This window comes from Dyadobacter sediminis, assembly GCF_005860765.1.
GTDB classification, from domain to species: Bacteria; Bacteroidota; Bacteroidia; order Cytophagales; family Spirosomataceae; genus Dyadobacter; species Dyadobacter sediminis.
In genome coordinates, this window is record NZ_VCEI01000029.1 from 403,700 (window position 1) to 461,370 (window position 57,671).

At 44.3% G+C, this 57,671-nt stretch carries 43 protein-coding genes and 1 tRNA gene (2 of these 44 running past the window's edge); 24 read left to right on the plus strand and 20 right to left on the minus strand.

The window, feature by feature from the left end; translation table 11 throughout:
• From FEM55_RS21155 to FEM55_RS21175, 5 genes are all read right to left on the minus strand, one after another.
• Positions 1-1,234: the 5' portion of a DUF1501 domain-containing protein gene (locus FEM55_RS21155; protein WP_138283380.1), read on the minus strand. 239 nt of this gene lie to the left of the window's left edge; only the first 1,234 of its 1,473 coding nucleotides appear in the window; its start codon is at positions 1,232-1,234; the stop codon falls past the left edge of the window.
• 50 nt (positions 1,235-1,284) lie between these two features.
• Entirely contained in the window at positions 1,285-4,038 is a 2,754-nt protein-coding gene (locus FEM55_RS21160) for a DUF1553 domain-containing protein (RefSeq protein WP_138283381.1), read from the minus strand.
• A 149-nt stretch (positions 4,039-4,187) separates the two neighbouring features.
• Positions 4,188-5,774 carry a RagB/SusD family nutrient uptake outer membrane protein gene (locus tag FEM55_RS21165; protein WP_138283382.1) on the minus strand — a complete coding sequence of 529 codons (1,587 nt, stop codon included), beginning with the start codon at positions 5,772-5,774 and terminating at the stop codon, positions 4,188-4,190.
• 12 nt (positions 5,775-5,786) lie between these two features.
• Positions 5,787-8,882 (minus strand): SusC/RagA family TonB-linked outer membrane protein, encoded by a 3,096-nt coding sequence (locus FEM55_RS21170; RefSeq protein ID WP_138283383.1) that lies wholly within the window; start codon positions 8,880-8,882, stop codon positions 5,787-5,789.
• 279 nt (positions 8,883-9,161) lie between these two features.
• Entirely contained in the window at positions 9,162-9,980 is an 819-nt protein-coding gene (locus tag FEM55_RS21175; protein WP_138283384.1) for a phytanoyl-CoA dioxygenase family protein, read from the minus strand.
• 139 nt (positions 9,981-10,119) lie between these two features.
• Here FEM55_RS21175 and FEM55_RS21180 point away from each other — a divergent pair, with 139 nt between their 5' ends.
• On the plus strand, positions 10,120-10,986 hold the full coding sequence (locus tag FEM55_RS21180; RefSeq protein WP_138283385.1) for an AraC family transcriptional regulator: 867 nt from the start codon (positions 10,120-10,122) through the stop codon (positions 10,984-10,986).
• An 18-nt stretch (positions 10,987-11,004) separates the two neighbouring features.
• Here the strand turns inward: FEM55_RS21180 and FEM55_RS21185 are convergent, their stop codons facing one another.
• The gene (locus FEM55_RS21185; RefSeq protein ID WP_138283386.1) at positions 11,005-11,364 is read right to left on the minus strand and encodes a YraN family protein; all 360 of its coding nucleotides are present in this window, start codon (positions 11,362-11,364) and stop codon (positions 11,005-11,007) included.
• A 131-nt stretch (positions 11,365-11,495) separates the two neighbouring features.
• Between FEM55_RS21185 and lipB the strand changes: the two genes are divergently transcribed.
• The 10 genes from lipB (at position 11,496) to FEM55_RS21235 (ending at position 22,805) form a co-directional block, all read left to right on the plus strand.
• Positions 11,496-12,224, plus strand: coding sequence for a lipoyl(octanoyl) transferase LipB (gene lipB, locus FEM55_RS21190; protein WP_138283387.1), 729 nt, complete (start codon positions 11,496-11,498; stop codon positions 12,222-12,224).
• The gene (locus FEM55_RS21195; protein ID WP_138283388.1) at positions 12,221-12,634 is read left to right on the plus strand and encodes a hypothetical protein; all 414 of its coding nucleotides are present in this window, start codon (positions 12,221-12,223) and stop codon (positions 12,632-12,634) included. The genes lipB and FEM55_RS21195 overlap by 4 nt, the downstream gene beginning before the upstream one ends.
• Positions 12,635-12,687: 53 nt before the next feature.
• Positions 12,688-13,422: a 3'-5' exonuclease gene (locus FEM55_RS21200; protein WP_138283389.1), complete on the plus strand. Its 735-nt coding sequence runs from the start codon at positions 12,688-12,690 to the stop codon at positions 13,420-13,422.
• 70 nt (positions 13,423-13,492) lie between these two features.
• Positions 13,493-15,880, plus strand: coding sequence for a ribonuclease R (gene rnr / locus FEM55_RS21205; RefSeq protein ID WP_138283390.1), 2,388 nt, complete (start codon positions 13,493-13,495; stop codon positions 15,878-15,880).
• Between the two features lie 73 nt (positions 15,881-15,953).
• On the plus strand, positions 15,954-16,325 hold the full coding sequence (locus FEM55_RS21210; protein ID WP_138283391.1) for a GxxExxY protein: 372 nt from the start codon (positions 15,954-15,956) through the stop codon (positions 16,323-16,325).
• An 89-nt stretch (positions 16,326-16,414) separates the two neighbouring features.
• Positions 16,415-17,308 (plus strand): 3-keto-disaccharide hydrolase, encoded by an 894-nt coding sequence (locus FEM55_RS21215; RefSeq protein ID WP_138283392.1) that lies wholly within the window; start codon positions 16,415-16,417, stop codon positions 17,306-17,308.
• Between the two features lie 213 nt (positions 17,309-17,521).
• Complete coding sequence (gene gldG / locus FEM55_RS21220; RefSeq protein ID WP_138283393.1) at positions 17,522-19,174, plus strand: gliding motility-associated ABC transporter substrate-binding protein GldG; 1,653 nt, start codon at positions 17,522-17,524, stop codon at positions 19,172-19,174.
• Between the two features lie 103 nt (positions 19,175-19,277).
• Entirely contained in the window at positions 19,278-20,402 is a 1,125-nt protein-coding gene (dnaN, locus tag FEM55_RS21225; RefSeq protein WP_138283394.1) for a DNA polymerase III subunit beta, read from the plus strand.
• A 190-nt stretch (positions 20,403-20,592) separates the two neighbouring features.
• The gene (locus FEM55_RS21230; RefSeq protein WP_138283395.1) at positions 20,593-20,973 is read left to right on the plus strand and encodes a BlaI/MecI/CopY family transcriptional regulator; all 381 of its coding nucleotides are present in this window, start codon (positions 20,593-20,595) and stop codon (positions 20,971-20,973) included.
• The gene (locus FEM55_RS21235) at positions 20,970-22,805 is read left to right on the plus strand and encodes a M56 family metallopeptidase (RefSeq protein ID WP_138283396.1); all 1,836 of its coding nucleotides are present in this window, start codon (positions 20,970-20,972) and stop codon (positions 22,803-22,805) included. Before FEM55_RS21230 ends, FEM55_RS21235 begins: the two co-directional genes overlap by 4 nt.
• Positions 22,806-22,868: 63 nt before the next feature.
• On the opposite strand, the gene FEM55_RS21240 is transcribed toward FEM55_RS21235, so the two are convergent.
• Both FEM55_RS21240 and FEM55_RS21245 read right to left on the minus strand, forming a co-directional pair.
• Complete coding sequence (locus tag FEM55_RS21240; RefSeq protein WP_138283397.1) at positions 22,869-23,933, minus strand: ferredoxin--NADP reductase; 1,065 nt, start codon at positions 23,931-23,933, stop codon at positions 22,869-22,871.
• Between the two features lie 125 nt (positions 23,934-24,058).
• Positions 24,059-25,288, minus strand: coding sequence for a pyridoxal phosphate-dependent aminotransferase (locus FEM55_RS21245; protein ID WP_138283398.1), 1,230 nt, complete (start codon positions 25,286-25,288; stop codon positions 24,059-24,061).
• 203 nt (positions 25,289-25,491) lie between these two features.
• Here FEM55_RS21245 and FEM55_RS21250 point away from each other — a divergent pair, with 203 nt between their 5' ends.
• From FEM55_RS21250 to FEM55_RS21260, 3 genes are read left to right on the plus strand one after another with little or no spacing between them, the layout of a single operon-like run.
• Entirely contained in the window at positions 25,492-27,018 is a 1,527-nt protein-coding gene (locus FEM55_RS21250) for an RtcB family protein (protein WP_138283399.1), read from the plus strand.
• A gap of 36 nt (positions 27,019-27,054) precedes the next feature.
• Positions 27,055-27,273, plus strand: a complete 219-nt coding sequence (locus FEM55_RS21255; RefSeq protein WP_138283400.1) for a hypothetical protein — start codon at positions 27,055-27,057, stop codon at positions 27,271-27,273.
• Entirely contained in the window at positions 27,263-27,745 is a 483-nt protein-coding gene (locus FEM55_RS21260; RefSeq protein WP_138283401.1) for a type II toxin-antitoxin system VapC family toxin, read from the plus strand. The genes FEM55_RS21255 and FEM55_RS21260 overlap by 11 nt, the downstream gene beginning before the upstream one ends.
• On the opposite strand, the gene FEM55_RS21265 is transcribed toward FEM55_RS21260, so the two are convergent.
• Positions 27,742-28,983: a BamA/TamA family outer membrane protein gene (locus FEM55_RS21265; RefSeq protein ID WP_138283402.1), complete on the minus strand. Its 1,242-nt coding sequence runs from the start codon at positions 28,981-28,983 to the stop codon at positions 27,742-27,744. The genes FEM55_RS21260 and FEM55_RS21265 overlap by 4 nt on opposite strands.
• A 117-nt stretch (positions 28,984-29,100) precedes the next feature.
• Positions 29,101-30,315, minus strand: a complete 1,215-nt coding sequence (locus tag FEM55_RS21270; RefSeq protein WP_138283403.1) for an NADP-dependent isocitrate dehydrogenase — start codon at positions 30,313-30,315, stop codon at positions 29,101-29,103.
• A 115-nt stretch (positions 30,316-30,430) separates the two neighbouring features.
• Here FEM55_RS21270 and FEM55_RS21275 point away from each other — a divergent pair, with 115 nt between their 5' ends.
• Positions 30,431-31,024, plus strand: a complete 594-nt coding sequence (locus FEM55_RS21275; protein WP_138283404.1) for a 5-formyltetrahydrofolate cyclo-ligase — start codon at positions 30,431-30,433, stop codon at positions 31,022-31,024.
• Between the two features lie 168 nt (positions 31,025-31,192).
• On the plus strand, positions 31,193-32,203 hold the full coding sequence (locus FEM55_RS21280; RefSeq protein WP_138283405.1) for an aspartate-semialdehyde dehydrogenase: 1,011 nt from the start codon (positions 31,193-31,195) through the stop codon (positions 32,201-32,203).
• A gap of 49 nt (positions 32,204-32,252) precedes the next feature.
• Here FEM55_RS21280 and FEM55_RS21285 read toward each other — a convergent pair whose 3' ends face one another.
• Complete coding sequence (locus FEM55_RS21285; RefSeq protein WP_138283406.1) at positions 32,253-33,470, minus strand: NADH-quinone oxidoreductase subunit D; 1,218 nt, start codon at positions 33,468-33,470, stop codon at positions 32,253-32,255.
• Positions 33,471-33,474: 4 nt separating this feature from the next.
• On the minus strand, positions 33,475-34,992 hold the full coding sequence (locus tag FEM55_RS21290) for a glycoside hydrolase family 10-like protein (RefSeq protein ID WP_171036620.1): 1,518 nt from the start codon (positions 34,990-34,992) through the stop codon (positions 33,475-33,477).
• Positions 34,993-35,370: 378 nt separating this feature from the next.
• Between FEM55_RS21290 and FEM55_RS21295 the strand changes: the two genes are divergently transcribed.
• Positions 35,371-37,185: a glycosyltransferase family protein gene (locus FEM55_RS21295; RefSeq protein ID WP_138283408.1), complete on the plus strand. Its 1,815-nt coding sequence runs from the start codon at positions 35,371-35,373 to the stop codon at positions 37,183-37,185.
• A 69-nt stretch (positions 37,186-37,254) separates the two neighbouring features.
• On the opposite strand, the gene FEM55_RS21300 is transcribed toward FEM55_RS21295, so the two are convergent.
• Both FEM55_RS21300 and FEM55_RS21305 read right to left on the minus strand, forming a co-directional pair.
• Positions 37,255-37,638 carry a type II toxin-antitoxin system VapC family toxin gene (locus tag FEM55_RS21300; RefSeq protein WP_138283409.1) on the minus strand — a complete coding sequence of 128 codons (384 nt, stop codon included), beginning with the start codon at positions 37,636-37,638 and terminating at the stop codon, positions 37,255-37,257.
• A 15-nt stretch (positions 37,639-37,653) separates the two neighbouring features.
• A complete protein-coding gene (locus FEM55_RS21305; RefSeq protein WP_138283410.1) occupies positions 37,654-37,887 on the minus strand; it encodes a hypothetical protein in 234 nt (77 codons plus the stop codon).
• 141 nt (positions 37,888-38,028) lie between these two features.
• Between FEM55_RS21305 and prmA the strand changes: the two genes are divergently transcribed.
• The 4 genes from prmA to FEM55_RS21325 all read left to right on the plus strand — a co-directional run bounded on the left by prmA (position 38,029) and on the right by FEM55_RS21325 (position 45,880).
• Positions 38,029-38,871: a 50S ribosomal protein L11 methyltransferase gene (gene prmA, locus FEM55_RS21310; RefSeq protein WP_138283411.1), complete on the plus strand. Its 843-nt coding sequence runs from the start codon at positions 38,029-38,031 to the stop codon at positions 38,869-38,871.
• Between the two features lie 62 nt (positions 38,872-38,933).
• Complete coding sequence (locus FEM55_RS21315; protein ID WP_138283412.1) at positions 38,934-43,610, plus strand: hypothetical protein; 4,677 nt, start codon at positions 38,934-38,936, stop codon at positions 43,608-43,610.
• A 146-nt stretch (positions 43,611-43,756) separates the two neighbouring features.
• On the plus strand, positions 43,757-44,413 hold the full coding sequence (plsY, locus tag FEM55_RS21320; protein WP_138283413.1) for a glycerol-3-phosphate 1-O-acyltransferase PlsY: 657 nt from the start codon (positions 43,757-43,759) through the stop codon (positions 44,411-44,413).
• A gap of 105 nt (positions 44,414-44,518) precedes the next feature.
• Complete coding sequence (locus FEM55_RS21325) at positions 44,519-45,880, plus strand: dipeptidase (RefSeq protein WP_138283414.1); 1,362 nt, start codon at positions 44,519-44,521, stop codon at positions 45,878-45,880.
• Positions 45,881-46,026: 146 nt separating this feature from the next.
• Here the strand turns inward: FEM55_RS21325 and FEM55_RS21330 are convergent, their stop codons facing one another.
• Positions 46,027-46,815 (minus strand): DUF3050 domain-containing protein, encoded by a 789-nt coding sequence (locus FEM55_RS21330; RefSeq protein WP_138283415.1) that lies wholly within the window; start codon positions 46,813-46,815, stop codon positions 46,027-46,029.
• A 10-nt stretch (positions 46,816-46,825) separates the two neighbouring features.
• Positions 46,826-48,052 (minus strand): tetratricopeptide repeat protein, encoded by a 1,227-nt coding sequence (locus FEM55_RS21335; protein ID WP_138283416.1) that lies wholly within the window; start codon positions 48,050-48,052, stop codon positions 46,826-46,828.
• Positions 48,053-48,225: 173 nt separating this feature from the next.
• Here FEM55_RS21335 and hpt point away from each other — a divergent pair, with 173 nt between their 5' ends.
• The 3 genes from hpt (at position 48,226) to FEM55_RS21350 (ending at position 50,341) form a co-directional block, all read left to right on the plus strand.
• Positions 48,226-48,753 (plus strand): hypoxanthine phosphoribosyltransferase, encoded by a 528-nt coding sequence (hpt, locus tag FEM55_RS21340; protein ID WP_138283417.1) that lies wholly within the window; start codon positions 48,226-48,228, stop codon positions 48,751-48,753.
• A gap of 14 nt (positions 48,754-48,767) precedes the next feature.
• Positions 48,768-50,168 carry an MBL fold metallo-hydrolase RNA specificity domain-containing protein gene (locus FEM55_RS21345; RefSeq protein ID WP_138283418.1) on the plus strand — a complete coding sequence of 467 codons (1,401 nt, stop codon included), beginning with the start codon at positions 48,768-48,770 and terminating at the stop codon, positions 50,166-50,168.
• 89 nt (positions 50,169-50,257) lie between these two features.
• A tRNA-Leu gene (locus FEM55_RS21350) sits at positions 50,258-50,341 on the plus strand.
• A 398-nt stretch (positions 50,342-50,739) separates the two neighbouring features.
• Here FEM55_RS21350 and FEM55_RS21355 read toward each other — a convergent pair.
• The 4 genes from FEM55_RS21355 to FEM55_RS21370 form a co-directional block, all read right to left on the minus strand.
• Positions 50,740-52,695: a hypothetical protein gene (locus FEM55_RS21355; protein ID WP_138283419.1), complete on the minus strand. Its 1,956-nt coding sequence runs from the start codon at positions 52,693-52,695 to the stop codon at positions 50,740-50,742.
• A gap of 56 nt (positions 52,696-52,751) precedes the next feature.
• Positions 52,752-53,804, minus strand: coding sequence for a T9SS type A sorting domain-containing protein (locus tag FEM55_RS21360; RefSeq protein ID WP_138283420.1), 1,053 nt, complete (start codon positions 53,802-53,804; stop codon positions 52,752-52,754).
• Positions 53,801-55,711 (minus strand): hypothetical protein, encoded by a 1,911-nt coding sequence (locus tag FEM55_RS21365; protein ID WP_138283421.1) that lies wholly within the window; start codon positions 55,709-55,711, stop codon positions 53,801-53,803. Before FEM55_RS21365 ends, FEM55_RS21360 begins: the two co-directional genes overlap by 4 nt.
• Positions 55,712-56,533: 822 nt before the next feature.
• Positions 56,534-57,671, minus strand: the 3' portion of a protein-coding gene (locus FEM55_RS21370) for a styrene monooxygenase/indole monooxygenase family protein (protein ID WP_138283422.1). Its footprint extends 92 nt past the window's final position; 1,138 of the gene's 1,230 nt are visible here — the last part of the coding sequence; its start codon lies off the right edge, out of view; it ends in the stop codon at positions 56,534-56,536.

Genomic DNA, 57,671 nt, shown 5'->3' on the forward strand with positions numbered 1-57,671 from the left:
GATGATCCCGGCCCATATACGGCATTACTAATCCGTTGCGGTTTTCCTGCATCGGCGTCCTTCCGAATTCAGCGCCCCACACAATCAGCGTTTCTTCCAGCAATCCTCTCATTTTCAGATCCTGGATCAATGCGGCAATCGGCTTGTCGGACAAGCAGCATTTGTTCCTTAGTCCCCCTTCCACATTGTCGCCGGCGGAAGTTCCATGCCCGTCCCAGCCCCAGTCAAAAAGCTGTACGAAACGGACGTCATTTTCAATCAGTTTGCGGGCAAGCAGGCAGTTCATGGCAAATGTTCCTTCGCCGGGCTTCACACCGTACATATCCATAATGAACTGCGGCTCTCTGGAAACATCCATGACTTCCGGAACCGACATCTGCATGCGGAACGCCATTTCGTACTGACTGATACGCGTTAATATTTCCGGGTCCTGAACATCTTCGTAAGTCTGACGATTGATTTCATTAATTGCTTCAATGGTCTGCTTGCGCATGTTGCGGTTCATCCCGTTCGGATCGGTTACATACAAAACCGGATCGCCGCCTGTACGGCACTGAACGCCCTGATAAACAGAAGGCAGAAACCCGCTTCCATAAACACTTTTACCTGCGTCTGGCTGCCTTCCGCCCGATGCCAGCACGATAAATCCGGGTAAATTCTGGTTCTCGGAACCAAGTCCGTAAACGGCCCATGCGCCCAGGCTTGGCCGTCCGAGCCGCGCACTTCCGGTATGCATCAGCAATTGCGCCGGCGCATGATTGAACTGATCCGTATGCATCGCCTTCATGAACGTAATTTCATCGGCGACGGTCTGCAGATAAGGAACATAATCGGACATCCACGCGCCGGATTGTCCGTATTGAGCAAATTTTCCCTGCGGCCCGAGCATTTTCGGAACGCCCTGAATGAAAGCAAATTTTTTACCTTCCAGAAACTCGGCCGGACAATCTTTGCCGTGATATTTTTCCAGTTCCGGCTTGTAGTCAAATAGTTCAAGCTGCGAAGGCGCTCCGGCCATATGGATGTAAATCACACGCTTGGCTTTCGGTGCAAACTGAGGAATCCGGGCTTGGGCAGTCTGTTCACCAATCGTTTTTTTGCCGGAACTGTCACACGAACCCAGCAGAGAGCCCAAACCCAGAGCGCCCAATCCAAATCCTGCGGACTGCAGAAAATGACGCCTCGTCTGACGGTGCAAATCTGCATGCTGAAGTTCTTTCAGTAGCTTTTCCATTTCGTTGTCATTTATAAATGAGCCGGATTTTGTAAAAACATTTATCCTGCCTATTCTTTTGTAATTACATTGTCAAGATTCAGCAATACATTGGCCGAAACCGTCAGTGCAGCCAGCTCAGGTGATTTTTCTTTGGCATAAGTCAGGATGCTGTCCACTTCCGACGGTTTATTTTGGTAAACACCCAATGCTTCTTTGTAAATTTTTACAAGCACATTCAGGTTTTTAGGTGCAATCGGCTGAAAAGTAAGCATGCGGTATCCTTCCGAAAGCTGCTGTTCCGGCGTTTTTCCCCTTTTCTTCATTGTCGATGCCAGTTTTTCGGCTGCTTCCAGATAAACGGGGTCGTTCAGCGTAACCAATGCCTGCAAAGGTGTATTGGTCAGTATTCTTCTGGATTGGCAAAATTCCCGGCTCGGCGCATCAAAAGTGGTCATGGAAGGATATGGCGCCGTGCGTTTCCAGTACGTATAAATGCCTCTGCGGTAACGGTCCGGCCCTTCACTTACAACCCAGCTTTCGCCGCTGTAAGGCGACTGCCATATTTTGTCCGGCTGCGGAGGCATGACGCTCGGGCCGTACATTTTTCTGGAAATAAGTCCGCTGCACGCCAGTGCCTGATCGCGGACCTGTTCTGCACTTAACCGTACGCGTGGGCCGCGTGAAATCCAGACATTATACGGATCTTTCTCTGTTCTTTCCTTGTCCGATCTTGAACTTTGCCGGTACGTAGCCGACATTACAATTCTTTTCAAAAGCTTTTTCACACTCCAGTGATCCTGTTCCATGAACTGCACGGCAAGCCAGTCCAGCAGTTCGGGATGTGAAGGCTCGCTGCCCTGCGATCCGAAATCTTCAACCGTTTCCACAATGCCCCGGCCGAAAAGCTGTTCCCAGAAGCGATTTACAACCACGCGTCCGGTAAGTGCATTATCACGGCTTACAATCCATCTGGCTAGTCCGAGCCGGTCTCTGGAATAATCTTTTGGCATTGGTGCCAGCAGCTTTGGAACGTCCGGCTTCACTTCCGCTCCTTTCACCATCCAGTTCCCTCTTACAAATACATTTGTTTTCCGCGCAAAATCATCTTTTCCTTCCCAGATTACCGGCATACTTTCAGTAGATTTTGTCAGAACAGATGCATAATCAGCTACGATTTTTTTGTAATCCGGCTGCTCTGCGCCTGGCAGTGCCTGCTGAAAAGAAATCCATGTTATTCTCAGCCATTCTTCAGGTGATTTCGGACTTTTCAATGAAAGATAAACATCATGCTTTCCGGAAACCTTGGAAACAGGTGCTATCAAGACGGTATCCCGCGCCGGCACTTTAATCGTGGAAATTACAGGCCCGTCGAGTTTATCCAGATGAAAACTTAAGACGGCATTCTCAGCCTTTGTGGACATATTGATCACAAGGCTTTCGACTCCGGTCAGATCAACATTGGAAATCCTTGCATTGCCTTTATCTTTTACGCCGTAATAGGAAATCAGCAGCGCCGTGGACTGATCGCCTTTTACAAAGTTATGGGCATTGATCTTGGGTTCCATGACACGCATGAACTGTGTTTTTTCTGCAATCTGTTCTGGATCGTATTTCCGGATCCAGCTTTTTACGCGCTCTACACGCGCTGAATCTTCTCCTTTGTAAAACCGCAGTTTCGGCCATTCGTCCCAGACATCTTCATCTCTGGAATTATTGAAAAACGCCATATACTTGTAATAATTTTCATGCGGAATCGGGTCGTACGGATGGCTGTGACACTGAATGCATGCAAACGTTGTTCCCTGCCATACTTCCCACGTTGTATTTACGCGGTCAATCTGAGCGGCAGTACGAAACTCTTCGTCATCGGTTCCGCCTTCGTTGTTTGTCATCGTATTTCGGTGAAAAGCCGTGGCGATCAGGTTCTGTTCTTTGGGAAAACCTTCTTGATCTTTTTCCAGCAAATCGCCCGCCAGCTGTTCAATGGTAAACCGGTCAAACGGTTTGTCGTCATTAAATGATCTGACAACATAATCGCGGTAAGGCCACATCATTCTGCCGCCGTCGCTTTCATAGCCTTTGGTATCAGCATAACGCGCAAGGTCCATCCACATGGAAGTCCATCTTTCCCCGTATGCAGGCGATTTCAGCAGGCGATCCACTACTTTTTCATATGCATCCGGCGATTGGTCCTGCAGAAAATCATGTACTTCCTTTTGCGTGGGCGGCAAACCGGTTATATCCAGACTAACGCGCCGGATCAGGGTTGCTTTATCTGCTTCCGGAGAAACGTCCAGTTTCTTTTCCTTCAATTTCTGAAGAACAAAATAGTCGATCTCGTTTTTGATCCAGCTATTATTTTCAGAATCAAACAGTCCGTACAAATTCCAGATATTTCCCGAAGCAGGCACTTCGGGTTTTTCAATGCGCTTGTAAGACCAGTGCGTTTCCCATTTTGCACCTTCATTGATCCATTTTTTCAGAATACTGATTTCATCGTCGTTCAGCGGAGTGCCATTCTTTGGCATTTTTTCATCCGGATCATTGCTGAGGATGCGGCGTATCATTTCGCTTTCTTCGGCATGGCCGCGTACAACGGGTATTTTGCCGGATTTGCCCGGTTCCAGCATTTCATGCTCAAACAGAAAACTGACGTCTCCGGCCTTTTTCACTCCGCCATGACAGCTCATGCAATGCTTGTTCAGAATCGGCTTGACCTCCGTATTGTAATCTACTTGATGGCCAAACCAGTTCTGAATCCATGAAAAGGAAGATACGAAGACGATCAGCACGCCAAGGCCGATCAATATTCTGTTGTTCATGATTCCATTCATTAACCCTTGTACTTTTAACGAACCAAAAGTGCTTATTGATACGCTAATTTGTTGTATATCAAACAACAAAAAGAATTCACTTTTGATTACCTACTTATGTCCGGTTGCATTTGCAAGCCGTAATTGTCAATCCGGCGTCAATAGCCTGCATTCTGTTCAATGGCCGGATTAGCATCCAGTTCGGCCTGCGGAATGGGCAGCAGGTATTTGCGGTTGGCCACAAAAACCCTGTCTTCCACTTTGATTTTTGCTCCGTTCCACGTTACGACGCCCGTTGCATTGTTCATCGTTCCAAGCCTCGATCCGTAAACAGGGCCGTTCAAAGCCTGTGCGCCAATATCCCATCTCTTTATATCCCAGTAGCGCAGCCCTTCAAATGCAAGCTCGATTCTTCTTTCCCGGCGGACAAGTTCTCTCAGCTTTGCCTGCGTGTTGTAAACCGTCCTGTCCACTGCCGGCATTTTGGCGCGTGCCCGGATCATATCCATCGCGTCATAAACATCCGCGGTAATCTGGCCGGATTCAATGGCAGCTTCCGCGTAAGTCAGCAGCACTTCCGCCAGCCGGATCACCATCACATTGGCGTCGCCGTTGTTCAGCAATGCTTCCGGAACGATGGTCGTATATTTCAGCACATTATAGCCGCTTTTCGGCGCCGACGCACTCTGGTAAAAATCAGGGCTTGACAAATCCAGCGTGTTGAAAAATCTGCCGTTATACTTTGCCCCGGAATACAGAATAGTCATTCCCAGGCGCGGATCGCGGTTTTCAAACGGTTTGTCAGGATTGTAAAGCGCTGATTCCGTGATTGTTTTTCCATCTTTCATCTCATACGCATCCACAATGCTCTGGACTGCCGAAATGGACGACCAGCCACCTTCCTTGGAAGGAAGAATATGCTGCCAGATGTTATTGGCATACGTGTCCTTAATATACTGAATTTCCAGCACGGACTCCATATTATTGCTTTCATTTTCAACCTGGAACAATCCGAAATAATCCGGATAAAGCTTGTAAACTCCGTTCTTGGCCATATCCAGCACTTTTTTGGAATCCGCCATGGCATCGGCATATTTGCCTTCATACAATTCAAGCCTTGCTTTCAAAGCCAGCGCGGCACCGCTCGTTACATGGCCGCCCGACTGACGCATGTTTTCAGCCGGAAGAATTTTGGAAACCGCATCCAGCTCGCTCAGAATAAAACTGACAACTTCTGCTTTCGGCGTTTTACCGATTTTGGCATCTTCAGGATTTTCAATTACTTCGGTCACCAGCGGTACGTCGCCATAGAACTGCACTTTCCGGAAATAATCGTAAGCACGCAGAAAGCGGGCTTCGGCCAGCATTTTTTCTTTTTTCTGCGCGTCCATTTCAATCTGCGGCACTTTTTCAATAAACTGGTTATACTTTCTGATCAGCGTATAGTTAAAGTAATCCTTGCCAAAATTGGATGCATTGGCTTGTCCGTTGCCTAAAACCTGCACGTTGTCCCACGCATACTGTGAAAACCCGTTATCGGTCATCAGGTCCCACCAAAGTATGTTCGTATGCTCTTCCCATTTGTTATAGATGCCTGCAAGTGCCATTTCAGCATCTTTTTCTGTTTTCCAGAAAGTCATGTCCGATAATTTGTCGGTTGGGGAAACATCCAGAAATTTTTCACCGCATGAGACCGTCAGGAAAAAGGAAAATGTCAGGCATATTACTTTGTATATGATTTTCATGGTCGTCGGAATTTAGAAATTGATATTTAAACCAGCGGTGTACACTTTGACATTCGGATAGCCAAACTGCGCATTTTCAGCACTTTCGGGATCAAATCCGCTATCCAGCTTCGTAAATGTGAGCAGATTCTGGCCGCTCAGATATACTCTCAAAGAGCTTATTTTAACGGCTTGCAGTACTTTGGGAGAAATACTGTAACCAATCTGCAGGTTTTTAAGTCTCAGGTAACTGGCATTTACAACGCTGAAACTGGAAATGGCGTAATTATGCCATTGACTTACATGCGTTTTCGGGAATCTTGCATCCGGCGTTTCCGGTGTCCAGCGATCCAGGTGTTTGGTTTGCGCCTTGTAACCGTTTACAAATGCAAACTGAACCTGATCCTGCAGATACTGCTTTACATCTGCCGCGCCCTGGCCGAGCACAACCAGATCAAAGTTTTTGAAACGTGCAGTCAGGTTCAGTCCGTAAGTAGTTTTGGGAATATCGCTGCCGAGATCAATGCGGTCGTTGCCGTTGATGACACCATCGTTATTCTGGTCCTTGAAAATAAGGTCGCCTTTTTGTACGGGCGAACCTACTACTTTCGGCAAAGTCTGAACCTGCTCGTCTGTCTGGTAAAAACCGGCTGCTTCGTAACCGAAGAAAGCATTCCACGGATAACCTTCGGCCTGAATCCGCTTGGTCTTGGCCGGATTTGCATATTTCTCTACGTTATTGCGGTTTATTCCGACATTGAAAGAAACGTTATAGGAAAAATCGCCCAGCCGGTTCGCATGCCCGATCACCAGTTCAATGCCTTTGTTCCGCATCGCACCGGCATTGACAGTCGGCGCGGGCAAACCGTAAATAGATGAAACCGGCACGGCAACGAGGATATTGTCCGTATAACGGTTGTAATAATCAGCCGTAAGCGACAGTTTGTTGTTGAACAAAGCAAGGTCTGCGCCTATGTCGAAAGTCGTACTTTTCTCCCATTGCAGATTTGGATTTGCCGCCACCTGCTGCGCTGCGCCGGCATTGATACCGCCGTTGAAAGGATAATTTACGCCCAATGCAACCGTCGGAATGTACAGGTAATCGTTGATGTTGTTGTTTCCGACCGAACCGTAAGATCCTCTTAATTTAAGATCGGAAACGACTTGTACATTTTTCAGGAACGCTTCTTCTGAAATACGCCATCCTGCCGAGAAAGAAGGAAAAACGCCCCATCTTTTGTCTGCTGCAAATTTGGACGAACCGTCGTAACGCACGCTGGCTTCCAGCAGGTATTTTCCCTGATAATCGTAATTGATCCTTCCGAAATAGGAACCCAGCTTGCTTTCGTAACTAAGACCCGAAGCCGTCATTCCTTCCGTTGATCCTGCATTTACGTCCGTAAGCTCATTGCTGGGCAGGTTTCTGCGGAAAATGCCGTTTTCGCGGTAGTTATAGGTTTCGCGCGAAGAACCCAGAAGCACATTCAGGTTATGGCTGCCGAAACTCTTTTCATACGTCAGAAAAGCTTGTAACGTAATCCTGGAATTTCTGAAATTATCATCCCGGACCGAATTCGGGCCCTGGTAACTGCCGTCGCCGTAAGTAAGGTCTTTCAGATGCGTTTTCTTGTCGTTGAAGTAAAAATCCGCCCCGGCTGAACCTCTCAGTTTGAGTCCTTTAAAAATAATCAGTTCGGCAAATGCATTTCCCATGCCGTTGGAAATCTGGTCTTTGATGGAGCCGCCGTTTTCAATCCATGCATTTGGGTTTCCGTCCAGATACCGCATCCACGAACCGTCGGGATATTTGTTGGGTACCGTCGGCGGAATGCGGTTGGCATACACAATGCTGAAATTCAGTCCCTGCCCGGTTGCAATGGCCGAAGGCTCGCTGATTCCTTGGCGGATAAACGAAGAAGTAAGGCCCACGGAAAGCCTGTCCGAAATTTTACTGTCGAGGTTAAAACGGACATTATAACGATCGTTGTCCGTGTTTTTAATTAACCCTTTCTGATTCAAATAGCCGAATGACAACAGATATCTGGAAGCATCCGAACCGCCGGAAATGCTCAGATTATGCGATTGCTGGATTCCGGAGCCTTTGTAAAGCAGATCGAGCCAGTCCGTATCCGGATAATTGGCAGGATCCGAGCCGTTACGGAATTTTTCAATCTCTGCTTCGGTAAACCTCGGCTGCTGGCCTTCGTTGACAAGCCCTTCGTTCAGCAGCTTTCCGTATTCATAAGAACCCAGATAATCGGGAAGATTGGTCGGTTTCTGCATGCCGATGTATGCATTGTAACTTACAACGGGCTTGCCGGACTTTCCTCTTTTGGTTGTTACCAGTATAACGCCGTTTGCTGCCCGTGAACCGTAAATGGCACCGGCAGAAGCATCTTTCAGTACACTGATGCTTTCTATGTCATTCGGATTCAGGTTTTCCATGGAAGAAATAAGCCCGTCCACAACCACCATCGGCGAAGCATTGTTCATGCTGCCAACGCCGCGCACCCGGATTTCGCCGGTGTCCCTTCCCGGCTGCCCGGATCTCTGCACAACGGTTACGCCCGGCAGTACGCCCTGCAAGGCACTCGACATGTTGGTAACTGGTCTGTTGGCCACTTGGTCCGCACCAACAGTCGCAACGGCTCCGGTAAGATTGATCTTTTTCTGCGTTCCGTAGCCGACAACGACCAGCTCTTTCAGCGCCGTATTTTCCGGAACAAGGCTTACGGAAAGATTGGACTGGCTGCCCACTGTAATTTCCTGCGTTACATACCCTACAAAACTCATCACAAGCACGGCCGATTCGTCCGGCACATCCAGCTTAAACATTCCTTCGCTGTCCGTCGTGGTGCCTTTCTGGGTTCCTTTGAGCACGACGCTTACGCCGGGCAGCCCGGCGTTGCTTTCGTCTGTTATTTTACCCGTAACCTGAATCAACATTGCCTCCTGATTTTCAGAAAACACGGTTTCACCTGCTTGCCTTTTCCAGTCATTTGCTTCATGCCCTGCGTAAGTAAAACCTGCAAAAGCAACCGAGAAAATAATCTGGGCCAGTGAATTTTTCATCAGCGCGTACAAGGACGCACAGCAATTTGATTGTCGAAGTTTTTGCATCGTTTTCATTCAGGTTAGCGGTTAAGTGATTTAGTATTATCGGATCGGCAGTGTGGGATTTGTGAAAAAAGTCCGGCTTTTATTATATAAACACTTACTGGAAATCTCTTTCTGAAAACAGGTTTTCCTTACTAAGTTTCACTTCGTGTACGTTCACGATTTATCCAGTGCTTATAGCAAATGCATTTTCATCACCCTTTTGAAGGCAGCGAGCAGGTTTTGTTCCGGACTATGATTTTTACTGAAAAGATTTTTGAAACGCAGCAGACTGAAAGACTACTTCTGAAATTACAGGATCAAAGGATTTAAGCTGGAATCGAGCAGACTTCCGGTTGGCAATCCGCTCATCCAGCGCTGGCGGTCCGCTTCCTGATGTTTGTTCTGAGGCTCGGTAACCGATGCGCCGTCTGCAACAAAAATGATCGTCATTACTTCACGCATAATATCTTCGGACTTGTTTCCGGGTGCCGAATGCAGCGTCCAGCCATAATGCCATGTTGCATCGCCGGCATGCATGGTTTTGGCGCGTGAAACCTGAAATCCTTTTTGCTGGATGTATCTTTCGAGCATGGCCTCAGATTCATCCGAAATAGCCACATTTTCTACAAATCCGCTTTCATGAGACCGGGAAGCAAATGTAAGCATGCCCATTTCTTCGGTAATGTCGATAAGCGGCATCCACATGGTAACAGTGTTATTGGTATCCACCGGCCAGTAATACTGATCCTGATGCCAGGGCGTAAAGCCGCCGCCGGGCTCTTTGTACAATGCCTGATCGTGATACATACGTACATTTTCTACGCCGAGCAGGTCTGCGGCGATTTTACCAAAACGCTTTGCAAGGGAAAAATTCCTGACCTGCTCATCCACTTCCCACAAATTGGTAATCTGCAGAAACGCTTTTCCGTAAGTGTCTCTGTCTTTCAGACTGCGCTTTTCCGTATTGTATTCTGTTGCCGCACGATTGATTACGTTCCGGTAATAAGCGACTTCGGTTTGATTGAGGATGCCGGGAATGAGCACATGCCCGTTTTTTCTGAAACTTTCAATCTGGCTGTCGTCAATAGTCTTGAAGCCAGCCAGATCAGGAGCAGTTAAAGTTGTCATTGAAGAAAATAGGGGTTTAGGAATAATTAATATCAAATTTCGATGCTAATGTGGATTTTATGCTAGGCGGATTATGGCTGATTAATGGATTATTTTATCTATTTTTATTTTGCCGCACGCAGTTTGAATAAAATAGTCAATGATCAAAGCACAATTTGAAAATCTTTATCCTGATTCACACGCTTCCTTTATCGTGAATGCGTTCACGCTGGACAAGTTTGACGTGCCGTATCATTTTCATCCGCAGTACGAACTGACACTCATTGTAAAAGGAAACGGAAAACGCTTTGTAGGCAAGAATATGGCGGGATTTGATTCCGGAGATCTGGTTTTTCTGGGTTCGGACCTGCCGCATTCATGGAAATCGGAAAATACAGCCCGGACGGAAGCTGTACAGTCCGTTGTTGTGCAGTTTGAAAAGAACTTTCTCGGCCCTGAATTTTTTGACAAACCCGAACTGGCCGAAATCAATAATCTGTTGAAATTGAGTGCTTGCGGAATTCAGTTTATCCATGACGGAGCAGCGGCGGCAGGCGAAAAAATGAAGTTGCTTGCCGCCCAGGAAAATGCCTTTCGTAAAATGACGATGCTGCTGGAAATCCTGTACGATCTGGCAAAGTCCGGCGATTACGTTCTGCTGGATCCGGACGCAACCATTGCGCAGCAGCACAACAGCCACAAGGAGCGCGTCAATGCCGCTTTGGGCTATATTGTGGATAATTTCAGAAATGACATCGTGCTGAACAAAGTAGCGTCGCTTGCCAATATGTCGCCCAATGCATTTTGTAAATATTTCAAAAAAATGACCAACAAAACCTTTGTAGAAACGGTTATAGATTACCGGATCAGCTTTGCCGTACAACAGCTGATTGCTACAGACAAGACAGTTTCAGAAATTGCACTGGAAAGCGGATTCGGAGACATTTCGCATTTTTACAAACTGTTTAAAAAAAGGATGAACATGAGCCCGCTGAATTACAGGAACAGCTTTCAGAAAAGTTTGTAATCGGTACATACGGACTGTTTATTTGCAGAAAGCATCTTCAATATGCAGCGTATTTGATTTGCCGTTTTGCTGGATCAGAATGGAAACAATGTCAAAACGGACGTCAAAATGCCAGTCATGATCGTAAATGTACTGCTCCGCTGCTTTCATGACCAGCCTTGCTTTTGCTGCGTTCACAAACTGTTCCGGCATGCCGAAACCGGTTCCGCTTCTGGTTTTCACCTCGACAAAAATCAGCATTTTGTCCTTTCTGATGATCAGGTCAATTTCCAGATGTCTGTTGCGGTAATTCTTTTCAACTATTTCGTATCCTTTTTGCTTTAAAAATGCAGTAGCCTGTTTTTCTCCCCAGTTTCCTGTATCGTTGTGTGTTGCCATAGAACATTTTATATACTAAAGTGTGTTATTTATCTAGTAAGAATTCGTTATGACGCAGAAATTTCAAAAGGTCACAAAAAATAAATAATGTTGGCTTCAAAAGCAGTCGCAGGCCAATCCCTGAATTTTAAATGAATATCCGGATCAATAAACAAGTGCTTTTTCGTAACCTCGGGCTGATCGATTATCAGGAAGCGTGGGATTATCAGGAAAAAATTTTTGCAGAAACCATTTCAGTCAAGACCGCCAACCGGAATCTGGACAGTGAAAAGCAGCAATTAACGCCCAATTATCTGTTATTTTGCCAGCATCCGCACGTATATACGCTGGGCAAGAACGGAAAGCCGGATCATTTGCTGCTGGAAGAAAACGGGCTTGCACAAAAACAGGCAAAATATTACAGGATCAACCGCGGAGGCGACATTACTTATCACGGACCCGGCCAGCTTGTGGGCTATCCGATTCTGGACCTGGATAATTTTTTTACGGATATACATCTTTACATGCGCATGCTGGAGGAAAGTATCATCCTGACTTTGGCGGATTACGGACTGAAGGCCGGCCGTATTGACGGACTGACGGGCGTATGGCTCGGTTATGAAGCACAGGAAAATCCGAGAAAGATTTGTGCACTGGGCGTAAAAACCAGCCGCTGGGTTACGATGCACGGGTTTGCACTGAACGTAAATACGGATTTATCTTATTTCGGAAACATCGTTCCGTGCGGCATTCAGGATAAAGCCGTAACGTCCATGGCAGCCGAACTCGGGTATGAACCGGATATTCAGGAAGTTTCAGAAAAATTAAAAAATCATTTGGCAGAACTGTTCCGAATGGAACTGCAAGTAGTAAATCCATGAAGAAAGACATTATATTTCATCCGGTACAAGGCGTCCAGGTGGCGATTGTAAGAACTGTAAATGAGTTGAATACCACGGAATGGAACGTTATTGTCATCAACCGGAATGACAAGCCGATTACCAATTGCTTTGTAACCTCGAAAGGATACAGCAACAGCGAATCCGGAACGAATTCAGATCAGCGTACATCCACATTAAGACACTTTTTCCCGGAAATCCAGCCTGGTGCACATGTGATTGTAGAACCGATTATGCCGGACGTCTTTCATCTCAATAACGAGTTTTGGATCAGTTATTTCCTTGAAAAACAGATCTACGATAAAAAGTTTATCTTCGTGCCGGACAGCATTATCGAAGATAACCTGATTGTGATTGATCCGCCTGGCGTTGAAGGCATTCTGCATGAATAAGCATCATCCGGCAAATATTTTAAAGAAAATGATAGCAAGATAACACACATACTATGACTGAAGAATTCAAGAAAAAAGCAAAAAGCCTTCTGCTGCTCGATATTGAAACCGTAGCCGCCTGTGCATCGTACGACGAGTTGCCGGAACGCATGCAGAAACTCTGGGATAAAAAGGCGGTCAGTCTGAAAAAAGGCGATGATACCTTGTCCAATGCAGAATATTTCTATAACCGCAGCGCGATCTATTCTGAATTCGGCAAAATCATCTGCATTGCTTTCGGTGCTTTTTACTGGAATGAAAAAAATGAAATTGCCTTCAAGGTCAGCAGTTTTTCCGGTGACAACGAGGCGGAGGTTCTGTTGCAGTTCAGGACACTGATCGAAAAGTACCCTTCAGACCAGCTGATCCTTTGCGCACACAATGGCAAGGAATTTGATTTTCCGTTCATTTGCCGCCGAATGCTGATCCACGGCATAGAAATTCCGAAAGCATTGCAGATCTCGGGTAAAAAACCATGGGAAATTCTGCATCAGGATACGATGGATATGTGGAAATTCGGCGATTACAAAAGTTATACATCGCTGGATTTGCTGGCGGCAGTTTTTGACATTCCGGGAAGTAAAAACGAAATGAGCGGCGATCAGGTCACAAAGGTATATTATGAGGAAAATGACCTTTTGAAGATAAGCCGTTATTGCAGAGAAGATGTGGTTGTAATGGCACAGCTTTATTTAAGATTACAAAACTTTGAGACCGTACATCCGGACAACATTATCCGGGTGGAATAATACGCAGAGTCTGACATTTGTCAGCAAGCAGCTTTTGCAGCGTTGCAAGGCCATATATATATAAGAATACATGAAAGATAAAAGAATAAAAGACAAGGGCAATCATGACAAAAAGGAGGTAAAATCACCTCATCATATTGTTTCCTATATAGATAACCTGAAAGCGGACATCGCGGCTTTCTTTGACCTGAACAGCGAGCATTCGTTCCGGCCGTTTGATGTACACGATCATTTTGGTGTGCAGGACAAAAAAGTGCGTCAGCTGTTCAATGAAATTATTCATGAACTGGAAGAATCAGGACGGCTCGTGCATCAGAACGGCGGCTATTCGGCTGTTTTTAATAAAGAAGTAAATAAAGGGCTTACCGGACGTGTAGACCGTGTAAATAAATCGTTTGCGTTCGTCATTATTGAAGGCAGGGAAGATGATATTTACGTAGAAACCGAGCTTCTGAACGGTGCATGGGACGGGGATATCGTCACCATTCAGCCATTGACCAAAAGCAGCCGCAGTTCGAGATCGGGCCGCAATGATTCGGGGAAAAACCGGGTGGAAGGAAGAGTTACCGAAATCGTAACGCGCTCTGCTGCTGAAATTGTAGGCATTATTGAAATCAATCCGCGGTTTGCCGTTGTGCAGCCGGACAATAAAAAGCTTTTTGATCCGATCTTTGTCGAACCTGAAGAAGTCAAAACGGCACAGGACGGCGACAAGGTGATTGTGAAAGTTACCCAATGGCCCACGCGCAGAAGCCAGGCAGAAGGGGAAATTGTAGAAGTGCTGGGAAAAGCCGGCGACAATGACGTGGAAATGCACGCGATTCTGGCTGAGTTCGGACTTCCGTACCAGTTTCCTGAAAATGTGGAAGCAGAGGCGCAGAAAATACCGGATGTCATTTCTGAAAAGGAAATACAAAACAGAAAGGATATCCGCAATGTGCTTACTTTCACAATTGACCCGGTGGATGCCAAGGATTTTGACGATGCGCTTTCCGTACGGTATCTGGAAGAAGGAAATGTGGAAATCGGCGTGCATATTGCTGATGTTTCGCATTACGTGCTGCCCGGAACCGAGCTGGAAAAAGAGGCATACCGCCGCGCTACATCGGTTTATTTAGTAGACAGAACGGTTCCGATGCTTCCGGAAAAGCTTTCGAACAATCTCTGCTCACTCCGGCCGCACGAAGACAAACTTGCGTTTTCGGCTATTTTTGAAATCAGTCCGAAAGGGAAACTGCTGAAAGAATGGTTTGGCCGTACGATCATTCATTCCGACCGTCGTTACTCGTATGAAGAAGCACAGGCTGTGCTGGATTCCGGAGAAGGCGACTTTCCAAGTGAACTGAACACGCTGAACACGCTTGCCAAGATTTTCAGAAAAGAGCGTTTTAAAAACGGCGCGATCAATTTTGAAACCAAGGAAGTCCGCTTCAGACTGGACGAAAAAGGAAAACCGCTGGGCATTTATACAAAAGAACGCCACGATTCCAACAAGCTGATCGAGGAATTTATGCTTCTTGCCAACAAGCGGGTCGCTGAATTTGTTTATGCTTTATCGAAAGGCGAAGATAAAAATACGATGGTTTACCGTATCCACGAAGCGCCGGATACGGACCGTTTGAAAACATTTGCCACGTTTGTCGCCAAGCTCGGGCATAAGCTGGAAGTGGAAGAGGAAAGTAAAATCGCCAGTTCCATGAACAAAATGCTGTCCAGGATTGAAGGGAAGCCAGAGCAGAACCTGATCGAATCGCTGGCCGTCAGAACGATGGCAAAAGCACGATACAGCGTTGAAGACCTCGGCCATTTCGGACTTGCATTTGAGCGGTATTCTCACTTTACTTCTCCGATCCGCCGTTACCCGGATGTTATGGCGCACAGGCTTTTGCAGCATTATCTTGACGGCGGCAGTAATGTTGACCGTGATGCTTATGAAGATGCTTCCAAGCATTCCTCCGAACGTGAAAGGCTTGCAGCAGAAGCAGAACGGGCTTCCATCAAGTACAAGCAGGTGGAATACATGAGCATGATGGATAAGGATCAGGAGTTTGACGGAATTATTACGGGCGTTACCGAGTTCGGGATTTTTGTCGAAATTACTGAAACGGCTTCCGAAGGTCTGATCCGTATGACGGATCTCGGCGATGATTTTTATGAACTCGACAAGGAAAATTACCGGATCATCGGTCAGCGTACCAAAAAGATCTACACTTTTGGCGATGTCGTAAAGGTGAAAGTTAAGGAAACAAATCTTGCACGCAGAAGCATGGACTTGTACCTTGCCGGAACGACTCCGTCCCCAAGTCGTAACAGCGGCAGTTCAAGAAACAGTGACGGTTTAAGAAGCAGTAACCGGAAACCCAGAGAAGCAGGTCCTGCCCGTAAAAGCCGCAGATCCAGTTCTTCGAAATCATCAGCTTCTTCTTCGCCAAAACCGAAATCGCGTAGAAGAGGATAAAATCCTGCATAGAAATTGTTACCAATTCTGTTGTTGCGAGTCTAATAAGGACTTACCTTATTTCTTAGCAGCAATGGAATTGGTTTACAAGGAAGAATCTTACCAAATCATCGGCAAATGTATGGATGTGTACAATGAGCTGGGCCATGGGTTTCTGGAAGCCGTGTACAAGGATGCATTGGAAATCTTGTTCAGCCAGCACAATATTTTCTTTGAACGGGAAAAAGAATACCTGGTCTACTTTCGCGGAATGCTGCTCAGGCATAAATTCAAAGCGGATTTTGTCGTTTATGACAAAATTATTCTCGTTGTAAAATGTGTCGTTGCGCTAACCGACGAGCACATTGCCCAAACTATCAATTACCTGAAAGTATCTCAAAACAAACTGGGCCTACTTGTTAATTTTGGCAGAGGAAAGTTAGAATACAAGCGTTTGGTACTTTAATTTTCAAAGCCACAAATCCACGGATTTCCACGAAATGAAATTAGTGCTGATTGGTGTATTGGTGGCTGAAAAACCTTTAAATCAATCCTATGCTCCGAAGCCTCAAATTACTCAGTTTAGTTCTCCTGATCTCCATTCATTTACAAGCACAAAGCAAGTCCGACAAAGAAGAATGGAAATCCTTGTTTAACGGAAAAGACCTTACAGGGTGGGATATCAAGATTGCAGGCCATAAGGTAAATGACAATTACAAAAATACTTTCATCGTTGAAGACAACATGATCCGCGTGAACTACAAGGAATATGAAAAGTTCACGACGGAATACGGCCATATGTATTATCACAAGCCGTACTCGCATTATAAAATCAGATTGCAGTACCGGTTTACAGGAAATCAGGTTCCCGGTGGCGCTTCGTGGAATGTAAGGAACAGCGGCATTATGCTGCATTCACAATCTGCGGCAAGCCTGGGACTGGATCAGGATTTCCCGATCTCACTGGAAATGCAGTATCTGGGCGGTTTGAATGCAGGAGAAAGAAATACCGGAAACCTCTGCACACCCGGAACAATTGTAGAAATTAACGGAAAAGTAGACGAAGCACACTGTATTAACTCCACATCAAAAACGTATAACGGCGATCAGTGGGTTACGGCAGAAGCGATCGTGCTCGGCGATTCCATTGTACATCATCTGATTGAAGGCGATACCGTGCTGACATTTACGAAACCCAAAATCGGCGGCGGCTATGTAGGCAAAACACATACCTTTAAAGATGGCAAAGTGAGCCGTGAAAACGAGTGGATCAAAAAAGACGGAACGCCTCTTGGAAGCGGATACATTGCACTTCAGGCCGAAAGCCATCCGATTGATTTCAGGAACATAGAAGTGTTGGAACTGAAAGGATGTATGAATAAAAAAGCATCCAATTATAAATCCTATTACGTAGTTGCCGATAACAGGCTGTGTACTTTTGGTAAATAACCCTGCTCAGACAAACCGGAAAATAAAAGCGCCAGCAGGTTATTATATAAATGATAAAAACCGGAATATTCAAAGTCTGAAAACGTATTGAATTAAATCAGACAATTTCAGTTGCTGTTTATATATTTTTGCTAAAAAATGGACGTTAACCCAGCTGTCAGATGCGTCCATTTTTTATTTTAAAATTGTCCCTTTAAAGCCTGCAAGGTGTTCATGAAAAAAAATCTGCTCCGGTTTGTTCTGTTAGTTGGCTTGCTGGCCGGAATCAACTGGCTTGCTTCCACATTTTTTTTTCGGCTGGACCTTACAGAAGACAAACGGTACAGTATTTCGGATGCTACAAAACAGCTTTTGAATGAGCTCGATAAAGATGTTACAATCAACGTTTACCTGACAGGTGAATTTCCGGCGGGATTTGAAAGACTGGAAAGTGCCACACTTGAAACACTGGAAGAATTCAAAACCTATTCCAACGGCCACCTTTTTATCAATTATTCTGATCCGACCGAGGCCACAAGCGAGGAACAGCGACAAAAACAATACCTCAATCTTGTAGACCGCGGTCTTACTCCCACCAACGTATTTGCCAATGAAAATGGGAAACGCACGGAAAAAATCATTTTTCCCGGAGCCATTGTTCAGGCCGATACACTTTCTGTTCCCGTTCAGCTTCTGAAAGGAAACAAAGCCAGTACGCCCGAAGAACAGCTTAACCAGTCGTATGAAGGCGTAGAATTTGAAATGGCCTCGGCTATCCGGTTGCTTGCCAGTCCGCAGCGGAAAAAAGTTGGTTTTATCGTAAGCCATACCAAAATTTCCCCGGCACGGCTAAGCGATTTACTGGCCTCTGTTCAGCAGCATTACGACGTTTTCCTGGACATGAACAATCCGGAATCTTACGACGGCCTCGATGCATTGCTGGTGATGAAGCCCGACAGTGCTTTTTCGGAAGATGAAAAATTCAAGCTGGATCAATACGTTACCGGCGGCGGAAAAGCCATTTTCTTTGTAGACGGCGCCCGCGTTGACAGTGTCAGCCTGGAAGGAAATTATGCACAACCGCTTGACCTTAACCTGAACGATCTGTTTTTTCGCTGGGGCGCAAGAGTAAACACCAACCTTGTAAAAGATCTGAACTGCGCTGAGATTCTTTTAAATGTCGGGAATGTAGGCGACAAACCGGAAATCAGGCCAATGCCGTGGCGGTTTTTTCCTTTGCTCAACAACTTTGGCCGGCATTCGGTAACCCGAAATATCAATGCAGTATATACCCGCTTTCTGAGCACGATCGATACAGTAGGCGGTAATCCGAACATTAAAAAGACGCCGCTTTTAATGACTTCCGCTTATACGCAGACCGTCAATGCACCTGCTTTGGTGGGTTATAATGAAGCACGCAGACAGCCCGAGCCTTCACAATATAACGGCGGCGTAGAAATAGCAGGGATTTTGCTGGAAGGCACTTTTACATCTTTGTTTCAGAACCGGATTCTTCCGAATGACCCGCGTTTTAAAAAATTCAGGTCGCAGGGAAGTGCCGGAAAGGTCATCATATGCTCGGACGGCGACCTTGTCGTGAACGATTTTGATTACAAGAGAAACGCTCCGCTTCCCCTTGGCTATGACCGTGTTACCAAACAGACTTTCGGAAATAAAGATTTCATAATGAATGCTCTTGACTATATGACGGATGCGAACGGTCTGATTACGGCAAGGAGTAAAGAAATACAGATCCGGGCTTTAGATAAAATCCGGATTCAGGAAAACCGAAAACTCTGGCAAAGTATCAATTTACTGATTCCGCTGCTGCTGATCGGGGTTTTTGGCAGTTTAAGATACTTTTTACGTATCCGAAAATTTGGCTGAGAGAGTACTTCATCGGTAATTTTTTATACTTTTGTTTCCTCCAGAACGGTCTTCCGAAATCTGAAATCTATAAATTAATCAAATAACACTTACGTCACATATTATGAAGTTTGTCGTTTCGTCATCAATTTTTCTTAAACAGCTCTCAGCGATAAATGGTGTCGTTTCAACGAACCCAATAGTACCCATTCTTGAGAATTTTCTGCTTTCTCTGGATGGAAATACCCTGACTGTCACTGCTTCCGATCTTCAGACTGTCATGATCACAGAAGTGGAAGTGGAATCAGCTGAAAAAGGCGCTATCGCAATTCCCGCCAAATTATTGCTGGATACACTTCGCGGACTGCCCGAGCAGCCCATTACACTGCAGGTCAACAATGAGACTTTCGGAACCGAGATCGTTTCGGATAACGGCCGTTACAAACTTTCCGGAGAAAACCCGATTGATTTTCCAAAAACACCCGTTGTGAACCGCGGTCAGTCCGTTGATTTTTCTTCATCTGCATTGGGCGCTGCCATTGCAAACACCCTTTTTGCCACCAGTACGGATGATCTTCGTCCTGCCATGACCGGAGTTTTTGTTCAGATGGGCGGTGAAAATGCAACATTCGTGGCAACGGATGGCCATCGCCTGGTTCGTTACAGAAGAACTGACATCAAATCCGACAATGATACTTCCATGATTATCCAGCGTAAAGCGCTGAATCTTCTGAAATCATGTCTTCCATCCGAAGATATGCCTGTCAAAGCCGAATTTACTTCATCCAACGCATTTTTCAGCTTCGGAAACATCCGCATGATCTGCCGGCTGATTGATGAACGGTTCCCGGATTATGAAAATGCCATTCCGACCAACAATCAGAATACACTGACGATCAACAGAATGGAAATTCTGAGTTCATTAAGACGTATTTCCATCTATTCCAACCGGACTACACATCAGGTTCGTCTGAAACTTTCACTCAACGACCTTATTATATCGGCGGAAGATCTTGATTATTCCAATGAAGCCAACGAGCGCCTGATGTGTGAATACAATGGCGATGATATGGAAATCGGTTTTAATGCGAAATTCCTGATTGAAGTACTTGGAAACCTTTCCAGCAAAACGATCACTTTTGAACTTTCTGCACCAAACCGTGCCGGACTGATCATTCCGGTTGATCAGGAGGAAAATGAAGATATTCTGATGCTAGTTATGCCGGTTATGCTGAACACTTATGTCTAGAAATAAAGAATTGCAAATTTCATACTGGAATCCGCTTATTTTTTAAGCGGATTTTTTTGTTTAATATCTTTATTATAAATTAGTTATATAAAATTATTCACTTCATACGAAAAAAATCGTACTCAGGACTTGATTGTACGATTTTTTTCGTAGATATTTGGTACGAAGATCATCGTATAAAGCCAATATTATGTATATCAAGCCAACAGAATCCGAACTGGAAATCCTGAACTACTTGTGGCAGGCGGGTCCCAGTACCGTAAGAGCCGTGCATGATGCACTGTCAGCTATAAAAGATGTAGGTTATACCACAACCCTGAAATTAATGCAGATTATGCATGACAAAGGCCTGCTATACCGAACAGAGAACGGCCGGTCGCACATCTATGTAGCGCTTCTTGGGCAGGAAGAAACGCAGCAGAACCTTCTGGGCAAAATGGTGGAAACTGTATTTCAGGGTTCTGCAGCACAAATGGTTATGCAGGCACTTGGAAACCATTCCACTTCCAAGGAAGAATTAGACGAAATCCGTGAATTGCTTAATAACCTGGAAAATAACCGTAAGTCATGAAAATCATTTCTAGTTTACTTTCAGATTCTGTTGTGTCTGCCTTTGGCTGGACACTTGTACATTCTGTATGGCAGGGTACACTGCTGATGATTGTAGCCGCAGTTGTTTTTTACTTCTCCAGAAGATATTCTGCGCATGCCCGCTATATAACCGGTGTTTCTTTCTTGCTTGCTCAGCTGATTGCTTCCGGAATTACGTTTGGTTATTACAACTTAAAGTCATCTCCCGCCCTTCTGGCTAAGAATATATTAAACAATAATGTTTCACTGAATTCGGCGGCTGCTTTCAAATCAATTGCGCATGAACTTCCGGCTACCTTGAAATTCCAGCTGTGGCTTTCGGCACACTTGCATGAGCTTGTAATCTGCTGGCTGATCGGCGCAGGCATATTGTTACTCAGATTTGCCGGCGGCTGGATTTTTACTGAAAGGTTACGTTCTCAGGCCAACATCATCATGGATAAAGAATGGCGCGCGCGTTTTGGTATCATTACAGCCAAAATGAACATTTCCCGGATCATTGAATTCAAGGAATCCGCCAGAATCCTGACACCCATGGTAATCGGAGCATTTAATCCGGTCGTTCTGATTCCGATCGGATTGCTTACCGGATTTTCTACTGCGCAGGTAGAAGCCATTCTGGCGCACGAACTTGCACACATACGCAGAAATGATTATCTGATTAATCTGATGCAGTCGTTTGTGGAGGTTATCTTCTTTTTTCATCCGGCTATCTGGTGGCTTTCCGATCGTATCCGTATGGAACGCGAGCACTGCTGCGACGACATTGCACTCCGTGTCTGCGGTGATAAAATGTCACTTGCACATGCACTTGTAAAGGTAGCCGAATGGCAGTCTTCACCGGAACTCGCCATGGCATTTGCGTCCAAAAAGCCATTGCTTTTACAGCGTATACAAAGGGTACTGGGCGTAAAACCCAAATCCACGGGAAATTTCATAAACCTGCCTGTAATTTTGCTGGCCGCCGGCATGATCGTAGGATTGTCTGTGTATGCAGTTGCCCAGAAAACAGAAAATAAGGAAAAAGTAAAGACGGCAAAGCCTGTTTCTCCAAAACAATCCGTTTCAACAGAGGAAAATGTGGACGAAGAAGAAATAGCCGAAGTGAATGAAGATCCGGAAGAAGTTGAAATGGAAATGCCTGAAGAAATAGACATTGACTTTGATCTTTCCGAATTCTCGTTTGATTTTGACAATGATTCGCTCAATCAGAAAATGGGTGAATTCCATCGCAGAATGCAGGCGCTTCAATCCGAAATGGAGCCTTTTCAACGCAGAATGGAAGATTTGAACCTTGAAATGGAAAAACAGCGCTTTGAAGTGGAAAGATTTGAAAGGGAAATACAAAAAATTGAATGGAAAAAACAGCGCGTAGCAGAAGCAAGGTCTGAACTGATGGAAAAACGCTCTGCCGTATTTGAAAATAATTTCGAATCCGGAAAAGCAAAATCAAACGAAGCTGATCTGGAAAAGCAACTTGCAGACTTTGAACAGCAAATTAAAGCTCATGAGCAAAACATAGCTGAACTGAATTCCCAAATTTCGGCCAGCCGCAAAGAAGCCTTGAATGCAGAAGAGCCATTGCATAAGCTGGAAAGGGAGATGCAAGAAATAAACGGCAAGATGGAAGAAATCGGTCGTAGAATGGAAGTTGAATCACGCGAAATGGAGAAACTTGAAATGGCCTTTGCTCCAAAGCCGCCCAGACCGCCAAAACCTGCCCGTGCACCGCAGGCAAAAATAAAGAAAGCACCAAAACCAGCTCCGGTACCCGTTGCGCCAACGCCTCCGCCGGCACCGCCTGTCAGATAAATTCTTAAACAAAAAAGCAGGCTGTATTTATTCCAGCCTGCTTTTTTGTTTAATTTAAATTTTTTATTCTACTTCAATAATCACGTCGTCACTCATCGGATGCGAAACGCACGTCAGTATAAATCCTTCATTTAACTCTGCTTCCGAAAGCGCGTCTTCTTCGTCGAGATGTACTTTTCCCGAAACGCATCTGCCAAGGCAAGCCGTACACATGCCCGCCTGACAGGAATAAGGCAAGTCAATGTCCATATTCAATGCCGCTTCCAGAACGGTTTCATGCGGTTTTACAGGCAGCTTGTACTCTGCACCTTCATAAAACAACGTGATTTCCCTTGTTTTCAATGAACTTTCTTCTTCCACAATCACTTCACCCGGATGTGCAGCGGTTACGGTAAGAAAACTTTCTTTCCTGATTTTCGAATCGGGAACAGCAAGAATGGACAATGCCCTGTGTGCTTCTTCCATCATATCTTCCGGCCCGCAGATAAAAAACTCCGCTTGTGTTTTATCCAGCTCCGGCATGCCTTCCATGATTTTCAACAGATGGCTTTTGTTCAAACGGCCTTTTTCCCCATTCCATGCTTCGGACGGCTGGCTGAGCGTATGTACAACTTTCAGCCGTTTGCCATACTTGGCTTCCAGAGCGGCAATTTTATTTTTAAAAATGATACTTTCTTCATTACGGCTTCCATAAATGAGAAAAACCTCGCTTTCAGGTTCCACCATCAAAATGGATTTTAAAATAGAAAACAAGGGTGTTATGCCGCTTCCCGCTCCGACGAACACAACTTGTCTCGTCTGGTCATCGGCCTGTTTCGGGAAAAACGTGCCCATGGGTTCCATGGCTTCCAGTACGTCTCCTTCTTTAACCGTATCCAGAAGCAGATTGGAAGCATAGCCGCCGGGAACGCGTTTGATCGTGATTGCCAACGAAACATCCGTATACGGAGAACTCGACATGGAATACGAACGCCTTATTTTCTTGTCATCCTGAGGCAGCAGCAACGTCAGAAATTGTCCGGGCCGGTATGCAACGACTTCATTGAGCGGATGCCAGAAATGTATGGTCGAAGCCTCCTCCGTTTCTTTTTCAATTTCCTTTACTTTCAAAAAATAATATTTACTCATTGTTTAGCTGTTAGCTTTTGGCAATTGGCTTCATTAGGTGAATCTGTAACTGTGATTTTCAACGGTTATAGAACACAAAAGCCTCACAGGTAACACCTATGAGGCTTTTAAGATTTCAAAACGGATTATTTTAAAGTTGAAACAGCATCTTTAATGCGCTGAACTGCCTCTACAAGTGCTTCATCGGCGGCGGCTGTTGAGATACGGATACAATTTGGGGCGCCAAAGCCGGAACCTGCTACTGTTGAAACGTATGAATTGTTAAGCAGCCAGTTTGAAAAATCGTCAGAGTTGCTGATAACCGTCGTTCCGTCCGATTTTCCGAAGTAATAACTTACATCCGGGAAAGCATAAAATGCGCCTTGCGGAACATTCACTTTAAATCCTGGGATTTCTTTTAGTAAACCGATCACCAGATCCCGGCGGCGCTGATATGCTTTTGCCATTTCAATGGAAGGTTCCATCGGTCCGTTGAAAGCGGCGGTTGCGGCTTTTTGTGCAATGGAATTGGTACCGGAAGTAACTTGTCCCTGCAATTTTTCCACTCCATCCGAAATCCATTTCGCTGCTGCCGTAAACCCGATCCGCCAGCCTGTCATGGCATAACCTTTCGCTACGCCGTTAACCGTGATGACACGGTCTTTCAGCGCCGGAATGGATCCGATACTGAAATGGCCTTCGTCGGTAAAATTGATATATTCATAAATTTCATCGGCCAGGATGTAAATGCCTTCATGCTTTTCGATTACCGCAGCAATTTCCCTCAATTCTTTTTCAGAATAAACGGCACCAGTCGGATTGTTGGGCGAAGCATACATCACAACCTTTGTACGCGGCGTAATGGCTGCTTCCAGCTGAGCGGCAGTTACCTTGAAATCATTTTCAAAAGCACCGTCGATAATGACCGATTTTCCTTCTGCGAGTTTTACCATTTCGGAGTAACTTACCCAGTATGGCGCAAAAATGATTACTTCATCGCCCGGATTGACCAGCACCTGAATTACATTGGCTAAGGAATGCTTGGCACCCGTTGAAACCACAATATTTTCCGGTTTCCAGTCTATATTATTATCACGTTGCAGCTTGTCAGCAATGGCCTTTCGCAGATCAGGATATCCTGCTACCGGCGAATAACCGTGGAAACCATCATCAATGGCTTTTTTTGCGGCCTCACAAATATGTGCGGGCGTTTTGAAGTCTGGCTCTCCTACGCTCAGACTGATTACTCTATGGCCTTTTGCGGCCAGTTCACGGGCCATTTTGGTCATCGCCAGCGTCGAAGATTCTTCGAGGGCGTTGATGCGGTCGGCCAACAACCGGGACTCCACCTGTGTTTGCTCTGCTACTGCGGACATTGCAATGATAATTAAGTTAAAGAAGGTACTGCAATCTGTGTCAACAAATTGCCCGCAAAGGTATGGGTTTTTTAGAAGTTGCGCTGTGATATACAAAGAAAGATTTAGGAAATACCAATTGTGACCAAACGCCAGAAACGGAGTATTACATAATTATACTACCAGAACAGCATCATTGATTATACCTATTTATCAACAATACGATGGAATCATACATAACAATTGAAGAAATACAGTTACTGATCAACATTCCGGAAAGCCTGCATGAAATGTTTCTGCGCGTTGCCAACGGACTGCATCAGCGGGCCAAACAGCCGAAGGAAAAAGTATTGCAGCAACTGGTCCGGATGATGGAAAACCCTAAAAAGTATGCTTTTTCCAAAAACAAACTGACGAATCTTGCCAAGGCAGTTTTTGAATCCCGGAAAAACGGCGTGGAAATTTCCCTGACTGAAACCGGACGTGAATTTCTTGTAAACGAAGAGGCCGTCATGACGATGGATCAGGATATCGGACAAATTACAAAGCAGTTTGACCTGCGCGAAGACAAATTGCATTACGCCGTGTACGGAAAAGAACATATTGAAGAAGGCGCTTTGGCACAAATGGAAACGGCTGTAAGTCTGCCCATTTCCAGAGCAGGCGCTCTGATGCCCGACGCGCATCAGGGTTACGGACTTCCCATAGGCGGCGTGTTGGCAACCGAACACGATAAAGTGATTCCGTATGCCGTGGGTGTGGACATTGCATGCCGCATGTGTATGTCTGTTTTTAATTTGCCGGCCAACTACCTGAAACGGGAGCCGCACTTACTGAAAAAGGTTTTGCTGGAAAATACAAAGTTCGGTATGGGCGGAGAAACAGGCCGCAAGTACGACGACAGCGTAATGGACCGTCCGGAATGGAAAGCCACAAAGCTGATCAGCAGCCTGAAAGACAAGGCATACCGTCAGCTTGGCTCTTCGGGAACAGGAAATCATTTTGTGGAATGGGGAATTGTGGAAGTGCTGGAAGAAGATGATTTGCTGGACTTGCCAAAGGGTGCATACATGGCCTTGCTTTCTCATTCGGGCTCGCGCGGCCTCGGCGCCAATATTGCCAATTATTACTCCAAACTGGCCATGCAGAAAACAAAATTGCCAAAGCAGGCCGCACACCTCGCCTGGCTCGACCTGAACACGCAGGAAGGACAGGAATACTGGATCGGAATGAATCTTGCCGGCGAGTATGCGTCCGCAAACCATCATGAAATCCACTACAAAATTGCCAAAGAGCTCAGGGAAAAGCCTTTAAAAATGATTGAGAATCACCATAATTTTGCGTGGAAAGAGCAGCTTGCCGACGGCACCGAAGTGATTGTTCACCGCAAAGGCGCCACGCCGGCCGGAATTAACGATCTTGGCATTATACCAGGTTCCATGAGCCAGCCGGGTTATATTATCAGAGGAAAAGGAAATGCCGAGGCACTGAATTCGGCATCGCATGGCGCCGGAAGACTGATGTCACGCTCAAAAGCCCTGAGTTCGGTTACGCAGAGCCAGATGAACAAAGTTCTGGAAGAAGCCGGCATTCAGCTTACGGGCGGAGATCTGGACGAATCGCCAATGGCTTACAAGAACATTGAAGACGTCATTGCCGCCCAATCCGAACTGGTTACGGTACTGGCCAGATTTTCACCAAAAATCGTAAGAATGGCCGATGCAAACCGGAAGGAAGGAAGAGAGGATTAATGAACAGCTTTTATTAAATTTGAAAAAAGACCTTTTATGAATGCACTAAGATTAATTGAAAAGCCGGAAAACAGAGAAATCAGGATTTCTCTTCCGGAATATTTTAATGATGACTTGGTAGAAGTCATTGTTTTGTCTATTGAAAAGAATAACTCAAATACAGCTGAATCAAGACTCAACATTGCTCATAATTACTTGAATCAATCAAAAAAATCATCTTTTGATTTAAGTAAACTTGATGCACATGAACAGTAAAAAGCAGAAGATTTTTATTGACAGTTCTATTTTGGTAGAGTTCAAAAAGCAATCTAAAACGGAGTTGTTACTTGAATTAATTGCAAATTCTAATATTGAACTTGTTATAAATTCAACTGTATTGAGTGAGTATACTTTTTATCTTTTAGCCATCGAAGGTGAAAAGGCACCGAGAACTATAAAAGAGAATCAGGAAATAAACAGTATTATATCAAAGGATCAGCCTGAAGACTTTTTATCTCTGTTTACTGTATTACAGAATGGTAATGAAATAATCAAGGAATTCTTGGAGTTGATGAAGAAATACAACCTTTTACCAAATGATGCTTTAATACTTGCAAGCTGCAAACTAAACAATATTAAAGTACTGGCATCTTTTGATAAAAATGATTTTACAGCTGCATGTGCAGGCGAGCACATTCAACTTGTTCAATCCATTGTTGATTTTAATAATTTAAATATAAACTCCTAAAACACTTCACCCAAACTTACAAACAGCCCTCTGGAACCTTTGGCGCCAAAGCCGTAATCAATAGCGGCGTTAGCTCTGGATTTTTTATTCACTTTGATCCGCAGGCCCAACCCGCCGCCGGGAGCTACTTTGGTGAAGTTGTTTGAAGGATAATCAGATACGCTCTGCGCATTGCCGAAAACTACGCCGCCCAGCAGGCCGTTCCTTGTAATGGCAAAGCGGTATTCCGATTCGAGATACAAAAGGTTGAGACTTCGGAAACGTCCCTGAATGTAACCGCGTCCCAGATTGTTCGTCGGGTCCCAGCCTGTGCTTGGCAAATCCAGATAAGGCGGTTTGCCGCTCAGAGTAAGCCAGTTATAATTCCAGAAGGCTAATGTATTCTGGCTTCCTGCCGGAAGATTGATGTACTTGCGAATGTCTACAATTAACGATTGCCAGTTTGTGGTGCTTTTCAGGCGTTTCATGTTGGAACGGAACTGTATACTGGTATAAAACCCTTGTTCCGGATTAATGGAGTTCTTTCTGCTGTCGTATAGCAATGTGGCAACGGGGCCGGCAGAAACGGAAGTAGGCGGTAAACCGTATTCCTGAACATCCACATTTTTATCCTGCTCCTTTATGTTCCATCTTCGGTCGAACAAATACCCGACACCGATGAAAAATGATGTGCCGATTTCTTTAAGAACCGATTGATGCAGGCGAAGATGCGAATAATCGATTTTACTCGCATTGCTTATTTCTGTATTCGGCCCAAGTCCGTAAGTATCCTGCGGATATTTGAAAAAGCGCCAGTCAATCAGAATATTATAATCGTTGTTTTTTGTCCAGATATTGGCTTGTAAAGGCACAGTGATCTGTTTGTACTGGGTATAAATGAAATTGGTGGTAATACTGGAAATCCTCGTTGTTTTTGGATTACTGGAATAAAAAGCACTGTTTACATTGATGGACCCGATAAAGCCGGAAGACAATGTATAACCAAAAGCAGGAATGATGGAAAATAAAAGTTTTCCCGTTTTTACGGTGGTATCTACTTTGGCAGGACTTTGCTTTTCCTTTTTCTTCAGTTGGCGAAGCACATCCATAATGTCTTTCTGTGCCACAACTTTTGCAATGGAATCCGCATTGTCCTCAGCGGTGTTTCCACTCGACTGTAAAGGGTGACCGTCAGCATTCAAGCCTGTGATTATCAGGTAAGTTATAAAGGTCAGTATGCCTGTAATCCTGAGGTTCAAGGGCGTTGTGTTTTCTGGTTCATACAAGTAAATAATTTTGTACTAAAATGATACCTGAGCATAAAAAAAGCTGCCGGCATCATCAAGAAACCGGCAGCTCTTATTCTTCAATTATGATTATTGCGCCAATGCAGCTTTCAGATTGGTATCAATAACTTCAAGGAATTCTTCGGTATAAAGATAATGGTCGCCGTGTTTCACATCATTTCCGTGAACACCAATTGCCAGATCCTTTGTCATTTTACCACTTTCTACCGTTTCGATACACACTTTTTCAAGTGCATGGCAGAAATCGATCAATGGCTGGTTATTGTCCAGTTTTCCACGGAACGCGAGTCCGCGTGTCCATGCAAAGATAGAAGCAATCGGGTTGGTGGAAGTTGGTCTTCCTTTCTGATGCTCGCGATAGTGGCGCGTTACCGTTCCGTGCGCTGCTTCCGCTTCCATTACCTTGCCATCGGGTGTCACCAGTACGGAAGTCATCAGACCCAGTGAGCCAAAGCCCTGCGCAACAGTATCCGACTGAACGTCACCATCATAATTTTTACAAGCCCACACAAAGTTTCCTTCCCATTTCAATGCAGAAGCAACCATGTCATCGATCAGACGGTGCTCGTAATGTACTTTTCCTGCATATTCCTGTTCGTATACTTCCTGGAAAATATCCTTGAAGCGGCCGTCGTATTTTTTAAGGATTGTATTTTTGGTTGAAAGGTATAAAGGCCATCCTTTATCCATAGCAACGTTGAAGCAGGCATGTGCAAATCCGCGGATGGATTCGTCGATGTTGTACATTCCCATGGCAACACCCGCACCTTTGAACTGATACACTTCGTGCTCGATTACTTGTCCGTCTTCACCTTCGAATTTGATCGTCAGCTTGCCTTTTCCCGGAACAACAAAATCCGTAGCCTTGTACTGATCGCCGAAAGCATGACGTCCTACGATAATCGGTGCAGTCCAGTTGGTAACCAGACGCGGTACGTTGCTCATGACGATCGGCTCGCGGAAAACGGTTCCGTCCAGAATGTTCCGGATTGTTCCGTTTGGCGATTTCCACATTTGTTTCAGATTGAACTCCTTAACGCGGTCTTCGTCCGGTGTAATCGTTGCGCATTTGATACCCACGCCATATTCCCTGATCGCATTGGCTGCATCAACTGTAACCTGGTCATTGGTTTCATCGCGGTATTCCACGCCCAGATCGTAGTATTTGATATCTACATCCAGATAAGGTAAAATCAGTTTTTCCTTGATAAATTTCCAGATGATCCGGGTCATTTCATCGCCATCCAGCTCTACAACGGGATTTTCAACTTTAATTTTGCTCATGTCCTAATTCTGTACAATAGTTAAAGATTTTGAAATCAGACCGTGAAAGTACGAACAATAGAATAAAAAGGCGAAATTTCCTCATCTTGCAAATCAAAAAAGACTGTTGTCTGCAATGAACAAATCCGCTTTACGTCAGGAATTTCTGAATAAAAGAAAGCTTTTGACCAAAGAAGAAAAGGAAAATTTTGATACACATATTACGGCAAATGTTGAAAAGTTCCTGATAAACAAGCCGTTCAGAAACATTCACACTTTTCTGCCACAACTTGATTCCGGAGAAATCGATACCTGGAAAATAATTTCTGTGATCCGCAAGTCTTTTCCGTCTATTCAAATTGCCGTTCCGTACATCATTCCGGGCACAAGGGAAATGGAGCATTTTCTGCTGGATGAACAAACCGAACTGATCACCAACCAATGGAAAATTCCCGAGCCAGACCCCATTGTTTCTAAAAAGATCAATCCGGAATCCATCGACGCGGTTCTGGTTCCGTTGCTTGCATTGGATGAAAGCGGATTTCGTGTCGGTTACGGAGGAGGTTATTACGACCGGTTTTTTACGAAATGCAGGCCGGATGTTGTCAGAATCGGACTGTCATTTTTTAAACCGGTAAAGGAAATTTCGGACAAAAATGAATTTGACATTCCACTGAACTTCTGCATTACGCCTTTTGAACTATACCAGTTTGAGCCGGAAAATGCCTGAACCTGTAAAACTGAAATGCTGAAATAGTGTGTTCAAAGCTGAATTTAAATACATTAATGATTTCAAAACGTCGTTCATTCTAAAATTCATTGTAAATTTGCGCCACTTTTCAGCCTTACCGAGGCAAAAAGTAATCATATTTTATCCATTTTTAATCTTAATGCAAGAATGAAAATCGCAGTAGTAGGCGCTACCGGTCTGGTGGGCGGCGAAATCCTCAAAGTGCTCGAAGAGCGTAATTTCCCGGTAACAGAATTATTGGCTGTTGCATCCGAAAGATCAATAGGCAAGGAAGTTACATTCAAGGGTAAACAGATCAAGGTAATCGGATTTGAGGAAGCGATTGCATCCAAACCTGAAATTGCGATTTTTTCTGCTGGCGGAGGCACTTCATTAGCTTTGGCCCCAAGATTTGCAGAAGCTGGAATTACGGTTATTGACAATTCATCGGCATGGCGTATGGATCCGACCAAAAAACTGGTTGTTCCGGAAATCAATGCCGGCGAACTGACAAAGGAAGATAAAATCATTGCAAATCCAAATTGCTCAACAATTCAGATGGTAGTGGTTCTGAATCCGCTGCATAAAAAATATAAAATCAAACGTGTGGTTGTTTCCACTTATCAATCGGTAACCGGAACCGGAAAAGCAGCCGTTGATCAGCTTTTTTCAGAACGTACCGGCGACCACAGCACAGAAAAAGTATATCCGCATCAGATCGACCTGAATGTATTGCCGCATATTGACGTGTTTCTTGACAATGGCTACACGAAGGAAGAAATGAAAATGACGAACGAAACCAAGAAAATCATGGGCGACGACAGCATTGCTGTTACCGCTACAACCGTTCGCATTCCAACCATCGGCGGCCATTCGGAAGCAGTCAATATTGAATTTGAAAATGAATTTGATCTGGATGAAGTTCGTCAGATTTTAAGCGAAGCAGAAGGCGTCATTATTCAGGATGATCCTAAAAATGCCGTGTATCCGATGCCGCTTACTGCGCATGGGAAGGACGAAACTTTTGTAGGCCGCATCCGCCGCGACGAGTCGCAGCCAAAAACGCTTAATCTGTGGATCGTAGCCGACAACCTTCGCAAAGGCGCTGCAACCAACACCGTTCAGATCGCCGAGTTTCTTGCAAAGCATGATCTTGTAGGCGCTACGCAGGAAGCTTAGTTTTGAAAATATATTATTAATTAAAAAAGCCGCTTAGCGGCTTTTTTAATTAGCGGTCTACTTCGCCCATTACAATATCAATCGATCCTATAATGGCAATCACGTCGGCCAGCAACGCACCTTTCGAGATTTCACCTATGACGGAAAGGTTATGAAACGAACAGGACCGCGCCTTGCAGCGGAACGGAATATCGGAACGTCCGTCCGCTCTGAAATAAAATCCCAGTTCGCCTTTTGAAGTTTCCCCTCTTGCGTAAAAGTCCATGGCTTTCGGACGTATTTTCTTCGGAACAACGGCTTGCGGGTCAAAATCGCGTGTTCTTTTGTAATTACCCGTAAGCTGTTCAAGGCTTTGTTCAATCATTTTAACCGATTCCCAGCATTCCAGCACACGAACCCAGGCCCGGTCCCAGCAGTCGCCGGTAGTTCCCATTTTTCCTTCACCAATCGGTATATCAAAGTCAAGTTCCGGATAAACAGAGTAAGCATCCACTTTTCTGAGATCATACCGCAAGCCCGAACCACGCAGCATCGGGCCGGTGCAGCCGTAATTGATCGCAACCGGCAGCGGCAGAACGCCTACATTCGCCGTACGCTGAATAAAAATCTTGTTATCGACGACAAGCTGCTGCAATTCAATCAGCTTCGGTTTCAGATATTTGACAAATTCAAGGCATCTTTCTTCAAAACCAACGGGTAAATCATAAAACAATCCGCCGATCCAGATGTAATTGTAAAGCATCCTGGCGCCACAAATCCATTCCAGCAGGCGCAGAATCTGCTCGCGGTCGCGCATCATCCACAAAAACGGCGTGTAGGCACCAATATCCATCGCGTAAGTTCCCAGCGCAACAAAGTGCGAAGCAAGGCGGTTGAGTTCTGCAACCACAACACGGATGTATTCGATGCGTTTTGGAATATCGTTTTCAATGCCAAGCATTTTTTCCACGCCCATCACATAGGCATGCTCGGAGTTCATGGCAGCCACGTAATCCAGTCGGTCCACATAAGGAATAACCTGATTGAACGGCAGCGATTCGGCATGTTTTTCAAAGCAGCGGTGCAAGTAACCCAGATGCGGAACGACATCCACAATCACTTCGCCATCCGTTACGACTTCAAGCCGCAGAACGCCGTGCGTGGAAGGATGCTGCGGTCCCATGTTCAGGATCATTTCCTCGGTACGAAGGTTTTCAGGCTTGTATTTCGAAGGAATGGAAGCAGCGAGGTATTCCGGTTTGTATTCGTACTGAATTGTATTTGCCATTGTATTAAAATCTAACCAGTTTCTGATCCTGCAACTCTACGCGCAAAGGGCCGATCGGCCGTCCTTCGTTGTGAAGGCGATCTACGGCTGTTACATAATAAACATACCGTTTGCCGGTTTCAGCAGTAAGATCAATGATTTTTTCACCTTCATAACACATGCCAATGATGCGTCGCGGATCGTAGGCAGTAGCTTTTTCTTCCGGTTCAAAACGATACACAACGTAATACCACGCGCGGTCGCCGTCAGCGGCAGCATCCGGTTTTTCCCATGTCAGTTCTATTCCTTTGGAAAGTAAGGTTGCTTTCAGACTTTTTGGGGAAAGCGGCGGAATACGGTCTTTCCAAGGCATCGTCGGGATCAGTGCCGGATAACGGAAAAAGTCATTTCGCAACGAATCGGCAAATCCGAGACTGTTGCCTCGAATGGAACGTGAACTGAAAAATATAGTGCCGTTGGACGCTGTTTCTCTGGAGTATCGGATCTGGTTCGGAACTTCGGCCGGATTGGCCCAATGCGTATCTTTGTCCTTGTAACCGACACGATATACGCCCATTCCGATGTATAAATGCCGTTCAAAGCTGTTTTCTGCCCACCAGTCTACAAGGTTTTTATAAGGAACACGGTTGAATCCTGAGGAAAAGTAAACCTGCGGCGCAATGTAATCGATCCAGCCTTCTTTGATCCATCTGCGGCTGTCTGCAAACAAATCGTCATAGGACGCCAGTGCTCCGAAAGTCTTTGATCCTTCCGGGTCGCGGTCTTTGTTTCGCCATACACCGAACGGACTGATGCCAAATTTCAGACGCGGATTCAATGCTTCCAGCGCATCATGGATTGATTTCACAAGTAAATCCACATTATGCCTGCGCCAGTCGGCCTTGCTTGTAAACCCTTCACCGTATTTCCGGAACGACGCATCATCCTGAATAACTTGTCCGGGTACGGCATACGGGTAAAAATAGTCGTCAAAGTGAATGCCGTCCACATCGTAATTCCGGGCCACATTCACCGTCATATCTGTGATAAACTGCCGCGCTTCGGGAATCCCGAAGTCAAAAAGTTTGTAGCCGTCGTAACTGATAATCCATTCGGGATGCACGCGGCTGATATTTTCAGAGGAGACGCTTGTGGAGGATTTATGTACAAGCCGGTTCAGGTTGAGCCATGCATGAAATTCAAGTCCGCGCTTATGTGCTTCCCGGATCATGAAATCCAGCGGGTCCCACATGGGAACGGGCTGCCTGCCCTGTCTGCCCGTAAGCCATTCAGACCACGGCTCGGGGCTTTTGGCATAAAATGCATCCCCCGCAGCTCTTACCTGAACGAAAACCGCATTCATGCCTACTTTCTTATGAAAATCCAGAAGAGATGAAAATTCTTCCTGCTGCTCTTCAGGTATAAGATTTTTACTGCTAGGCCAGTCGATGTTGTCAACGGTTGCTATCCAAACTGCTCTGAATTCTCTTTTTGGAGGTAAAATTTCGTCAGTTTCTGTCGACTGGGCTATGCAGCTTTCCATTAAAAACAGGATAAGTATAAAGGAAAGAGCAACTATTTTAATTTTTTTCACTATCTAACCAATGCAAAATGTTAATCCAATCAAAGTAACGTAATTTGGAACAAAGTTAGCTGAGAACAAACTTATATTCATTTAAACAGGCATGGAATTGCCCGTACTTGTCGGCTGAGAGTTATACCGGACATTCTTGACTTTGTTATATATCATGCGTCAGGATGTTCCAATGCTTTTCAGAAAGCATAGAAACATAAAGTAAAATTGTTGTTATTGTGAATAATTTTTATGCATATTTATTGTGTAATTACAAGGATTTTTGTGACTTAACACAAGTTACGTTCCTGCAATTACCGCTAGTAACGTTTAAACCTGTATCCCATATTGGAACCATTTGTCAAAACCACTAAGAAAAACGTCCTGTTTGAAGTTGCATGGGAGGTTTGTAATCAAGTTGGAGGAATTTATACTGTAATACGGACCAAAGTCCCGGCAATGGTCGAAAAATGGGAGGATAACTACTTTCTGCTGGGCCCCTATTTTGAAAAAAAGGCATCTTCCGAATTTGAAGTGATAACGGATCTGGACGATTCTCCTGCCGGTCGCATCGTTAAAAGGATGCGCGATATGGGCTATCATGTTTATTACGGTTACTGGCTCGTTACCGGCAAGCCGCGGGTTGTACTTTTTGATCTCGAGAGCATTGAAAAAGATCTGGACAGTATCAAATTCAAACTTTGGGAGCACAGCCGGATTCCTACGATCAATGTTGAACATCTTGTTAACCAGACATTATGCTTCGGAGAACTTGTACGTATATTTCTTAAGGAATATGCCGAGGAAAATGCCAAACGTGAAGAAATCTACGCGCAGTTCCATGAATGGATGGCCAGCAGCGGACTTCCCGATCTCAAACGTGAAAATGTAAAAATAGCCACTACTTTTACAACGCATGCCACCATGCTGGGCCGCTATCTTGCCCAGAACGTTAGCGGGTTTTATAGCAAACTTCCCTTTTTTGACTGGGAACAGGAAGCTAAAAACTATGGCATTCTGGCACAGTGCTCCATGGAAAGACAAGCTGCGCTGAATGCACATGTGCTTACAACGGTCAGCGACGTAACCGCGCGCGAATGTGAAGTGTTTCTGGGAAGAATGCCGGATCTGGTGACGCCGAACGGCCTGAACGTAGTCCGGTTTCAGGCGGTACATGAATTCCAGAACCTGCATTTGAAGCACAAGGAGCGCATTCACGAGTTTGTAATGGGTCATTTTTTCCAGAGTTACTCATTTGATCTGGACAAAACGCTTTATTTCTTTACATCAGGACGTTACGAATACAGTAATAAAGGTTATGACCTTACTTTGGAAGCACTTGCACGCCTCAACTGGAAAATGGTGCAGGCTAACATGGACATGACCGTTGTGATGTTTATCGTTACCAAGCAGCCTTATTATTCCGTCAATCCGGATGTACTGCAGTCGCGGGCTGTTCTCAATGAACTGCAGGAAACGTGCACAGCGATTGAAAAAGAAGTGGGTGAAAAACTTTTTCATGCCGCTGCCGCCGGCGCAGACCATAAAATGCCCGACCTCAACAATTTTGTGGATGAATATTGGCGTTTACGGCTACGCCGGACGATACAAAGCTGGAAAACAGACAAACTTCCGGCATTTGTAACGCACGATCTTAAAGAAGAAGACGGCATCACTGATTTTTGTAAAAGAGCGAACCTCGTTAACAACGAACGCGATCGTGTCAAGATCGTTTATCATCCGGATTTTATTTCTTCCACAAACCCGCTTTTCGGGCTCGATTACGGCCAGTTTGTACGTGGCTGCCATTTGGGTGTTTTTCCAAGTTATTACGAACCTTGGGGCTACACGCCGCTTGAATGCGTTGTGCGCGGCGTTCCTACGGTAACCAGCGACCTTTCCGGTTTCGGGGATTACATTATGCAGATCATGCGGGATTACGAAAACAGAGGAATTTACGTGATCAACAGAAAGTCACAGACGTTTACGCAGGCTGCAGATCAGCTGGCCGATATTTTGTTCAAATTCGTAAGAATGCAGCGCCGCGACCGTATCATGCAGCGAAACCGTGTTGAAAACATTTCCGATGTATTCGACTGGATGAATCTTCGCTCCTATTACGATACCGCGCACGATCTGGCTGCGAAAAGGAGGAAGCCGTAAGTTTTGAATAGCTTAATAAAGCCCGTTAATATCTCCAAAGATGATGTTAGCGGGTTTTTGCATTATTTTCTATGCTTTAATTAATTGAATAAAATTAGTATATAACCCAAAGTTGCTGTCTGCAGAAATTATAGACATGCGCTCAGAATAAGCAGTTGCCAATAGTAAACGGTCAAAAGGATCCCGATGCTGAGGAAAGAGAGGAATGGATTCATACTGGACTATATGCTTGGTTGCAAGAGAAATTATTTCAAAACCGTCATTTAAAATAACTTTCTCTAATAAATCAATTGCTATTGGCAATGCTGTAAGTTTTCCCGTTTTCTGTTTGATTGCAATTTCCAAAATACTGATTTGAGAAACGCAAATCTGATTGGAAGACAATAGTTTTAGAATTTCTGCTGATAATTTGAAAGGGGAAATAAGCGCCCAGATCAGAATTTGTGTATCTATAAATTATCTCTGCATTTACATATAATCGTTGAAATCTTCAAGCGGATCATTAAAATTATCCGGAATATTATATCCTCTATTCGCAAGACTTCCTAAAACAACTCCTTTTTGCGGCTGTTCTTCCATAGATTGATCCTGCTGGCTTTCGTCCATAAATAAAACGACAACCTGTGACTTTTTGATGGATGGCGGCGTTTCAATGAAAGTAAGAACGCCATTTTCATAAACTCCTTTGATAGCTGTATACATGGCTTTATGTAAGCGTTTTTGTCAAATTTAAGAATATTCAACAATTTAGGACAATTAATCATGAATCGGCAAAGTTGTTGAGGCTGCATTCCTGAAAATTTTCCACACCTTCACTTCCCATTTTAAAACCATTAAATTGTAATGAATTATATAGAACTAGATTTGAAAGTTGAGCCGGATTTCTCGGAAATTCTAATGGCCGAGCTTGGCGAAGCAGGTTTCGAATCATTTGTGGAAACAGAAGAAGGCTTGCTCGCCTACATTCAGGAAAATGATTTTGATGAAAATGAAATCCATAAACTGACAGCCAAATACCTGGAATTAACGACAATAGCGGCAACATGGAAATCGTTAGAAAGAAGGAACTGGAACGAGGAATGGGAAAAAAGTTACGAACCGATTGAAGTCGGCGATCAGATCCGCGTAAGGGCCGTTTTTCATGAGTCGGACCCCGCATTCAGGTATGATTTACTTATTCAGCCCAAAATGTCATTCGGTACGGGCCATCATGAAACCACGTGGCTCGTCATGAATGAACAGCTGGGTTTGCCGCATGAAGGTCTGGCGGTAATGGATGTGGGCTGCGGCACGGGAATCCTGGCGATTCTGGCGTATAAACTGGGTGCAACGCAGCTTCTGGGCTTTGATATCGACGAATGGGCAGTGGAAAATACACGTGAAAATTTCGCAATGAATGATTTACCGGCAGAAGCGGAAGTATTCCAGGGAACCATAACGGATGTGCGTGAAGAGCAGGTTTTTGGAGGAATTCTGGCCAATATCAACCGGAATATTCTGCTGAGCGAAATCCCGGCTTATGTAAAGCACCTGAAACCGGGCGGCTGGCTTGTAACAAGTGGCTTTTACGAAACAGACCAGGCCGATATCGAACGCTGCGCAGCGGAAAACAATTTAAAAAAATTAAGGTCGAATACACGCAATCAATGGGCAACCGTTGTTTTCCAGAAACTGGACAACAGCTGAAAGCACACGTTAAGAACAATAAAATCCAGAGCCAATAGCTAAATGCTAAAAGCCAACAACACATGAAAATAATCCGATTTACTTTACTACTTTATTTTCTGGCAACCATCGGAATAACGGCTTCCGCACAGAACCTGAAATTTCCGGACGAGCCGGGCCAGTTTATGGTGCAGTTCCGCAAATTGATGGACGGCAGCCGCAATCCGCAGTTTGTCCGGCCAGCCGCTGAGCTGGACAGCATCTGGACGTCTTCCGTCAACAGCACGCAGCAGGCGAAATTTATAAACATCGTAAAAACGCAGATCGCAAAAGGGCAAAAAGCAGGCCCTGTTCTTGCACTTTTGGCACGTAATACGCATTTTTTCGCTAAACAGTCGCCTGAAAATCTGGACGGATTTCTGAACATCGCAGCAAGTTCCGGGGAAAAATACGACGGCAAGGGTTTTCAGAAAATACTGGAAACGATCCGGTCAGTGAATGAAACGAACAAACTGTATGCCGCCAATTACAATTCACTTTACTTGCTTGGCGGAACGTATAAATACCGGTTTGACACGACCAATGCACAAACTGCCAATGCCGAAGCAACCGTTGCAGCAGCAAATGACAGCTGGGATACGCCGACTGATTCCAACTTTGTTATAGCGCCCAAATCCAATCCGCTTCCGGCTATTTCCGGTCCGTTACTCGATCTTCAGAATGCAACATTCGCCATGGTGACGGCGGGCGATTCCGTTGTTTTTGGTCCTGCAAACGGCAGTGTCATGCTGAAAGACGGCATTTTTGTGGGAAAAAACGGGAAGTTCAACTGGCAGGCTGCGGGCGATTCTTCTATTTATGCCGATCTGGACAGTTACTCGTTCAATATTTCACAGCCAAAACTTCTTGCCGAAAACGTTACACTTCATAATGAACGCCAGCTTGAAGCGCCGATCAAGGGAACGCTTGAATACCGCGGTGTAAAAAAGGTAAAAGGACAGCCGGCTCCGTATCCGCGGTTTGTTTCCAACGGCATTGACGCGCGACTGAAAGCATCCCGAAAAAACATTGATTACAAAGGCGGTTTTGCACTCATCGGAATGGAAATGTACAGCTCTTCGCTGAGCGACAAGCCGTCCGCCATTCAGGTGAAGTATAAGGATAAAGTTGCTTTTAAGGCGCAGAGCAAGAAATTCATGCTGAAAGATTCGGTCATTACTTCTTCGTTTGCGACTTTTTCCATGCCTTTGGGAAGCGATTCGCTTTATCATCCCGGCGTTACGTTCAAGTATAACGATGACGAAGGCATTTTGAAACTGGGCCGCGCTGAAAAAACAGATTATGCGCCGCTGCCGTATCAAGATTCATACCATAAAATGAACATCTGGTCGCAGGCTATGCGCTGGAAATTCCCGAATGAAAAAGTGGAATTTTTACGCATTGACGGCAAGCAGGTTGTTCCGGTAAGGCTGGAATCCTATGATTATTTCAAAAAGGAAAAATTCAAGGACATCAGCCGGGAATACGGTTTTCAGCCTTTGATTATGGCCGCCAATTATACGCAAACCGAAAAAAAATCCGCGTTTCTTGCCGAGGAACTGGCGACAAAGTTTAAACAGAACCCTAAAATTCTGCGCAACGCATTGCAACGGCTTGCACTGGAAGAGTACTTTGTTTACAACAAGGCAACGGATGAATTTGCATTAAGCAAAAAAGGCATTTTGTACGTGCTTGCCAATCTGGACAAAGCGGATTATGATAATTTTCAGGTTACGTCCCAGTTTGCAGCCAATGAAGAAGTTGCCAATGCGACGATCAATCTTCCGGATACGCTGCTTACGGTTCTGGGCGTTTCCCGATTTGTGGTCAGCGATTCTTTAAAGATTTATGCAGTTCCGGCGGATAAAAAACTGGTGATTGGCAAAAACAGGAATTTTACGCTGAACGGACAAATGGTGGCGTCCAATTATCAGTTCAGAGGACAAAATGTAAAGTTTGATTACAATCAGTTTTTCGTGAATGTTGCGCCGTCGGATTCCATTACGTTTACGCCACGCGAAAAATTTGCCAAAGGCCAGAAAGGGGAAGTCGGCGGACATGTGAAATATGAAAAAGGCGGAACATTTTACCTCAGCGATCCGAAAAATAAATCCGGGATTCAGAAAGGGATCAAAAAATCGCCGCGGCTTGTCGTTCCCGACGGAATGATTGTGTACTTCGATCAGCCTGAACGCGGAACGGTTCTGTATCCGCGCGAAGTCTTTTTCAAAATCCCGAAAATAGATATGGACGGACTCGACAACCGAGATGTGATTTTTGAAGGAACATTCAATTCAAACGGCATTATCCCTCCTATTCAGACGCTTTTGAAAAGCATGCCGGACAATTCGCTGGGCTTTGACTACAAACCGCCGGTTACTGATCTGAAACTGTACGACGGAAAAGCGCTTGCGAAGTTTACAGATACACTTACAATGGACAACAGCGGTCTGCATTCCAAGGCCGTACTGAAATATTTGTCTGCTTCCATGACTGCCAAAAATGTGCTGCTTACGGCGGATTCTTTAATGGCGTCCGGCGATGTGGCAAGTATCAGGGAAGCAACGATTGGCAACGGTTATTTTCCGGGCGTGGAGCTGAAAGATTATGCGCTGAAATGGTTTCCGAATGCAGACAGTATGTTTATCAATACACAGGGAAAATCGTTTTCTTTTTACAAAGGAACAACGAGCCTGGAAGGAAGTCTTTTGCTGCGTTCGAGCGGATTGTATGGCAATGGAAAGCTGAAAAGGCCGGATTCGGAATTGTCTTCGCCCGATATCAAATTCAATAAAGACGGATTTCTGGCCAATCGCTCGGCATTTTCCATTAACAGCGGCGATCAGAAATCTTCCAAAAAGCTGCTGACCGGAAATAACGTAAATATTGATTTCAACTTCAAAACCGGAGTGGCCAATTTCCTGACGGATGAAACCGGATTCGGAACGGATTCGTCCGGCATGCAGATCCCGACGGCTTCTTATCAGACACTCATCGGAAGTGCGAAATGGGATATGAACAAGAAAACCATTTTGATGAAGGGTTTTGGTGAAACTTCATCCTATACTTCCATGGATTCTACGCAGGAAGGACTGACGTTCAACGGCTCGGAAGCGATTTATGACATTGATAAAGTAACGCTCAACATCAAAGGCGTTCCGTTTATCCAAACTGCCGATGTCAAAATTATTCCCGATGGCGGACTTGTAAGCGTGGACAGCAAAGGGAAAATAAACCCGTTGAAGAAAGCCCGTATTGAAATCGATACGCTGAATACGTCGCACCGGATGCGCGATGCCGACATCCGCATTGATTCCCGGAACCACTTTGAAGGTTCGGCTACGTATCAGTATATAACGGCAAGAAAAGATACTTTCAACATTAAAATGCAGAATTTCGAACTGAGAGAAATAGGCGCGGCAGAAGAAGGCAAACGCTCGAGATCGGATAAAGCGCCGGCTGCAATCAAGTATTATACAACGGCGCGTGCGGACGTAAAGGAAACCGAAAACCTGATTCTTTCGCCGCGCATTCAGTACAAAGGCGGAATTAACCTGATTGCTTACGAACCTTCGCTGCAACTGGACGGATTTGTAAAACCGATGATCAAATTCAGAAAGGATTTTCAGAGCTCCTGGATTGTTTACAAGGAATCGCCGGGCGAATCCATTTCGATCAAAATTGATAAAAACCTGAAAAACGAGCATGAAATACCGCTTTCTGTCGGCTTGCATTACAATGAAACGAGAGGCATGTACATGTCATTTCTTTCGCCAAAGGAATCCGACGGAGACGACGATATTTACCTTGCACAAGGCGCGCTTAATTACGATGAGGACAGCAAAGCTTTCCGGGTAATGCCTCCGCCCGGTGCTGACGGCCTTATCGACGAAGCCAACGCATTGCGATTTGATGATAAAACCGGACTGGCTACTTTTTCCGGCCAGCTGAAACTGATTCGTGATCCGTGGCTGCAATCGGTCGGTACGGGAGAAGTTCAGGTGGACAGCTCAAAATTTGCGTTCAATACGATGTTACTGATGAAACTGCCGGCACTCGAACCGATTTTACAACCTTTGGCAGCTAAAATTGTAGAAACGAATCTGGAAGAACAAAACAGTACCGCAGCAGATGACGACGCGGAGCAACTGAACCGGAAATTATCCGCTCTGATTGGCCCGCAAGCTACGGATGCATATATAAAACTTACGGCTGCCGGCTACAAACCTTTATTCGAAGCTTCTCCGACGCTGGATGTTCCGATGCTTTTGTCCAATGTAGACCTGCATTGGTCCGCTACGCATGGTGCCTATTATTCTCAGGGTCCGATTGGCGTTGCGCATTTGGGAAGAAACAACATCAATGCACAGATGGACGGCGTTCTGGAAATCAGGCGGACAGTAGACGGTGACGAATTCAGCCTTTTTCTGCAGGCTTCGCCGGATATCTGGTACTTTTTTGATTACAAACTCGGGGAATTGGGTGTTGTTTCATCGCAAGTCGATTTCAATGATCAGATTACAGCGAAATCCAAGAATGTGAAATCCAAGGATATGACTTTGATCGGACTTGGGACTGAAGAAAAGGATTTGTTTGTTAACCGCTTTGATGACTTTTATCAGCCGGCACTCAAAAAAGCAAAACTGGTAAAAGCTGCCAAGAAAAAGCCTGTAACACCCGAAGAAAAGAAGAAAAAAGCAGAGCCGGCAGAAGGCTTCTGAAATTGTGCATAATTTCAATACTTTATACTAATATTTGAAAATATGCATATTAAAACTTAGTTTTACATCCCTTTTGATTGTAAATCCTCCGGCTATCTTATTTTTTGAAAAACGTTTTATAGTCCAATAATTATGAAAATTTCAAAATGAGTATTGCCTTATTAATTATTACGATTATTGCAGCCTATTTATTAGGATCTATACCCAGCTCGGTCTGGTACGGAATTGGTTACTTTGGAATTGATGTCAGAAAACACGGAAGCGGCAATGCAGGCGCAACCAACACGTTCCGGATTCTTGGAAAAAGAGCAGGCACGGTTGTCATGCTCATCGATGTACTGAAAGGCTGGACGGCAACCTGTCTGGCATCCATGCTTTTTTACATGAATGAAATCGGTGAGACTGAATTGCTTATGTACAAGATTATTTTTGGTATCATTGCAATCATTGGTCACATTTTTCCGGTATTTGTAAATTTCAAAGGAGGAAAAGGAATTGCAACCCTGCTGGGTATGGTGCTCGCAATCCATCCCGAACTTGCTTTGCTTTGCATCACGATTTTTATCCTGACGCTCCTTGCTTCCCAGTACGTGTCGCTGAGTTCGATTCTGGCCACGCTTGCATTTCCGGTACTTTCCTGGATCGGCGTTTTTGGTCATCCGGAGCCGCTGCTGATTGTATTTGGATTTACCATGTTTGTTCTGGTCGTTTTTACGCATCAGAAAAATATCAAAAGGCTTATGAACGGAAATGAAAGCCGCGTCAATATTTTCAAGTCCAAAGCTGAACGACGAAATTCTTAAAAGTATATTTTGGAAAAATAACCCCTGAGGCAATCCTTCAGGGGTTATTTTTTTAACTTGTGCGCAGTTCTATACCTATTTTGAAGACTAACCATTTTAGAAGCGATGCTTGATTATATAGATAAAAACCGTGACAGATTCCTGAATGAATTGCTGGATTTGCTCCGAATACCTTCTGTAAGCGCAGATTCCAAATTTAAAAATGACATGCTGAAAGCGGCTGAATACGTCCGTGACAGGATTCTGGAAGCTGGCGCAGATCGTGCTGAAATCTATGAAACGGCTGGGCATCCGGTTGTTTACGGCGAAAAACTTGTAGATGCTTCCCTTCCGACCGTACTGATTTACGGGCATTACGACGTACAGCCTGCCGATCCGTACGAACTCTGGGATTCGCCTCCGTTTGAGCCTGTGATCAAAAATGACCGAATTTATGCAAGAGGTTCGTGTGATGACAAAGGACAGTTTTATATGCATATAAAGGCACTGGAAACCATGCTGGCAACCGATTCCCTTACTTGCAATGTAAAAATCATGATTGAAGGAGAAGAAGAAATCGGCTCTTCCAATCTGGGAACATTTGTAAAGGAACATCAGGAAATGCTGAAATGCGACACGATCCTGATTTCTGATACGAGCATTATTGCGAACGACGTTCCGTCTATTGAAACCGGTCTGCGCGGGCTGACTTACGTAGAAGTAGAAGTGATCGGTGCAAACCGCGACTTGCATTCAGGCGTTTACGGCGGCGGCGTTGCCAATCCGATTAATGTGCTTTGCGAAATGATTGCTTCTTTGAAAGATGAAAACGGGCATATAACCATTCCCGGATTTTACGACAAAGTGGAAGAACTTACGCCGGACCAGAGAACCGCATTGAACGCAGCGCCGTTTGATCTGGAAGAATACAAGAATGAACTTCAGATCGGCGATGTGCTTGGCGAGGAAGGCTATACAACGATTGAAAGAACGTCGGTACGCCCGACGCTGGATGTAAACGGCATCTGGGGCGGATACATCGGTGAAGGTGCCAAAACGGTTTTGCCTTCCAAGGCCAATGCCAAAATATCCATGCGGCTGGTTCCAAACCAGAACGATGATGAAATCTGCGAGCTGTTTACAAAGCATTTTGAATCCATTGCACCGGCTTCGGTAAAGGTGAAAGTCGTTCCGCATCACGGCGGACTTCCTTATGTGACGCCAACGGACTCGGTAGAATACAAAGCGGCGGAAATGGCCATGGAAGAGTCTTTCGGCAAAAAGCCAATCCCGACACGCGGTGGAGGAAGCATCCCGATTGTTGCGCTGTTTGAGCAGGAACTGGGCTGTAAAAGTATCTTAATGGGCTTCGGACTGGATATTGACAATCTGCATTCGCCGAACGAAAGCTATGGAATTTTTAATTATTATAAAGGAATAGAGACAATTCCCCTGTTTTTCAAGCACTATGCAGCATTGAAGAAGTAAGTGGCCTTTACGTTAAGTTGACTTTTGTTGTTTATAAATAGAAAACCCGGTTGCAGTCAATCAGCCGGGTTTTTTATTGTATTTATCCTATCCTACGGACTATAATCTGTTTATAAACAATAAATGACTTATGATACTCTTTTCATTCATACCGTCACCCGCTTGCGCGCCATAATGGAATCATAAACGCCGTCCCATAAGTCAATACGCTTTTGTAATGACGTCTTTACTGCTTCTGTCGCTTCCTGCCAGAATTCTTCATTTGTTCCGCAAAGGTTTGATGTCATTTGCAGGGCTAAATGGCTGTGATGATCGCCGTCCACTTCAATATGCCTTTCCAGATAATATTTAAAAATGGAAATACGCTCGGGAAAATGTGCATGCAAATCATTGATAATGGAATGGAACATGTCCGGAATCAGATCCTCCCGCCCGAATGTGAAAACTGCAGCCTGAACATAATCCTTGTTGCTGCCAATAATCCCGAATGTGTTGCTGACAAACTGTGCCGCTTTCTCCGGCGTACCGGCTTTCTGAAATGCCTGTTCAAGAGCGTTGCCTTGCATCAGTTCTGAAATAAAACCGGTGATTGGTGCGGTGTCTGCACCGCATTGGCACATCGCTTCCAGGTACAGTTCAAAGTGGCTTTTTCTGTTGCCTTCCATATCAACGTCCGACTCTTCACCCAGCACGATTTCATTGATCAGATAACGGCTTTCCGGCGAGCCTTTCGGAAACCACGGAACAACAGTACAAGTCAGGCTATTCTGCAGTGATTTCAGGAGCGACATAAAATCCCATACTGCATACGCATGATACTGCATAAATATTCCAAGGCCCTCAATATCCTGAATTGCAGCATATACTTTATGATTGATAATCTGCTGCCGAAGCGGCTCTATGCTTTTCTGGATTTGCTCAATGTGATTTTCCATATTCTATTATTTACCTTCTCCTCCGCTGTTCCCGCTTCATTTTTTTCAGATTGGCAATGGCAGTTTTAGCTTCTTTGTCCTGACCGGATTTTCTTTCAGCCCGGTCGTCAGCCAGTTTGTAATACTTCAATGCTTCGTCATAATTCTTTTTGGACTCCGCAATTTTACCCATTCCGATTAATGAAGAAACGTAATAACCTGCACTCAGCGAATTGGTTTTCACAGAATAATCAATAGCCTTTTGGTAATACTGTGCAGCAAGCTCGTAATTGCGATGGTAATTCATGTTGTAAAAAGCCAGTATATAAGCTGCATTTCGTCCGCTTACGCCTTCATAACCCGGCATGCCCTGCTCAATTTTACTGATGATATTATGTGCGGCTTTTTCCGCTTCTGCAATTTTACCGGTCACAAATGCCGTTCTGCAAAAGTACCTTTCAAAATAGGGATTATTCGGAAAAGTCTGCCACATGTACTTGGCCATTTCGTATGCTTTGCTGTTTTCATTTTCCATGCTGTAAATCTGCAGCAGAAAATACCTGGCCTCAACCCGGGTGTAAAATGCATTATTGCCTACTTTTTCAAGCTGCTGTTCTCCGAGTTTTCTGTTGCCTTTTGGAAAAAGTGCCAGTATGGGTTTCAATATCGGGTATTCTTTCGGAATCCATTCTGCATAGTAATTGTACAAACCGTCGCCAAAAAGCAGTTCCGGCGTAAGGTCGCCGTTTCCTTTGCATTGCTCAAAATATTTCAATGACTTCTTGCCCGCAAATGCTGCTTTGGTCCAGCTTTCACGTTCCGCATAAAGGCGTCCTTTGAATGCATAGGCTGCTGTCAGGAAAAAAGCCGGTTCCACCTTGTTTTTCTGATTATCATAAAGCTCCTCCGCCAGATTGATCGTGGAATCCATTTGCGCCAGAAATGCTTTGTCATAAGCTTCATTGTCCGTATTCGGAACGATTTTCCACCATTCGGCCAGGCCCATCAGAAAGTGCGGCATCGGATGTTTCGGGTAACGGTATTTCAGCCACCGGAACTCCGTATCCGCTTCGGCAAACTTGTAATTGTAAAGCAGATTAATGGCCTCAGTTGCTTCTATCTGCACGCCGGGATTATTGATGACCATATCATATTTCTTGTCGAGCTCCGCCGAAGAATACAATTGAGCAGAAACAGAATGAAAGGCGATGACACTTAAGAAGCAGGATTTTATGGTGTTAACGATTATACTTTTCATAGTTGTGGTAAAATGTGTTTTAATTAACGTGTGTTCTTTAATTTACGTTTATCATCCGCCGGGTTTTTGAAAAAAGAGTTAATATTGATGCTCAGAGTATTCACTGTATTTTATCAAAGACCTGAATTCATCTTTCCCGTCCCGAAAATGGATAAAGAACGTCACCAATTATTATGATTAACATTCTGGATAAAACTTTTGTCCCTTTTATATCCCGAAGCAGCATTGAAAGCCGGATCGCTGAACTGGCAGATCAGATCGGTAAGGATTATGCAGGACGCAACCCGGTATTTATTGTGGTTCTCAACGGCGCTTTTCTTTTTGCCGGCGAACTTGTCAAAAACATTTCATTAACCTGCGAAATTACTTTTATCCGGTTTTCCTCCTATTCACAAACCGAATCGACCGGAAATGTAAGACAAATTATCGGAATGGAAGAAAGCATTGAAAACCGCGACATCATTATTGTGGAAGATATCGTCGATACCGGCCTTACTATGGCGCATTTGTTAAAGCAAATAAAGGATCGTTCCCCAAAATCAGTTGAAATCGCCACATTGCTGCACAAACCCGAAGCACTGAAAACGCCGATTGATATGCGCTATGTCGGCTTCGAAATTGACAACAAATTTGTAGTCGGTTACGGCTTGGATTACGATGGTTTCGGACGCAACCTGGATTCTTTATACGTTCTGGCCTGATTAAATACATGAACATGCAAATACAGTTTTTTGGAGCAGCAAGAACCGTTACCGGGAGCAAGCACCTTGTAACGACCGAAAAAGGAACCCGAATTTTGCTCGACTGCGGCTTGTTTCAGGGAATCCAGACGGATGAAGCCAATCAGAATTTTGGTTTTAATCCTTCGGAAATTGATTATCTCATTTTGTCTCATGCGCACATTGATCATTCGGGACTCATTCCCCGGCTTGCAAAGCAGGGTTTCAAAGGCCCGATTTACTGTACTTCAGCTACGGCCGATCTTTGCCGCGTGATGCTGCTGGACAGCGCGCATATTCAGGAAAAAGACCTGGAACGGGTTAACCGCCGCCGGCAAAAACAGAACCGACCGCTTATTGAAGAATTGTATAATACAGAAGATGCCGTTCATGCATTGAGCCTGTTTCAGGAAGTTCAGTACAACAAGCCTTTTTTTCTGGGAAATGATAAAGAGGTTTCGGTACTTCTTACGGATGCAGCGCACTTGCTGGGCAGTGCCGCCGTGCATTTGACATTTCAGGATAACGGACATGCAAAGCAAGTAACTTTTACCGGCGACATCGGCCGTCCGGATGATCATATTCTCCGCAGGCCGGACGCTTTTCCGCAAGCTGATGTTATTATTTGCGAATCAACTTACGGCGACCGTTTGCACGAAAAAGAAGGCGACATGCAGGCGCACCTTTTAAAGATTGTGCGGGAAACCTGCGTAGAACGCAAAGGTAAACTGATTATTCCAGCCTTCGCCATTGACCGTACGCAGGAACTTATTTATGCGCTGGACCAGCTTTCCAGTTCAGGAAAACTGCCCCAGATTCCGGTTTATATCGACAGTCCACTGGCTGTCCGCGCCACAGGCATTATGAAAGCGCATGACGAATGCTTCAATCCTGAAATTCTGGAATACATAGAAAAAGACGGCGATGCCTTTGCATTTCCATATCTGCATTACATTTCCGAGACAAGCGAATCTATTGCGCTGAATGGTAAAAAAGAACCTTGCATCATTATTTCCTCATCCGGAATGGCCGAAGCAGGCCGGGTCAAGCACCATATAAAAAATAACATAGAAGACCCGAAATGCACGGTTTTGCTTGTGGGCTACGCTTCTGGCAATACGCTTGCCGGCGCTTTGAAACGCGGCGACAAACAAGTTGATATCTTTGGAGAAAAGTACGATGTAAACTGCCATATTGCCAATCTGGATTCCTTTTCCGGGCATGGCGATTACAATGAAATGCTTGCTTTTCTGGCCTGCCAGAATCCGGAAAAAGTGGAAAAAGTATTTCTGGTTCACGGCGAATACGAAACGCAGCTTTCTTTTAAACAGAAGCTGGAAAATGCCGGATTTAAAAATGTTTACATTCCGGAATTGTTTGAAAGCGTAAAAATTTAGAGAAAATATGCACTTTAATGTTTTTGTAACCTCAAAAGACTTGTAAAGTCCAAAACATTATTACTATTTTTGCCAACCAGTTTTTCAATGCCGAAGTGGTGAAATTGGTAGACACGCACGTTTCAGAGGCGTGTGGGGATTGCCCTGTGCGGGTTCGAGTCCCGCCTTCGGCACAAAACGCCGTTCTTGCTTGCAGGAACGGCGTTTTTGATTTTTGGAGCAAAACACACTTGCGGTATGGAGCCGGATTTAGATTAACAGAACTCATACATCGAATTATAAACATTGCTCCTATAACCCGCTTGTAGACCAAACGGGTAAAAGAGATTATGAATCCTATGGTAGTACGGGTTCTATCGGATTTTATGTTATTGAAAAGAGAAGACTTTTACAACAAGGGCAGAAAGGATTGCTCATTTACATAAAAGAAATATCGGAAGCCATACTTTCAACTGCCTGAAAGGATTAGCTATGGTAGTTACACAATACTATCTTTTATATTTTAGAGTAGCTGTTATAATTCTTATATATAACAGCTACTCCAAAAAACTTAGGATAACATTGCAAGAATTTAATTAGCACCTATTGCGGTCATGACAGTATTATTTGTTTCATCCGTGTCACCACCGGAGTTTGGACTTATTGACGCTACAATTTTACGAGTTGTTCCACTTGGCACACCAGCATTGCGTATTATGTTAAACCCAATTACGGAATGGCCTGCCGGGTTCATTTTATAACCAGGCTTGGATCTTACGATAATATAATCATTATCCGATGAAAGCAGCCAATCTCCATTTTCATTTGCCGTTCCTCCAAAGACATTGGAAACGGAATTAACCCCCGGAGTAGTTATTTTAAATCCGTCGATCTTTGCTACTTTAAACTCAATTGGCGTAGATGTAGGATTGCTCTGTGAATTCCATACGTGTACAACAAAGTCCCTCGAAGAACTTTCATCAAAATTAACTTCATTGATATCGACAGTAAGCGTCAAATCAGATGGGCATGGAACTAGGGCCGTTACCTTGGCGGTAGAATTGTCCGTATTATAACAGTTATGCTGATTGTCCCAGAAGAAGGCATAATATGTTCCCGGCGGAGCAGCGGCAACTGTAATTGCATCCATAGCTTGTCCGGTATGATTTGGATTGTCAAACCAAACCAGCTGCGTACCGGCAATAGGAGATCCCGAAAACGCTTTATTAAGATCCACGGTAATAGTTGGGCAAACGCTTGTCAGTTCTTTGGCACTAAAAACCTGCTGGTTACCAGCATAACAATTCTTAACTTCCACCTTGGCGGTTGAGTTGTCTGTGTTATAACATACTCCTTGCGTGTAGTCCACATAGAAAGCATAATATGTTCCCTTGGGAGCGAATGCAGAAGAAGGAAAATCGTTAATTGGATCACCTGAATGCGTAGGATTATCAAACCACACTACAGAAACCCAAGGTTTATCCAGAGGAAAAGGGGTTACTGGATCGACATCCAAGGCAGTATTAAGATCAGCCGTTGTTGATGGAGAAATAGGAAATACTGTTGTCTTTTGCGCATCCAGTGATACTTGGGAACTTCCGGCATCACACACCTGTGTAACGCAGTCTTCCAGTTTCACTTGTATCCATAAAGGATTACTGTAACAATCGTTGGCGGCATCATAATAATAAGCATAATAAGAATGCAGTCCCGGAGAACTAGGAGCAGCTGTACCATTGGGAAGAGAATTACCTTCGTGCTTGTCATTGTCGAAGAAAACGAGAGTAGTGCCGGGCGGATTGGGACTGTTTTCTACGGCTTTATAAAGGTTTATTGTTTTAGTAGGGCAAGAATTGGATAGAGTTCCTATACCAGATTCACCTTTGGGCTTGGTGGTAGCCAAGCACGAAAGATCAACAAGAGCATTGGCTCCGACATCAATATTAACTGCTCCGCGTAGTGGACTTTGATACTTTTTTCCTGCCTCAACAGTAAATTTATGACTGGTAGACTGTGCAGTAAAAACATATTCCTGCTTTAACCAAATACCTCTGTTATTTACATTTGGCTGATCAAAATTAACTGTTTCTAATGGCAATACATCCAGTCTGTAAGAAACGGATCCGGCAAAATCACTTAATTGATTCTTGCTGGGATCAGTAGGATCAAATATTTTTTCATACTTCATAGTCATCACGTAAAACGTGAACTTATACTGATGGCCCGGCACCAAATCTGAAAAAGTGGTATAAGCGCCACTTGATAAGGTATTTTCCGGAAAAGTATGAAGTGTCAGAAATGTATTGTTGGGAGACTGATTGCCAGATGACGGAACCGGAAGCCAGAACTGCCATTCCAGGTTTTTGTGTCCTCCTACATTCGAGTAGGTTGAGACAGCCGGCAGTGGATCGTCCAAAAACGTTGGAATCCAGCCCGAAGGCGTACAATTCAAGCAAGCTGCCGATCCAAATGTTTCTGAAAACACCTGGGCAACCGAGATTTGGGATGTAACCAAAAAAAGGATTATATGGAAAATTATTTTTTTCATAGTTTGATATAAATTCGTATTAACCGAGATTAAGAAATTACTACTTGCTAACGCCGCTATCTTGCCACCATAACCTTATGAGTAGTACTCAGCCCATTTTTTTCCATGATACGAAGTAAATACACTCCGACAGGCCATTGCTTTACATTTACCACTCGCTCAGGATGAGACTTGGCACTGTAAACTACTTTTCCATCCGAGCTCATTGCAGTAATGTCTGTGATTACTTCCCACTTTGACGACTCAAGAATAATAGCTTCGGAAACAGGATTGGGATATACTGAAACAAGGCCGGCAGATTTGAACTTTAAAGCTCGAACTTTACTATACGTACTAGTTCCATCTTTATCAATCATGTGCAAGCGGTAGAGATTTTCTCCTTCGTAAGGCTCCTTATCAATTGCAGAATATGTTGCCAGAACCTTGCTTTCACCTTTGGCCATGATCGTTTCAAACGTTTTCCAGTTCTTGCCGTCAATACTTTTCTGAACATCAAACCGATCACTGTTGAATTCATCACTTGTTTCCCAACGTAACAAGGCAGTTTGTTCTTCCTTTTGTACATTAAACTGTACAAGAGTGACTGGCTGCGGATCTTCATTAATGGTCTGGATATTAGTAACACTGTTATCATTTCCGCTATGGTTTCCTTTTGTTTGCGGACCGTTATGAAAGCCCAGCGTAGAAGTGATTGTAGAAAGCGGTGCCTTTGTTATAGCTTTCACAATTACATGAAAAACAACATTGTCTCCTGGCTTCAATGCTTCGTCATATCGAAGGATGACCGTACTTGGTGTTTTGAAGAGCGTTCCGAATGAAGTCAGCGGTGAATTGTCGTCTTTCACCACATCAACAATTTCTATGTTAGGCGAAACTGTGATTTCTGATCTCAGACGTCCTGCTGGTGCGGTAGGGCCTCCAAGCGATTCATTAAGCAGCTCTATTTTTACATACCCGGTTTGTCCTAAAATAAGCTTGTCAGGCTGGCCCAGAATATTGAGACTGACATCTTGCGCAAACGCATGTTTTCCGACGACCAACAATGCAGTTATGAAGATAATTTTTAAATAATTTTTCATCTTGAAATAATCTTGAATGTGAATTATCATTTGGTAGTGATCAGGTTAGTAACTGTATTGTTATTCTTGGGATTTACATCACCACCTGCATTTCCTGTAACGATCGTAGGTGTAATATTTTGAATAGTATTAAACGGAACACCGTTTTTACGCTTAAGATGAAAACCGATGATTGCCTCACCTTTTCCTGCAATGATGACTCCAGGCTTACTTGTAATAGTAATCAGCTTGCTGTTTTCAGAAAACTGCCAGTTGGAATTCTGATTCTGAATACCTCCTGAAACGTTGGAATTACTATTGAAAAATTGGTAAGTTACCTCAAACCCACTTGGCTTGGTCAGGCTGAATCCTATTTCATCAAACGTATTGCTTCCGTTAAGTTCTTTTATTCTGACAATGAAGTCCCGTTCAGCTGTTTCGGTAAAATCAACGTCATCTATATCCAGCACCGGCGTCAAGTCTACGCAAGGCATAACAACGGCAACGACTTGCGCAGTTGAGTTATCGGTGTTATAGCATTTTATAATAGGGTCGTAGTAAAATGCATAATAAACGCCTGCTCCTACTACTGTCGGATCAATAACTGGAGATCCGGAGTGATTAGGATTATTAAACCAAACTAGCTCGGTGCCATTCGGAGCCGTAGCCAAAGACGCTTTATTTAGATTTACTGTCAGCTTTGGACACTCATTAACTAAACTGGCATTTGATATGGTCACTGTAGTGCCTTCTGCAGCACAAGGGCAGTTCACCTCTACCGTTACCATAATTTTAGATTCAGCAGTATTATAGCAATCGGAAAGCGGGTCATAATAAAACACATAGTATGTTCCCGGCTTAACAGCTGTAATATCTTCTATCCACTGACCAGAATGATATGGATTATCAAACCACCTTACAATAACACCCAAAGGTTTTTTATCTATTGTGGCCTTATTTAAATTCCCTAGGGAGTCAGGGCAACTTGCAAAGACCTTTTCTGTACCTAGCCAAACCTGATCTGTACCTGCTAAACATTTAATTGGGTTACAAAGCGGAGCAGCTTCTACAACTACCTCTGCAACAGAATTATTTGTATTAAAACAGTTTAAACCAGCATCCCAGTAAAAGGCATAATATTTTATTCCGACTTGGCCTCCCGATGCATTATGAGGATCAGCAACTTCTTTGCCAGGAGTGTGTTGTGGATCTCTATACCAGACAACGCTGGTTCCCGGAGGAGCTTGTCCGGTAACGAATGTAGTAATATCAGCTGTATTCGTCGGACAAGTGGCTTTAACAGAATTCCCCTGCAACGTCACCTGATTTAAACCGGCTTTACAGAGATCCGTTATAGCATTCTGGGTAACATCAATATTGATTGGACCAGCTTTGAGCGATGATGTTAACGGCACTACAAAAGAAATCTTGGCATCCGTATCAGTGGCTGTCCACGTAACAGAGAATGTGGTCCAATCATCGGAAGGTACCAAAACATGTTTTGTAACCAGTCCATCGTCTACTTTAATCAGGATATCAGCTCCATAAGTGCCAAAGGTCGGCGGAGAACCAGCAAAATTTCCAATCCGAGCCGTCATAATTTCAGACGATAGCGTATATACGTGCCCAGCAGTTAGCCCGGTTACCATTGTAGAAACTTCGTGAGGTTGATTTGTAGGCTGATTGGCCTGCGCAACAATTGTCAAAAAGGTACTTGCTCCGGACGGCGGCGGCAAAACAGAACCCGGATTATTGGTTCCCGGTTCCAGCCATTTGATACTACTAAAACCACCTAAATTGGTTAAAGTGGATACATGAGAAATTACTCCGGTCGATGTCCATGATGGTGGCGTACAGCTTAAACATGGATCACCTCCACCAGTAGGCGCTATACTTTGCGCCATTGATTGGCCACAACCATAAAGTAGCAGTAAAAAGAACCTAAAGATTTTCTTCATAATTTTTATGTTATGTGATAAAAATGAAATTTGACCAGTAAGATTCTACTTTACTTACATTCACACATTTTAATGTTAGCATGTGGCAGAGACTAGTTACCAAACGGGTATTTAGATGCACTTCTATACCTTTAAAAGATTATCTCCTACATTGCTTATTAATTTTTCGAACAAGAGAAATTATTGACTGCCCATGCATGTGCAGCATTTGAAAATAGCCCTCATTATAGAATATTGTTTTTACGACTGGATGCTTTCGTAACAATAATGAAGTTAGTAGCAGGCTACTTACTTCTAATACTAGTGAAGATGCATCTTATCAGAGCCTGATGATACCAGAACAAGGCTTACAAAATTGGGTGCTTGCTGTTTAAGCTTTACCCTTGCTCCCGATCCGGCGCTTCCAGCTGTAAAATAAAACGCTTGGTAATCGAAATTTATGGCAGATTTGCAACACACTCTTACATTTAACTTTCCACAAAATCTGCGGTATCGGCAGTCTGAATCTTTTGATCTATTGAAGATTGTCGGCGTTTCTCATTTGAAATCAATTAACCTTACTAAATCTTTATTAAGATTCAGTAAGGTTAATTATGAGGTAAAGTAAAAACAAGTTACTGTGCTCGCAGGAAAGGCGTTTTTGATTTTTGTATGGTCATTAAAAGCTTTTTTCTCTGGAAAGAAGCATCTCGGCTACTTTGAAAGAGCTTGGAAAAATAAAATCTAAGTGCAAGATTTTGACAATTAGAAAAAAGACTTCAAAATCAAAAATCAAATTCATGCTATATGCATTATTCATTTAACTCAATATCTCCGGCATTTTTATTTTTTGCTTGCCAGATATTGCTGTGCTGCTGCTGGTTCGTCCAGCCATGGAAACAGGCTTGGCGGATGGTTAAAACCGTTAACGAAATCAGAAGCTATTTCACCATTTTGTGAAGCTGCTCCTAAAATTTCAATTACATGCGGTGCTGGTGGTGAAAGAAATATATCGCAAAACCGGTTAACATGCTTTGAGTACTCCCAGAAATCCTCAAATGTTTTGTTCATCCAATCCACGTCAAAGGGCTTATCTCCATGTGCAATAATTGCTTTGGCATAAGCATTGGCCATTTTGGTAGCATTGTTGCCACCCTGCCCAACAATTGGATCGTTAAGGATAACTGCGTCGCCAATTCCAAAAACGGCTGCATTTGAATTCAACTGTACAACTGGTTTTCGGACAACAGGAGTAAATGATCCGTTAAGAAAAGCATCGTCCCGTATGATTTCAGCATTTTCAAAAGCGTCATACCTCCATGGCAGCAAATCCTGAATCATTTCTTTGACTTTTTCCAAATGCACTGCTCCTGATTTTACATCGTCAAAAATGTCCATCGGACCGCCTGGAACACTTTCGATCAGCATAAATGCACATTGAATGTGGTCTTTCTGATAAAATGGTGCGGTGATAATCTCACCAGCACCCATTACAGCATCCAGTGTAATGGTTGTGAATTTGGTTTTGTCCGGGTTTTTAAAATTATTGATGTGCAATTGTAGCAATTTGCGCGCAGGTGTTTCCCTGCTCGATTTGGCTTCATCACGTGTAAACAATTTTGCAAGTGGACCCTTTCCGCAGGAAATAACAACAAGGTCAAACTGCAATGTATATTCTAAAAGATCCGATGACGCTGTATTGCTGACAATGAATTTTCCGCCATTTTCCTGAAACAACTTAATCCACTGATAAAATTTCATTCGCTGATCAATTGATACGCCGGGCTTACTTGTGCTGGAATTGATACTGAACGCATAATTTCCATCCGGCATACCAAAATTGATATTAAAACCCGTTGAATAATACGCAGTATCATGCCAAAGATCCAAGCCAAGTTCTTTTTCAAGCTGCAACGTATCGCTGAACAAATAAGTAGCGCCCGTCGGCGGCCCGTTAAATATATCTTCTGCAGAATGTTCA

What these genes read in the sequence shown, in the direction of transcription:
- prmA (WP_138283411.1), top strand. Translation starts at nt 38,029, where the DNA reads ATGAATTATATAGAACTAGATTTGAAAGTTGAGCCGGATTTCTCGGAA.
- gldG (WP_138283393.1), top strand. Translation starts at nt 17,522, where the DNA reads ATGAAAAAAAATCTGCTCCGGTTTGTTCTGTTAGTTGGCTTGCTGGCC.
- FEM55_RS21200 (WP_138283389.1), top strand. Translation starts at nt 12,688, where the DNA reads ATGACTGAAGAATTCAAGAAAAAAGCAAAAAGCCTTCTGCTGCTCGAT.
- FEM55_RS21285 (WP_138283406.1), bottom strand. Translation starts at nt 33,470, where the DNA reads ATGGCAAATACAATTCAGTACGAATACAAACCGGAATACCTCGCTGCT.
- FEM55_RS21290 (WP_171036620.1), bottom strand. Translation starts at nt 34,992, where the DNA reads ATGGAAAGCTGCATAGCCCAGTCGACAGAAACTGACGAAATTTTACCT.
- plsY (WP_138283413.1), top strand. Translation starts at nt 43,757, where the DNA reads ATGAGTATTGCCTTATTAATTATTACGATTATTGCAGCCTATTTATTA.
- rnr (WP_138283390.1), top strand. Translation starts at nt 13,493, where the DNA reads ATGAAAGATAAAAGAATAAAAGACAAGGGCAATCATGACAAAAAGGAG.
- FEM55_RS21185 (WP_138283386.1), bottom strand. Translation starts at nt 11,364, where the DNA reads ATGGCAACACACAACGATACAGGAAACTGGGGAGAAAAACAGGCTACT.
- hpt (WP_138283417.1), top strand. Translation starts at nt 48,226, where the DNA reads ATGATTAACATTCTGGATAAAACTTTTGTCCCTTTTATATCCCGAAGC.
- FEM55_RS21210 (WP_138283391.1), top strand. Translation starts at nt 15,954, where the DNA reads ATGGAATTGGTTTACAAGGAAGAATCTTACCAAATCATCGGCAAATGT.
- FEM55_RS21250 (WP_138283399.1), top strand. Translation starts at nt 25,492, where the DNA reads ATGGAATCATACATAACAATTGAAGAAATACAGTTACTGATCAACATT.
- FEM55_RS21260 (WP_138283401.1), top strand. Translation starts at nt 27,263, where the DNA reads ATGAACAGTAAAAAGCAGAAGATTTTTATTGACAGTTCTATTTTGGTA.
- FEM55_RS21255 (WP_138283400.1), top strand. Translation starts at nt 27,055, where the DNA reads ATGAATGCACTAAGATTAATTGAAAAGCCGGAAAACAGAGAAATCAGG.
- FEM55_RS21195 (WP_138283388.1), top strand. Translation starts at nt 12,221, where the DNA reads ATGAAGAAAGACATTATATTTCATCCGGTACAAGGCGTCCAGGTGGCG.
- FEM55_RS21165 (WP_138283382.1), bottom strand. Translation starts at nt 5,774, where the DNA reads ATGAAAATCATATACAAAGTAATATGCCTGACATTTTCCTTTTTCCTG.
- dnaN (WP_138283394.1), top strand. Translation starts at nt 19,278, where the DNA reads ATGAAGTTTGTCGTTTCGTCATCAATTTTTCTTAAACAGCTCTCAGCG.
- FEM55_RS21270 (WP_138283403.1), bottom strand. Translation starts at nt 30,315, where the DNA reads ATGAGCAAAATTAAAGTTGAAAATCCCGTTGTAGAGCTGGATGGCGAT.
- FEM55_RS21240 (WP_138283397.1), bottom strand. Translation starts at nt 23,933, where the DNA reads ATGAGTAAATATTATTTTTTGAAAGTAAAGGAAATTGAAAAAGAAACG.
- FEM55_RS21235 (WP_138283396.1), top strand. Translation starts at nt 20,970, where the DNA reads ATGAAAATCATTTCTAGTTTACTTTCAGATTCTGTTGTGTCTGCCTTT.
- FEM55_RS21365 (WP_138283421.1), bottom strand. Translation starts at nt 55,711, where the DNA reads ATGAAGAAAATCTTTAGGTTCTTTTTACTGCTACTTTATGGTTGTGGC.
- lipB (WP_138283387.1), top strand. Translation starts at nt 11,496, where the DNA reads ATGAATATCCGGATCAATAAACAAGTGCTTTTTCGTAACCTCGGGCTG.
- FEM55_RS21315 (WP_138283412.1), top strand. Translation starts at nt 38,934, where the DNA reads ATGAAAATAATCCGATTTACTTTACTACTTTATTTTCTGGCAACCATC.
- FEM55_RS21345 (WP_138283418.1), top strand. Translation starts at nt 48,768, where the DNA reads ATGCAAATACAGTTTTTTGGAGCAGCAAGAACCGTTACCGGGAGCAAG.
- FEM55_RS21335 (WP_138283416.1), bottom strand. Translation starts at nt 48,052, where the DNA reads ATGAAAAGTATAATCGTTAACACCATAAAATCCTGCTTCTTAAGTGTC.
- FEM55_RS21180 (WP_138283385.1), top strand. Translation starts at nt 10,120, where the DNA reads ATGATCAAAGCACAATTTGAAAATCTTTATCCTGATTCACACGCTTCC.
- FEM55_RS21330 (WP_138283415.1), bottom strand. Translation starts at nt 46,815, where the DNA reads ATGGAAAATCACATTGAGCAAATCCAGAAAAGCATAGAGCCGCTTCGG.
- FEM55_RS21355 (WP_138283419.1), bottom strand. Translation starts at nt 52,695, where the DNA reads ATGAAAAAAATAATTTTCCATATAATCCTTTTTTTGGTTACATCCCAA.
- FEM55_RS21275 (WP_138283404.1), top strand. Translation starts at nt 30,431, where the DNA reads ATGAACAAATCCGCTTTACGTCAGGAATTTCTGAATAAAAGAAAGCTT.
- FEM55_RS21325 (WP_138283414.1), top strand. Translation starts at nt 44,519, where the DNA reads ATGCTTGATTATATAGATAAAAACCGTGACAGATTCCTGAATGAATTG.
- FEM55_RS21360 (WP_138283420.1), bottom strand. Translation starts at nt 53,804, where the DNA reads ATGATAATTCACATTCAAGATTATTTCAAGATGAAAAATTATTTAAAA.
- FEM55_RS21170 (WP_138283383.1), bottom strand. Translation starts at nt 8,882, where the DNA reads ATGAAAACGATGCAAAAACTTCGACAATCAAATTGCTGTGCGTCCTTG.
- FEM55_RS21160 (WP_138283381.1), bottom strand. Translation starts at nt 4,038, where the DNA reads ATGAACAACAGAATATTGATCGGCCTTGGCGTGCTGATCGTCTTCGTA.
- FEM55_RS21215 (WP_138283392.1), top strand. Translation starts at nt 16,415, where the DNA reads ATGCTCCGAAGCCTCAAATTACTCAGTTTAGTTCTCCTGATCTCCATT.
- FEM55_RS21175 (WP_138283384.1), bottom strand. Translation starts at nt 9,980, where the DNA reads ATGACAACTTTAACTGCTCCTGATCTGGCTGGCTTCAAGACTATTGAC.
- FEM55_RS21230 (WP_138283395.1), top strand. Translation starts at nt 20,593, where the DNA reads ATGTATATCAAGCCAACAGAATCCGAACTGGAAATCCTGAACTACTTG.
- FEM55_RS21245 (WP_138283398.1), bottom strand. Translation starts at nt 25,288, where the DNA reads ATGTCCGCAGTAGCAGAGCAAACACAGGTGGAGTCCCGGTTGTTGGCC.
- FEM55_RS21280 (WP_138283405.1), top strand. Translation starts at nt 31,193, where the DNA reads ATGAAAATCGCAGTAGTAGGCGCTACCGGTCTGGTGGGCGGCGAAATC.
- FEM55_RS21305 (WP_138283410.1), bottom strand. Translation starts at nt 37,887, where the DNA reads ATGTATACAGCTATCAAAGGAGTTTATGAAAATGGCGTTCTTACTTTC.